Raw genomic sequence first — 56,623 nt, forward strand, 5'->3', positions numbered from 1 at the left:
ACGTCATCTGCCTTCTGCTCTCTGTTGCCAGCGTATCAAAAACGACTGAGCTTTTGCCCGAGCCCGACAGTCCGGTAAATACGATGATTTTTTCTTTTGGGAGGTTCAGATCGATGTTCTTCAGGTTGTTTTCTTTAAGTCCTCTTAGAATGATCTCATCTTTTTCCTGTGACATTTCACTATCCTTTCTACCTGTACACAGCGACCACATGGCGAGATTCTTGATGCATTTAAGATTTGCGCATTAATGCGCCGTCTGGCTGTGGTAATTCTTGATCCATAATCTGATTCATTTTACAAAAATGCTCGAAGAATTGTTGTGCCAGTTCTTGTTCCTCCGGATCTTTTTTCAATGAAGCAAGATCCCGCAAAATTTGAGCCATCATGGTATTGTCAAAATAACGGTATTTACCGGTATTCCAAGTCATTTTCTCGGGGGATTTCTCGTTCACATAATAGTTCCAGAAATTCATTCGGGCCGATTCCTGTTCGGTAAGCTGGAGTCTGTAAACAGAATGTGCAGGAACAATGCCATCTTCACTCTGTTTGCCTATAAATTCTTCATTCACCATGAAGACCCCCAGAATTTTTCTTTCTTTTTCAGGCATATCGGAATTTCTTTCTGTCAGCAGGACCGCGCTGTTTTGGTGCAGACGGCTTGGTTTATTCGGTTTTCCTTTATTTTTACCGCTTTTAATCTCACCCGAATATACTTTCCACTTCGAGAAAGCAAGCTGCTTTTCTTCCGGCTCACACCAAAAAACCATCTGCGATTCCGGATGAAGTTTATGGTTTTTCATCAGTTTTTCATGTTCCGCGCGGAGCTCATGTTTTTTTCGTTCGAGCTCTTTTTCCTCTTCTTTTTGCAGCTCTTCCTCTCTTCGTTCGCTTTCCTTTTCCCTAATCATTTCTTCGAGTGAATGAGCAGCACTTTCATCCTGCAGAACCAGGTGCTTTTCAAAAGCATCGGGGAACACAAATGTTTTATTATCCTCGCCGAAATCAATTTCAATTCTGGAATCACTATGATCCACGATACTGCCCGTACCAAAACGCTCGTGTGTAACTTTCTTATTGAGTAAATTCATTTATTCTTTTCCTCCCTTGTAACAATAAAAAACAAAAATCCCTTACAACTGTTTTACTTCGTGTAAAAAAGAATATAAAAAAACGCATCCTTCATTCTCTCTGTTGAATACACAGCAGAATTTCGGAATACGCCTCCCCAAAAAATGTACCATTATTGTAACATTTTTATGACGAAAACACAAATTTATTATTGACAACACTTCTTTACCTATGTAATATATAAAGTTTTATTGGATTAATTCCATCACATAAAAAAGGGGATTGGCTGCCCAATCCCCTTCCTTATATTCTGTTTAGTTGTCGAGTTTCATCGCTTCAGCGATCAGTTTCGGCAGGTCCGTGTTGTCATGGAAGCCAACAAAGCTGTCCGCTTCCGGTCCGAACACATAAAGCGGGATGTCCGCGCCTGTGTGGTTCGTGCTTGTCCATCCGATGTTTGCACGGTCGCTGATAACGTGGTTGATCGCAAGGCTGGCGTTGCCGGCTTCTTGGATCGTGCTGATTTCTTTTTCGGACAGGTAAAAGCCGGTGTAGGTCTTGACCACTTCCGCCACGTTCGAACGGTCTTCGTTCAGCTGTGCGGCCATATGATCGCCTGTCGCCGTCACATTTTTCAGGACGTCAGCGTTCAGCGCCATGGAGCCCTTCGAGCCGGTTGTCATGCCGCCTGTGTCGTGGTCACCCGCGACAACGACGAGCGTGTTTCCGTCTTCTTCAGCGAATTCAATCGCTTCTTCAACTGCCTCTTCAAATGCCGCGACATCCGACATGGCCCATGCCGCGTCGTTGTCATGGCCCGCCCAGTCGATCTGGCTGCCTTCTACGACCAGGAAGAATCCGTCTTTGTCTTCTTCAAGTGCATCGATTGCGGCTTCAGTCATCTCCGCAATGCTCGGCTGTTCCGTTTCCCCGCGATGGAGTTCCGGTGCCAGCGCATCTTCAGCAAAGAGGCCGAGCAGGCGGTCGCCGCCATCCAAGTCCAGGTCATCTAGGTCCAGCAGCTGTTCACGGGTTTCAACATATGTAGCACCTTGTTCCTGAACTTCCTGGATCAGGTTGCGCTCTTCCTGGTTGCCGCCATCGGCTGCCGGCAGGAAGTTGTTTTTGCCGCCGCCAAGCAGAACATCGACGTCGCTGTCCGCCATCTGACGGGCAATTTCCGTTTCATTGTTCCGGCTTTCGACATTCGCGACAAACGAAGCCGGCGTTGCATGCGTGATGGTGGAAGTAGCGACCAGACCGGTGGACTTGCCGGCTTTTTCCGATGCCTCAAGAATTGACTCAAGCTCATTTCCTTCTGCATCCAGACCGACTACGCCGTTGTTCGTCTTGACGCCGGTCGCCATGGCCGTGCCTGCCGCTGCGGAGTCAGTGATATCCGAGTTGGCCGAATAAGTGGTGAACAGCCCTTTCAGATGGGCATCCCACACCGCTTCTTCACCCTTGTAGACGCGGTAGTTCGACGCGTAATCCGCGCTGAACCCATCCGGGATCATGTAAATGACATTTTCAATTTTGCTTTTGTCCTTTCCATTTCCCTTACCGGGTTTTCCGGCCCACTCCGGTTTTCCCTGTCCGGCCCACTCCGGCTTTGCTGCATCTGCCGCTGTAAGGCCTCCCATTCCCGACAAGATGAGACCCGCCCCCAGTGCGGCGATTCCGACTTTCTTCAGCATGCTACCCACTCCTCAGTCTAGTTTCTAGAACACTTGCAACTTTAACGGAGGATTGTTTACGCAGAGTTAATCTGAGGTAAAGGAATTGTTTGAATTATCTGGTTCGAAAAACCCATTACGATAGCCTTAGAAATTCTCTAATTACAAATAAATACCGCCCGTTTGCACTTTAATTTCTGCAAACGGACGGTATTCGCTTTATTGGCCCAAATGAATTCCGCCGCCAGGTCCGAGCGGAATATCCAAGAGGAACCATACACTGAACAGGATGAGCCACATGATCGTAAAGGCGATCGAATATGGGAGTAGGGTAGTCATGAACGTGCCCATCCCCATTTTCGGATCATACTTCCTGGCAAATGTCAGGACAATCGCAAAGTACGGGAACATCGGTGTAATCGGGTTCGTGAGCGAGTCGCCGATCCGATAGGCCACCTGCGTAACAGCCGGGTCATATCCCATCATCAGGAACATCGGGACAAATACCGGTGCGAGAATGGCCCACTTTGCAGAGGCGCTGGCGATCAGGAAGTTGATGAGCGCGGCGATCAGGATGAAGCCGAGGAAAAGCGGCAGTCCTGTGAAGCCGATCGATTCAAGTGCCGCTGCACCGTTTATGGCGATGACCGGCCCCAGGTTACTCCAGTTAAAGTAAGCGATCATCTGTCCCGCAACAAACGCGATGACAATATACGGCCCCATGCTGGCCATCGCTTTTCCGAGATGATCTCCAAAGTCCCTCGAGTTCTTAAGTACGCCCGATGCTTTCCCGTAGGCGATGGCAGGGACGATGAAGAGGATCATCATGATCGGGATAATCGAATCCATGAACGGTGAAATGATCAGCCCGCCGTCTTCAGGGTTCCGGAGTATCGCGTTTTCAGGAAGGGTCAGAAAAGCGAGAATGGCCCCGGTGATCAGAATGGAGAGGCCCGCCCACTTCAGGCCCTTTTTTTCTTCCGCAGTGATTTCTTCAGCTGATTCTGCCTCAACAATGCCTTCGAACTTGCCGAGACGAGGCTCGACAATCCGATTCGTCACAAATGTGGCAACCGGAATCAAGATGAGCGCGGAAATGCAAAGGAAGTAATAGTTGATCATTGGGTTGCCTTGGTAATCCGGGTCTACCATGTGGGCAGCCGGTTCCGTAAACCCGTAGACGAGCGGATCAGTCAGAGACAGCAGCAGGTTTGCCCCGAAGGCGCCAGCACATGCCGCATAGGCCACGGCGATCCCGGCAAGCGGATGGCGTCCGAGCGCAGCGAAGATCATGGCGACGATCGGCGGAAGGACGACAAACGCCGCGTCTGCCGCCGCGTTTCCGGAAATCGCGACAAGAACGATGATCGGCAGGATGATTTTCTTCGGGGCTTTCAGGACGGTCGCCTTCATCATCGCTGTGATCAGCCCGGTCGATTCGGCCAGCCCGACTCCGAGCATGACGACCAGTACAAGTCCAAGAGGCGGGAAGCTGGTGAAGTTCGTGACCATTTCCGTCAGGATCCGGATGAGCCCCTCCCCGTTCAGGAGGTTGACGACGGTGATTGTCTCCCCGGTCCCCGGGTTGACAGCAGACGTCCCCATCATCCCGAAGATTGCGGAAGCCACGAGGATGGCCGCGGCAAGATAAACGAACAGCATGACGGGATCCGGCAGCTTGTTTCCTATTTTTTCGACGGTGTCGAGAAAGCGGTCAAACGCCCCGCGTTTTTTTGGTTGGGTGGCATTCGCCATAATTTGGTTTCCCCCTTTAGCACGGTAAAGTGCTACAGCAATGTTTATTATCTTAACAAAATCCGCAGAGAATTCAATGCTGTCCGATAAATCTTTCGTGCCCGGAGGGTGGTAGTTACTTCCTTCCGTCCGACAGCAGCTGTTTCAGATTACAAAAAAACAGAGATTCCGGGATGTCGACCCGGAATCTCCTATCTGGCTAAGCCTTCTTTTTCTTCGCGGCCGCCCGTTTTTTCGGAGCGGGCTTTTTCTTTGTGGACTTTTCGAGGGATGCCTGGAGCGCGGCCATCAGGTCGGTCGCGTTTGTCGCCGCCGGTGCTTCCCGCTCCGTTGCGGTGACTGTTTCCTTGCCCGCCTTTTTCGCCTCGATCAGCTCCAAGAGCGCTTCGCGGTACTCGTCCTTGTATTTTTCAGGCTCGAACGGCGTTGTCAGCTGCTCAATCAGCATCATCGCGACGTCCAGCTCCTTTTTCACTACACTTTCAGCTTCCGGCACGTTCGGTACATCCTCTACTTTTCGAACTTCGTCCGGATAGTGGATCGTCTCCAGCATCAGTGCATTTTTATAGACCCGGACCGCGGCAAGCTGCTCTTTTTGCCGGATGATGATTTTCGCAATCCCGATTTTGTCCGAATCCCCGAGCGCCGCGCGCAGAAGCGCATATGCCTTCGCCCCGCCCTTATCGGGCGCAAGAAAGTATGTCCGTTCAAAGTAGATCGGATCGATTTCTTCAAGTTTTACAAAGTCGACAATCTCAACCGCTTTGTCCTCGTTTTCTTTTTTGAGCGCCTTCAGGTCGTCCTCATCGAGCACGACGAACTTGCCCTTCGTGTACTCGTACGCCTTCACGATATCCTCCGGCTTCACTTCAGCGTTGCACGACGTACATACTTTTTTATACGAAATCGGCGCGTTGCACTCTTTGTGCAGTTGCCGGAGCTTAACGTCCCGGTCCTCGGTCGCCGCGTGCAGCTTTACCGGAATATTAACGAGCCCGAAGCTGATGCTGCCCTTCCATACCGTATGCATTTCATCACCTGCTTTTCCTCTAGCATGTCCCGTCCCGACCGCACTATGTATGAAGTTTTCCGCATGGCGCACACTGGAGTTGTATAGAGGCCTCAGCCGTCGCGAAAGGAAGTCATTCCATGAAACCAATGAAGCTCACGCCCGCAGAAACGCTTCCGGAAGGCCCGGGTTGGCTGTATGAAGTGAAATACGACGGCTTCCGGTGTCACCTGGACTGGCGGGAGGATTGCATCCGCCTGCTGAGCCGGAACGGGCATGACCTTTCGGACCGGTTCCCGGAAATCATGGCAGGGATTGCAGAGGCAAGTGAAGCGGTTCGCCCTTACCTTCCCCTAATCCTTGATGGCGAGCTCGTTTATCTCCTGAATGATGTAAGAAGTGACTTTTCCGTCGTTGCGCGACGGTCCAGGCTCCGAACGAAGGCAGCGATCGAGGAACAAAGCCGGATGTTCCCTTGCCGTTTTTCTGCGTTTGACCTGCTGGAGACGGGCGATGACGACCTGCGGTCCCGAACGGTCGAGGAGCGCAAAGAGGTGCTCGGCCAGGTGCTCCGGGCCGGGCAATTTCCGGTTGATACGAATTACCGTAAACCTTCCCCGATACAGGGAGTGGCTGCACAACACGCACCGGAGCCGCTCAAAAGCCGACTCGTGGCCGGAAACGGCGAAGGGCTCGTCGCCAAACGCAGCGGCAGCCGTTGGACGGAAGGCATCCGGTCGACCGACTGGCTCAAGGTAAAAAACTGGCGCACCGTCCCGATCGTTTTTACGGTTTTTGAAGCGGAAAACAGCAACTTTTCAGGACGTGTCCTGGACGGAGAAGAATGGCTCGAGGTCGTGACACTGCGGCACGGATTCTCCGAAGAAGAAGCAAAGACACTAATTGCACTCTTTCGTGCTAATGGGACGGAAGGACCTCCAGGCGTCTTCCGGCTTGCTCCCGCTGTCGTTGCTGAAGTGCTGACGATCGGCGAGTCCGGCGGCAAATTGCGCGAGCCGCGCTTTTCCCGTTTCCTCCTCGATGAGGACCCTGAAATGGTCACCATACAGCGTTATCGGCGTGCACTGGAGCCGATTCCGCCTGGTGTCACTGTAACCAATCCGGACAAGCCGCTTTTTCCCGAAGCCGGGATTGACAAGGATACCTTTCTCCTTTATCTGCAGCATGCAGCTCCCCATCTGCTGCCCTGGCTTGAAGACCGCCCCCTTACGGTGATCCGGTACCCTCACGGCACGGAGGACACCGAACGGTTCTATCAGAAGCATGCCCCGGATTCTGTCCCTTCATTTGTAAAAACCGCGCCGGGAGAAGAAGGAGAACTTCTGTTATGCAACAGTCTGGAGACGCTTCTCTGGCTTGGCAACCAGGCAGCACTGGAGCTGCATGTCCCATTCGGTCGGCTAAGAGACGGAGAAGAGTCTATATATCCGGATGAAATTGTCTTTGACCTGGATCCGCCTGATGCCACAAAGTTTCAGCTTGCCGTGGATGCTGCGCTTCGGCTGAAACAAGTGTTTGACGGATTTGGGCTAAAGACCTTTGTGAAGACATCCGGCGGCAAGGGGATGCAGCTGTATATCCCGATTCCTCCCAAGACGTTTACCTACGAGGAGACACGGCATTTTACTTCGTTTGCGGCAGAGTATCTGTGCGAGCAGGCACCTGACAGATTCACGACAGAGCGGATGAAGAAAAATCGAGGGGGCCGGCTTTATGTGGATTATGTCCAGCATGCGAGGGGGAAGACGATTATCGCCCCTTATTCCACGCGCGGAGCTGGCCATGCACCGGTCGCTACCCCGCTTGAATGGCATGAACTGACGGATGACCTCCGGCCGCAGAACTTCACCATTCATACGGTGACAGAACGGTTGAGGACGAAAGGCGATCCCTTCCTGCTGATGGAGGAGGCAAGATTCTCGCAACCGTTTGGTGAGGTGCTGAAGAAACTCAAGGAAATGATGAAGTAGACTTTCTTTCTTTATCTGTGAATAACCAAAATTGGTTTCTGCAGGTTATACACATATTATCCACACAACCGAAATATATTTTGCGTATATTGCGTTTGTGTGTATTTTATCCACAGGTTACCTTATATCCTGTGGATAGTTATATTGAAAGAGAAAATGACTTCCGGGAAGCATATAGAGTGTTCACGAATTGAATTAGAGGACGATGATGATCGGTAGAGAAGAGGGACAGAACCAAATATGGATGAAGGGGAATTTCCGGAGAGGACACCAAACTTAAATCATGGAGTTTGTCGAAAAGGGGAGAATGGAATGAAATGAGGAAGAAGACGAAGCAAAACAACCTAAGTTTGTTTGTGCGGAGAATGTATGTATTTACTCCTCAGAATTGTTACATAGATTTTGTCGGGGAGTTTTGAGGGTAAACTTCAAGCCAGGATGAAGATCTGGAATTAAACGAGAAGAAAATGAAGGGGGAAGCCCGAGAAGATGACGGAATGGGTAATGAGAAGAGCAAATTAGATTCAACTCATTTCGACAACAAATATAGAAGAGAAATCCGGTATTCTATTTATTGTCGAAAATAGCCGAACGGCTCAAAAAAGAAGCAGCAATGCAGCCTCAGAGATTCCAATATTACCTTTTATTAACTCTCACACATTGTATTTCTATTATGCGCACAATAACCTCACAATATCCGCACGTTTTTATACATACAATATACGCATAATAGAAATAGATTATCCTCCTAAAAGTCGCTTTTCCTCGGGAAATGTAAGATTTTTGTGCGCATATCCTCCATATTCTCTATTTCTATCATGCGGATGCCGCGGTATAATCATTGATAGAAACCTAGAGGGAGTGAATGGGAATGGCAGTACTCAAAGCCGGTGCAGATGCCGGTAACAACGCACTAAAATTATGGGTGAAAGATCATGAACCAATTCTGATTCCGACTGTCTACTCGCTGTACATGGGCGAAACGACGGAACTGATGGATATGGAAGATATTCCGAAGGATGCCCTTCTTGAGAATATTGATGTCACGATCAACTCCAAGGCACTTTCCTTTAACGGGCAGCGCTACGTAATCGGAGAAAAGGTTCTGAACGATTCGCTTCCGGGGATTGAACTGGAAAAGCGTTCGGACAAGTCGGCAGATGAGATTCCGGTTCTTGTGACACTTGCAGGCCTGGCCATCGATGCCATGCAACGCGAGTATAAGAAAAATAAAATCACAGTCACTTATGACCTGTCCGTGGCGCTGCCTGTCGGCATGATCACGCAGGAAGCGGCAAAAAACAACGCGGCACGCTACATGGGCACGCATGAAGTCATCTTCCACCATCCGTCCGGACGCAATGTGACCGTGACGATTAAGATCGAATACTGCAAGTGCCTTCCTGAGGGAGCTGCGGCCGCATGGGGCGTCGTCTTTGATGAGGGCGGCAAGCTGTCCGAGCGCAAGGTTGAAGTAGGCGACAAGATCATGAAAGTCGACTTCAGCGACAAAACACTTCTTCACTTCGACATCGGTTCCGGAACGACGGAAATTGTCGTGACGGAAGGCGTCCGATTCAATCCTAAACTGTCGGAAGGCCTGAATTTCGGCGTGAAATCGGCAATCAGCGAGATCCTCAAGCGCTGGAACCGCAACCACCCGGTCAAGTCGATCGATTCCATGGCCGAGTTCAACGAGATCTACTTCGACCCTGAACACCCACGCCATAACGAGCTGAAAGCAGAGTCCCAGACCGGCCTCATGCAGCTTGCACAGCGCATCAGCCGTCCGATCATCAACAAGATCGACGACCTGAAAGATGACCCGTACGTCTTCATCTATGGCGGCGGAGCGGCCATCCTGAAAGACTATCTCCAGCAGATTCTGAACGCGAAAGAGCGCACAACCAATGTCACGTTCCTCCAAGATCCGATGTTCGTCAACGCGCGCGGCCTCCTCGTCTACACCTGCTCGCCTCGCTATGAGCAGCAGAAAGAAAAGGAATTAGGTGTGGTCGCAAGTGGCGCGGACTCGAAGTAAAACCTATCAGCAGGGGGAGCGGATCAATATTTACTTGAGCCGCGATCTCACACCGGAGTTCATCGACTGGATCAACACCCAGTCCGACCTGTCGAACTTCTTCCTGTACGCCGCGCAGCAGCTTTACGGGAAGACGGGCTTCGTCGACGTCGCCGAAGTCATGCCGAGAAAGATCAACTTCGAACTCGCCGGCGCGGAAGACCGTGATCTCTACATCCCGGAGGCCGCCCCGCCGGCGCCTGTCCGCGCAGAAAAACCGAAAGTGGAACCAGAACCCGAACCGGAACCGCCGAAGGAGCCCGCTCCTGCCTGGGGCGCTCTGGACGACTTTGACGACCCGTTCGCATAAGAAAACCCCGCCATTTTGGCGGGGTTTTTTCTCATTATTTTCTTCTCAGTAAATACGAATCGTCCAATACCCATGCCAATAACAGATACACCCATACCGAAACCGAGACGGTCACGAGAAAAATCAGCCTCACCACAAATGAGGAAATACCGAAGAACTCCGCTATTCCGCCGCATACCCCCACAATTGTACGGTCATTCGATGACTTTCTGAGCTTCTCTTCAACCGACTCCCTCCCCATCAATCCTATTTAGTGATGCAACCCCTAACCTACTTTCCACACTCCTTGGAGCAGGAATAATTGCCGGCAATGTCCAATAAGAATCCAACAAATGCATACACGGAAGGAAGAGATCCAATGAATCAGCCTGCCACCAGCCCAACGCTGAAAACAGAGCGCCTGTTGCTTCGTCGCTTCACTGAGGCCGATGCGCCGGAAGTCAGCCGGCTGTGCGACAACTATAACCTGTATAAAAGCACTCTGAACCTGCCGCATCCCTATCCGGTGGAGAGCGCGCTGGAGTGGATTGCAACGCACGACAAAAGCTTCGAAGACGGACGGATGTACGAGCTCGCGATCACGGACAAAGAAAGCGGCAAACTCTACGGAGCCATCGGACTTTCCCACCAGCAAACTCACCGGCACGGGGAAATTGGCTACTGGGTCGGCGAAGAATACTGGGGGCAGGGCTATGCTACTGAAGCCGCCAAAGCCGTGCTGGACTTCGCCTTCCGTAAAAAGGACTTTCACCGGGTCTATGCCCGGTTCTTCGCTTCCAACTCCGCTTCCGGCAAAGTGATGGAAAAGTGCGGGATGACGTATGAAGGTACGCAAAAAGAACACGTCCTAAAAGAGGACCGATATGAAGACCTTCTGCTCTACGGCATCCTAAATCCATATCAACAGTCCTAGTTACACACAAAACCCGCCTCTTCCGGCGGGTTTTCTTAATATTCCAGGTTATCCACTTGTTGATAAGTCTTCAAAAGAGCCTATATCCACAGACTTATTCAGAAATCCCCTCATCCTGTGGATGGCCGGAACGCTCTTTTTTGGCCCGCGCCGCGGCTATCACCAGCTTTGCAGGATCATTCTTCCTCGTTGACGATGACCGACTTGCCTCTCATCTTGAGGATCAGAGGGATGAGAAGCCAGGCCGTCGCAGCGATCAGGAAAACGAGGGACAACGGCTTTGTAACGAAAATCGAGAAATCGCCATTGGAAATCGTCAGGGCTCTCCTCATGTTGTTTTCGATCATCGGCCCGAGCACAAGGGCCAAAACAAGCGGCGCAACAGGGAAATCGTTTTTCGTCAGCAGATAGCCAAAGACGCCGAATGCAAGCAGCAGATACAGGTCAAATGTGGTGTACTGGACTGCGTAGACACCGAAGAACGAGATGGCCACGATGATTGGAAGCAAGTATTTCTTAGGTGTCTGGATTACCTTTGCGAACACGCGGACCAGCGGCATGTTGAGTGCCAGCAGCATCAGGTTACCGATAAACATACTTGCAATCAGGCCCCACGCCACCTCCGGGTGGTCATCAAAGAGCAGCGGGCCCGGCTGGATGTTGTACATGATCAGTGCACCCATCAGAATGGCAGTCGTCCCGGAACCCGGTATGCCAAGTGTAAGCAATGGAATCATAGCACCACCGGAAGCTGCGTTGTTCGCTGATTCGGGACCAGCCACACCCTCGATGGCACCCTTTCCAAACTTCTCAGGATGCTTACTGAACCTCTTTTCCGTGATATAGGAGAAGAACGAAGCGAGTGTTGCACCTGCACCAGGCAGCACTCCGATGAAAAAGCCCAAAAGGGAGCTGCGTACAATCGGAACCGAACTGTCCTTCATATCCTGCTTGGTTGGCAGGATGCGATGGATTTTGGCAATTGCGCCGTCTGCCCCGTCACGCTCCAGAATCGTCTTGAAGACCTCGCCGAGCGCAAAAAGGCCAACCGCAATGGTCAAAAACTCAAAGCCGGAATAAAGGATTGGCATGTCGTATGTAAAACGCGCAATCCCTGATACGGCGTCAATTCCAACTGTCCCGAGCATCAAGCCAAAGACTGTCATCATCAATGCCTTTGTCATCGACTTGCCGGCCAGCCCGCTGACCGCCGCAAGCCCGAGAAGCATCAGGGAGAAATACTCGGCAGGCCCAAATTTCAGAGCGACATTGGAAAGCGGCTCGGCCAGCAGGACCAGCCCCAGCAGGGAAATGATTCCCGCTGCAAACGAACCGATTGCCGCAATCGACAGAGCGGCTCCCGCCCGACCCTGCTTGGCCATCTGATACCCGTCGAGCGTCGTCACGACCGAAGAAGATTCTCCCGGCGTATTCAGAAGGATAGAAGTGGTCGAACCGCCGTACATCGCCCCATAATACACCCCGGCCAGCAAAATGATGGAACTTGCAGCAGCCGCCTCCGTCGGGAGGCCGGACGTCATGGTGGCCGTGACAGGTATGAGGAGGGCGACACCGCTCATCGGGCCGATTCCCGGTAGGACCCCTACCGCTGTCCCAATCAGGACACCGACAAATGCAAAGAGAAGATTGTGCCACTGGAACGCGACGCTGAAGCCGTCAGCCAGAAATTGCAATGTATCCATTTCGTTCCCTCCTCCTTAAAGTCCCGGGAATCCCGGCAGCACACCGCCGAGCAGCTCCGAGAAGAAATAATAGACACCGAAAGAAAAAGCAGCCGCGATGATCAAGGTCTTTACCCAGCTTCCACGTTCCATCGCCTGGAAGGCGACAATCAAGAAAAGGAAGGTGGAAGCCACATAACCGATTTTTTCAAGGAGGAAGGCATATGCCACGGCACTGAAGAAAATGACCAGGAATCGCTTGTATTGGACCGGTTCTTTTTTACCGGCTTCTCCCTTGTATCTGAATGTTTCATAGATCAGCCGCGCACTGAGCAGGACCAGAAGAATACCGAGACCAGTCGGGAAAATATCCGGGCCCACACTGGATCCGTAGGCGCTCTGGGAGATTTTCCTCGCTTCCATGACAAATAATAGACCAATTACCAAAAAGACAATTCCCGCATAGCGGTCGAACGTTTTGCTCATCTTCTTTGACACCTCTCTAACATAAAAGGGCGGCCGGTTGAGCCGAGCCGCCCCCTACTTTTTATTTTTCCATGCCGAGCGCCGTCAGCAATTCAACAATGACCTGCTCCTGCTCTTCCAGGTAGCTCGTAAACTCCTCGGCGTTATGGTATTCGCTTTGCCAGCCGTTACGTTCGAGTTCAGCCTGCCACTCTTCCGTTTCGGCCATTTCCGCAAGCTTGATGGACCAGTAGTCGAATGCCTCATCGGACATTTCCTTTGGTGCGAAAATTCCGCGCCAGATCGTGAACTCGGCATCGATGCCTTCTTCCTGGAACGTCGGAACGTCCTTCAGCTCCCCGTCAAGACGCTCTGTCGAGCTGACTGCAAGCACGCGCACATCTCCTGCCTTCACGTACTCTGCGATTGTGGAAGCATCAGTCGCGATCACGTCTGCGTTGTTGCCGAGCAGAGCAGCCACTGCTTCGCCCCCGCCGTCATAGGAAACGTATTTGACGGATTGCGGATCAATGCCATATTCGAATGCCGGAAGAACACCGACCAGGTGGTCCATGGAACCCGGTGCCGATCCGCCGGCCAGGGTCACTTTCTTAGGATCCGCCTTTATCGCTTCCAGAACGTCCTTCAGCGTCTTGAACTCGGAATCCTCACGGACGACGATCGCCCCGTAATCGCGTGTCAGTTGTGCAAGCGGCCGGGTGTCTTTATAGCCGAACGGGCTGTTGCCCTCGGCTTTGTTGTTGTTGATCAGGATTGGCGGAGACTTGACCATCAGCGCATAGTCGTTTTTCGCTTCTTTCGTTGCGAAATCCGCCATGTAGACTGCGCCTCCCCCTCCCGGTTTATTCTCCACGGTGATCGGCTTTTCAATCAACTTGGTATCGTTCATCGTCTTTGCGATTGCCCGCGCGGTCAGATCCCATCCGCCGCCGGCACCGGAAGGCGCTACGATCGTAATGTTGCGCTCCGGATAGTTGGATGTCTTATCCGCCTCTGCGCTATCCCCCTCAGAACATGCTGCAAGGCCTAAAGTCAACGATCCTGCCAATAAGACAGCCGATAGTTTTTTCCACATAGCATTTCATCCCCCTTGTACAATATAAAAAGACAGCACTTGAAAGCGCTGTCTAAAATTTATCAGAACCTTTGGCCTATTCAATGTTTTTGAGCTTAAAATGTACTTAAAAACCTTTTTGTCTTTTTGTTCGTTTTGTTCACGGTTTTATCAAAAAGTATCTTCTTTCCGGACGCCCAATCATCCCGTAGATCAGTTCGGCACCTGCCTTTTTTTCCGACACGAGATATTCCAGATAACGTCTTGCCGTAGATCTGCTGACGCCGATTTCACGGCCAATCTTCTCTGCGGTCATCCCCTCTTCGGCACCGTCCAGAAATCCTGTGATCTTTTCCATCGTGATTGGGTCAATTCCCTTAGGGGTGGCAGCGGGTTCTGCACCGGATGTATCGGTATTATTCCACAAAAGACGGATAGAACCTTCCTGCAATTTCCCGTCCCCCGCAAATGTTTCCCTTTTTATCCTGTAGGAAAGCAGGCTTTCCCTGAAGCGATCCAGCGTCAGGGGCTTAAGGATGTAGTCCGCCACTCCTCCGCGGAACGCCTTTTTTACAATCTCTGCCTCCGCGGCGGCCGTGATGACGATGATGTCCGAGTCCGCGCTGTACTCATGGATATAAGAAATGAGTTCCGTACCGAGCATATCCGGGAGATAGACATCCAGCAGGACAAGATGCGGCTGGAGCGCTTCGATCCAGTCCTTCGCCTCAGCTCCGGTATTCGCTGACCCCACGACCGTGAAGCCCCCGATCTTGTCGATAAATCGGCGATGGATGTCAGCAATGCGCTGATCGTCTTCAATGATGAGAACTTCTATGGTCTCCTGCATGAATTGATCCTCCTTTCGGGATAGAGATGATGAACATGGCGCCCCCGAGGTCGCCAGTTTCGTAATAAAGCTGGCCGCCCAGTTCGCGAACATGGTTGGCGACCGTCACCAGCCCGTAGCCGCGATCCGCGCCGACTTTAGTGGAGATCCGTTCACTGAACAGTGTATTTTCCACTTCTTCCGTAATTCCCGGTCCCGAGTCTTCCACTTCTATGAGAATTTCGCTGCCATTGTCCAGAATGAAAATCCGGACCACCCTGTCGGACTCAGGGTTCTTTTCCACGGCCTCGAATGCATTCGTCACGAGATTGCCCAATATGGATACAAAAAAGCTTTTTTCAAGATTTGCCGGAAGCTCCTCCAGTGCGCTGTCTTCGTCGAGAACGAGCTGCACCTTCAGCTCCTTGGCCCGGTTAAAGAGACCTATGACAATCCCTCCGAGGAAGGGGTCCTGCAGCCGCTCCATGACAAACCGGATCAGTGACTGATGCGCCTCGGTCTCTTCATGGATGAGACTCAGCGCCTCGTCCAGAGAATTCAGCTGGATCAGCCCAGAAATCGTATAGAGAAAATTGTGGTACTCATGCGTCTGGGCGCGCAATGCTTCTGTATACTGCTTAACCTGCGATAGTTCCTCCGTCAGCCGGTCGATGTCTGACTGCAGGCGGAAACTGGACACCGCTCCGATAATCCGGCCGTCTGCCCGGATTGGAATCCTGTTTACGACCGCCTTCTTGCCGTGGATTTCCATTGGGCGGTCCAGCATCTTTTCTCCTGTTTCCATGACGCGGGGAAGGAGTGTATTCGGCAGCACGTCCTGTATGGGGCGCCCGACCAGTTCTTCATCTTCCGGAAGGGATAGGACATCGCGGGCGGCCGAGTTGGTCATCGTGATGGTGCCCCCTGCATTGACCATAATGATCGCTTCACGTACGGATTCGATCAGCACACTCCGTTCCGTGAAGTGGCGGGCGATTTCCGCAGGCTCGAGTCCGAATAGTTCCTTCTTGATACTCCGCGACAGCAAGCCGGAACCGGCAACGCCAAGAAGGATCGACGCCAAGACAATGTAGGCGATGTTATCTGCATAGTCGAAAAAGATGGACGACAGGTCTGTTTCCATAAATCCCACTGAGATGACCCCGATGATGTTGCCTTCCCCGTCTCTGACCGGTGTCTTGCCCCGCAGGGCGGGACCAAGTGAGCCGACAGCTTCGGATATGTAAGACTCGCCATTGATGAGGGCCCGTTCATTGTCATCCCCCACCATCTTCTTGCCGATCCGGTCAGGAACCGGATGTGCATAACGGATGCCTTCGGAATTTCCGATAACGACATATTCTGCCCCAGTCTGTTTGCGGACCGTCTCGGCAATCGGCTGAAGCACTTCTGTCGGATTCTCTGCAAAGAACCCCTCCCGTACATCCGGCCTGTCAGCGGTCGTCACAGCGATATTCAGCGCCCGCCTCCCGACCTGCTGCTCAATCCCATGCGACATCGTGAAGTAAAAGAGGACGCCAATTAGAATCGCCAGCAACGAGACAAAGAGCGCACCGTACAAAAACAGTCTCGTCTGAAGCGACTTGGGCTTCAGAGTTTTCATTAAAGCTTTCATATCCCGGGCTGCGGTTCAGCAGAACGGTCATTCTGCTCAGAACACTCAAAACAGATCAGCCGCCCGTTCTCCGAGACTCCATTCAGGAAGCCGTCCAGGCAAAACACTTCCTTACCACATTCCTGGCATCGACCGACTAATTCCTGCATCCCCATCCCTCCTTTTCACCTATTATATCGAAAAATGCAGTGGCTTTTTACTCTTCTGAAAACTTACGCCACACAAAAAACTCCCTCCACATCCGGGGATCACAATGATCCTCGGTTTTCATGGAAGGAGCTACTTGTCAAAAATTTATAAGTCACAGTCTATTCCGTATCAGGATTCCGCTTCCGCCTTCTGAAGACGGTCCAGCAGGAACTTGACGAACTGGTCGTCATTCAGCAGCCAGACGTTTCTCTCGCGCTTCAGGAACTTCTCAGCATCATAGAACGTTTCAAAGGTCTCGTCCTGCACACGACCATTGCGCTCGACACCCCAGCTGCCGTCGTCTTTCGGATGGATAAAGTACAGGTCGCCTTCCGGTGCACGGTAGATCGTGCCAAACGGCGATTCCTTCAGGTTATAGCGGGTATGGCGTGCGTCTTCACGCAGCGGCTCCTTCTGGAATGCCGCTTCCACGTACGATGCGAATGCCTCTTTCGACATCGAGGCGCCGCTGGCCTTGGCATGTCCCCCGCCGCCGAATGTTCCGGCCACTTCGGATACATCGACATCGTCATGCACCGTACGGAACGATACCTTCCGGCCGCCCATGTTGAGGATCACAATGTAGTCGAGATGCAGGTTTTCCTTGCCGAGCTCATTGCCGAGCTCGGAATGGTACGACTCTGCATGCACGACACCGGCATATAGGCCTTCATGCTCGAGCTGCACCATTTCGCGACGCTTTTTCCGGATATAACGGGCCATCTTGTCGTCTTCCATGTTGAGCAGCTGCTTCTCGAACGGGTCGAACTGGAACGGGGCGTCAGACTGCAGCCGCTCCAGCATCTTCGACTCGAATTCGTCGAACGAACCCATGAAGAACAGTGCGTTCAGGCGCCGTGCCTTGTCGTTGCCGTTTTTCTCCCATTCCCATGTATCGTACTGCCGCACAAGCTCCACAAACTCATCAGCGGCGCGTGTACGCTCCAGGAAGCCCTTGTCGATCAGCCACGCATAAAGCAGAGAAGTGGCTGACGTCAGCTTGCCGTCCTCCTGCTCGACAGTGACATTGCCCCACTCGTATTCGTTCAGATGGAGCGCCGTCTTGTGATGATCGATCAGTGTTACTTTTCCGCCTTTTTTGATGAATTCCTCGATCCGGGTTTCGTTTTCCTCATCCACCGACAAGTCGGTGATGATCAGTTCCGTGCCCGTGTTGCCTTGTTCCAGAAACCGCTCCACTTCGCGGTTCAGCATCTGGACAGAATTGTATCGCACGTTCACATCGTCCCCGAACGCCAGCTTCGCCACGATGCCGCAGCCGATTCCGTCCAGGTCGTTGTGGGACAATAATTTATACACCGAATCACCTCAGATAATTGCTTTGAACACTTAACCAAGTATACCCGTTTTTCGGACGGTTTTCTTGCGAAAGTAAAAAGGAGGAAGCCGAAAATTCGTCATTCCTCCTGCCAGGTCCGCTGAATCTTTACTTTGGTCCCAATTGAAAGCTGATATACATCGGGATTTGTAAGCCGTCTCCACTGCTCAAAGCCAAATTGCGGGTCATATTCACCGATCAGCAAAGCCATCAGGTTTCCGTGAGTGACAAGTGCCGTACAGGAACCTTCGGGAAGCCCGTCGACCACAGAGCTTGCTCTCACGGCAGCTTCTTTTCCTGATTCTCCTCCACCGTATGAAATGTCCGGATCCTCGAAGGAATTCTCCAGCTTCTCCATCCAATCATCCATTGGCGTGGCGCTCAGCACCCTTTCCGCAAGCCGTTCATCCGACGCCATTGTAAGCCCGCTCCATTCCAGAAAAGGCTGGATCGACTGCCTGGCGCGCAGATATGGGCTTGAAATCACCCGATCGATTCCCCTATCCACCAGATGTTCCGCGAGCTGCTCCGCCTGTTTACGGCCTGCCGGAGTAAGCGGTGCTTCCGATTCCTGTCCCTCCGCGGCGCAATGCCGAATCACGTAAATCTGTTTTGCCATCAGCGGGTTTCCCCGATCCGCTTGGTGAAACAGATAATCCGATTGGCTTCCGTAAAGCCGAGCGCAAGATGGACCTGCAGGCTGACATCATTATTCAGCTCACAGTCGCTCGCGAACTCCATGCATCCTTGATCTTGCGCCCACTGTTCTGCACGCCTCACGAGCTCACGGGCAAGTCCATCCTGTCTGTAAGTCTCTTTCACATACAGTCCTTCCAGGTAACCGACCGGGGAGGTCGACGTGCCCTCGACATAGTCTTGCCGGAGCTGGACCTGTGAGAAACCCACAGGCTCTTTTCCGTCAAACGCAAGGAAAACGGCCGCTTCCGGGTCTCCGATCAGCTCCGAAAACTCCCTTTCCAGCTCCTCCACCGTATGGTCCGGCCAGAGAAGCAGTGCCAGTTCCCCGGAAAACCGTGCGTCATTCTGTGTGGCTTGCCGTATGTTCATGCTCCTCCCCCTTTTCATCCAAACGCTCCAGTACCGCAGCCACCCCATGCATCAGGATGCCGATGGAAACCATAAACACGAGCACGATCAGGCCGAATATCCTGCCGGAAAACCCGCCTTCCTGCATATCCGTGCTTGCTCCCGTATCCAGCGAGCCGATACCCGCAATAATGCCAAGAATGACCATCAAGCTGCCGAACAGCTTTAGCCTAAACGTGATCCCTATTTCCATCCCCCGTCAATAGAATTCGTACAGTCCTTCTGCATAGTACTGGAACATTTCTGCTGAAATGCGTTTTCCGTAAGCTTCGAAAAAGAAGTCACGATCCTCCGGCCAGCCGAAGATGCCCGGTTTCTCCCGAACTGCAAGGGCGATGTCGTAGTCCGGGTCTCCCGAAGTGCCGCCGCTCCAGTCAATGATGCCTGTAAGGCGGCCATCCTTCACCATGACATTGTCGACCGTGCAATCGCCGTGGATCAGGCACTCCCATGGGATTTCAGGCCGCTCCCTCTTTAACTGCTTAAGACGCTCCGGAGATCCGTCCGTCTCATAACGGTTCAGGTTGTCCTCCGCTTCTTCCAGCATGCGGTCAATCCAAGGATGGTCCTGCTTAAGGGCGCTTGGGACTGGAGTCTGATGAACCATTCTGAGTGCTTCAGCAAATGCCCTGATCACCTTGCGCCGTTCTTCCCGATCGGTCGTCCGTCTTAATGCACTGCGCACCGTCTCTCCTTCGATGAAGGATATCAGCGCCCAGCTGCAGGCCGGCTCTTCAAGAAATGCAATCAGTTGCGGAACCGGCAAATCGGTCTCCGATAGATGTTTCAACACCTCGGATTCGCGCTTGAGCCACTCATCAAACGGCGCCCGCTTCGAACGCTTCAGCACAAACTTCCCCGCATCAGTTGTCAACAGGGCCACTTCAGACGTCCCGCCCTCCGGCATACTGTCCACATTGTGGATGGTACCTGTAAGTTTTTCAGTTATCCCCTTGGGGATATCTTCATGATGGATTGGCATGTTATTCACCTGTGGATGATTTGGCCGCAGCCGGCATGTTCAGTTCCACCATAACCGCTCCAGAACCGTCACTTGTTATCAGCCAGTTTGAAGACAACATGTCGTTTAACTGCTCCAGTTCGTGCGGCGGTAAGCGAAGATCCTTAATCCCCGCTTCCGTCACCGCATAGTCCCGCTCCACTTCTTTACCGAATCGCATCCGAAGCAGGTTCTTTAATCCGTTAAACGTCACGAACTTCACCTCATAGCCGTCAAAGAGAGCCGACCGGAACGCCTCCAGATCTTTACGGGCAGCTTCCACCAATTCCCCGTAATCAAAACGCGGCTCGATCTCTTTTAGGCCTTCAGCGTCTTCCTGTTCAACTAAGGCAAATAGTTCTTCATTCGAAATCCCCTTGCTGCGGAGAGATTCGACCATATAGGCCTCCATCAAAGACAGTTTTGGTTTGGTCAATGGATGTTCCCCCTCAATCACAAGATACTTTTGTTAGCCTTCGGAACGAGATAAGCCGGCATTGGCGTATCGAGTTCCCAAACAAAACTTACCGGCTGGCTTCCTTCATGGCTCACATAGTTCGCAGTTCCCAAGAATGTAAATGGCGCAGTGAGTCCGTCTTCCATCTTGTATTCTCTCACGAATAACGCGATCTGCTGTCCTTTCTCCTGATGATGGATATAGCGTTGTGCCGTAATACTCGTATCGGACGTACGGCTTTGCGATTGCCAATGAAATAGCCGATCGCTAATTGCATAGTCTTCATACATCGTAGACTCCGAGAATTCCTTGTCGGATTTGTTCAGCGTAATAAAAAACACGTCTGTCTTTTTTTGTTCAAAGTGTTTGACTCCTTCACGGAAAGCGGGGGCTTGTTGGTCATTGTAATAGTCAAACGCCGCCATAATCTGATCAGTCGTATAGCGGCCGTGCACACGCAACGGAGAAGGGAAAACAAACGGTGACTGGAGATCTACGTGATGAATGTTTTCATAACACACTTCTAAAACAGCCAGAATCTCATTTTTATTTTCTTCGTAATCTAGTAGATCGCGAAGCACTTCATCCATCGATTCAACACTTATTTCTTTGGGTGGCTTCCGGTAAAAAGAATAATAAAACATGCCAACCATCAGTTGACCTTGCTCCGTCTGAGGTTCCGCACCATTTACATAACGAATCAAAAATTGAATGAGGTCCTGTGAATCAAGATGAAACAGCTTGTGGGTCTGCTTTTTGACGATTTCTAAATATGGATTATCAAATTCTGCTCGCAGTCCCGCTTCCGCTTTTAATTCCTCAAATGTTCTGCGGCTCTGCTGTCTGCTATAAAACTCGTGGAGTGTGAGGTGTTCGTACTGCAAAAATCCTTGTAGTGTCAATGGTTGACCGGTATCTTGCTCAAAGTAGCGAAGCTTTTCGACGAGCTGTTTTTTTGAGGCCTTAGTGGCTTTAACATTTCGAAGGACATATTCCTTTGCTTGCTTCTCCATCTGAATTACGGAGCCCTTCGGCAAATATGAAAATCCATTTTCCACGTAATGGCGGATAGAATGTTTGGTCGGTCCAACTAGTGCCCTGAACTTTTCCTCAAACGGGTAATCCTTGTGGGCTTGTCCGATAAAGTCTAAGACCGTCAAACATTCCTTGTCCTCATGTAGCCGCAATCCCCGGCCAAGCTGTTGAAGAAAGACTGTGAGACTCTCTGTCGGACGCAAAAACAAAATCGTATTAACTGCAGGGATATCCACGCCTTCGTTGTATAGATCGACAACAAAGATCAAACGTATCTCACCTGATTCCAATTTTCGTTTTGCGGTTTCTCGTTCTTCATCCTGAGATTTTCCGTGAAGCGCAATGGACGGAATTCCTTTTCTGTTAAAGTACTTTGCCATATAAACCGCATGCTCAACTGACACACAAAAACCAAGCCCTTTTACGCTGTCAATTGAAGTCACATAGCGGTGAATCGCTTGGATGATTAAATCGCTCCTACGATCATTGGACGTATATAAATTCGTAAGCTGATCTGTATCATAACCTCTTCTCGACCATTTCATTGCTGAAAGATCAACAATATCAGTGACGCAAAAATAATGGAAAGGGGAAAGTAACTTTCGATTGATGGCCTCGGTCAGACGCATTTCTGATGCAATGTAATCATCGAAGTAACTCAGAATGCTTTGTTGGTCCATCCGCTCTGGCGTCGCAGTCAATCCTAGCAATATTTTGGGCTCATAATGCTCTAGCAACTTTTGATAGGTACGCGCAGCAGCATGATGAAATTCATCAACAATGATCATGTCGTAAAAACCTGGAGTCGTTTTTGTCGCCATCTGCTTGCTATTCCAGCTTTGGATACTCATAAACAAATGCTCCATCGATGATGCCACGTGTTGTCCAACAAACAATTCACCAAAGTTGGGGTCTTTTAAGATCGCCCGGAAAGTCGCTAAACTTTGACTTAAAATCTCCTCCCGGTGGGCAATAAATAGTAGCCTCGCGTTCGGATTGTCTTTTAACATCCGTTTAAAGTCGAACGCAGAAATAACCGTTTTCCCAACGCCTGTTGCAGCCACGACCAAGTTACGGTAACGACCATGCACTTCACGTTCAGCCTGAAGTTCATCTAATATTTCCTGTTGATAATAATACGGGCGTATGTCCAGGTGATACGCCACCTGTTCTTCTGCCACTCGATCTTTTGTGAGGCTAGAACGAAGAAGAAGCCAGGATTGATCTTTGCTCAACGATTGGAACTCTTCATCATTCCAATAGCTTTCAAATGTCGCCTTAAATTTACGAATGATATCGAAAGAATCCTGCTCTGTCACTTTCAAATTCCACTCAAGCCCTGATGTCAGGGCAGGATTGGACAAATTGGAGGAGCCGATATATGCCGTACTAAAACCGGTTTCTCGCTTAAACAAGTACGCTTTTGCATGCAATCGCGTTCGTTCTTTATCGAGGGATACTCGTATTTCTGTGTTCGGAAGTTTACTGAGCTCTTCAAGCGCCTTATAATCCGTAGCCTCCATGTAGGAGGTTGTGATCACGCGCAGTCTTCCGCCTCGAGAAGTGAACTGACGAAGTTCGTCTAATACGATTCGCGTGCCAGACCACTTTACGAACGAGACAAGCCAGTCAATTTCATCGGCTGATAGGATTTCCTTACGGAGTTCTTCAAGCATATTCGGTTCAGCTTGAGAACCGGTGAATAATGAACTTCGGGATATGGACGTAACTGGGCGAACAGGCTTTTCGTTTTTCAACGCATAAACAGAATTCAACTTCTCGTAAATGGAAGTTAGAATCTCTCCTTGCTCATCAAGTTGAAGTTGCAGAAATTCTTCTTCATGCAGGTGTTCACTCAATGTCTTAATCATTTGGTTACAGACTTTGATTTGTGTGAGGAGCTTGCCATCGGCTTTGTTTTCCCGAACTAGTGTGAGTCCTTTTTTCGTAACAGCACCAATATAGGCAGAAAGGTAAGTCTTTGCCTCTTCCTCATCGAGCTCTTCTGTATCAATCGCATAGAGCTCCAGCGAGAGCGCATCTAAATCTGTCCGTATTTTCTCGTTGATTAATTGCTCATAAATGCCTTGCTTCATTTGGTTCACCCTTTGTTATTGGAGAGAATATAAGGACTGGAGTTTTTCAATAGCCGGTAGATCAGCCGCTGCCCAATCAACAATATGTAAATCTTTAGGTTCTACCCATCTTAGATCGATATGTTCGGTTAACATGGGAGTACCGGTTACTAACTCACAATGGAACGTCGTAAGGTGAACGATTCCAAATTCGTATTCATGAACGGTGTGTTCCACTTGTTCCCCAACGTGAATGTCACAGTTCATTTCTTCTTGAATTTCTCGCATTAATGCCGCTTCCGCTGATTCCCCCTGCTCAATCTTCCCACCTGGAAACTCCCATTTATAGGCCAAAGTCTTGGTGGCCCCCCGTTGAGCACACAGAATTTTCCCGTCTCTCCAAATCACAGCTCCTACGACATGAATGTTCTTTTTCACGCTCCCACCCCATTTCCCAAGTTATTTACAGTCTATCATACCTAGTAGATGTGCTTGAATTGAACGGAATGTCTCTTACTTTTGATTTTCCCAACCTTAGAGGCGGTGGTTTTTGTAAAAATAAAGGGATTTCCTCCAGCTTATTGAATGCTAATGTTAACCCTATTTGAAAGGCGGATGATGATGAATTCAACTGCTTCACCAATTGCCGGCAAGGTCAACAATGTGTTTATTCATGTCAGTGACCTGAAGAAGTCTGCAGCTTGGTACAGCCGCTTGCTCGGGCTTCCGTTTGATGAACGGAATGTTGAGTCTCCTGTCTATAATGTCCCCGTTACCTCCAAAGCGGGACTGACGCTGGATGATCACACATTTGATCCCGGCTTCAGCCTCCAGCCATCCGATCATGCACTGTTTAACTTTTATGCCGAGGATATCGACGAGGCATACCGGTTCATCCGGGAGAATGACATTCCGATCGCAAGAGAGATTGAGCGGATCGGCGACTTTGCCTATTTTAATTTCCGGGACCCGGATGGCAATGTCCTGATGATCTGCAATAACTGATAACTCCTGTTCCAAGCAATGAACAGCGCCCTCCCGCAAGATGCAGGGGGCGCTGTTCGCTGTTTACTGATACGTGATGTTTCTGAGTTCCTCTTCGCCGAAGCCGTTTTCCAGCCGGAAGTCCCGTTCCTCGCGGATTGTATGGACCGGACCACCCTCATCGATCATGTTAAGGACTTCTTCGTAGTCACCGTGCTGTGAGCCGATCAGGTTCGGCTTGCCGTTCGGATGCCTTACCATGTGAATCCCTCCTTACTTTTAATGAGCCAGAGAGACTTGGAGACAGACAACCTTTCCTGCTACCATTATACGAAAATTCCGTTCTTTTAGAAAGAATATTGCCCTGAAATTTGCGTTTGTTTGCCTTTTCAGGTGAAGGGAAGAATAAGTGCTGAATCCATGAAAAAACGGACCGGTGCATCCGGTCCGAGGGGTCATGCGTCTTTATTGTTACGGCAGTATTCAAGGACCGCTTCTTCCTCATCCTCTTCAAGTGCAAAGCCCATCGGCTTGCCCGTGGCGGCCTCGATGAAGTCGTAGTTCGCGATCCATTCGCGGCTGTCCTGTACAGCAAAGAGGACGCGGAGCTTTACGCCGCCTTCCGTGTACAGCTCGTCCTCTTCATCGAGGTCGAGTTCCAGGAAGAACTCATAGCGGTCGCCTTCGATGATTCCTGTCGGGTCGTTCAGCAGCTCAACCGTGTGGCCCGTGATTTCCATGTGCAACATCCTTCCGTTCCGTGATGGTGGTTATATTATACCCGAGAGGGCCGCGCGGGACGCGGAGAAATCGAATTTAAGCATTGTTAATAGTTTGTTCATATCTGTCCCTTAAAGTGGAGTTAACAGAAGCAAGGAGGAAGTGCAGATGACGTATCATCAAAACGGCCGGGAACCCGGCGATCAGCATGATTCCATAAACGAACACAACCAGGGCCCGGCAGAGCCGGACATCCGGGAACAGGAGTGGCAGCACGGCGAGGACGGCGTGCCCGATCACGTAGACACTGAACACCTGACCGAACCGGCAGCGTTCCGTACGGAGGCATCCCCGGGGGAAACGCGTGAGGAGGCCTATCGCTCCGACATGCCGGGGGCGGCAGAACAAGCCACACCTGGCCAGGCACGCGGTGTCCGGGATAAAAAAAAGCGCGGCGGCGCCGGATGGCTCCAGGCGATTGGCGGCGGGATCGCGGGTTCTGTCCTGACGCTCGCCATCGCCGTACCGCTCCTTGACGGAGACCCGGGCGAGACGAACCCGCCGGCGGAAAGCGGCGTGCAGTCCGAATCGCAGCAACAGGCGTCAGGTGACGTGACGAAAGTGTCGACGGACGGGTCGCTTGCCGACATGGTCGAGCAGGTATCCGGCTCAATTGTCGGTATTGTGAATTACCAGCAGCAACAGCAGCGCAATCCGTTCGGCGGCTCCGGCAGCGGCCAGTCGCTCCCTGCCGGCACGGGATCCGGCGTCATTATTCAAAAAGAAGGCGATTCTGCGTACATCGTAACGAACAACCACGTTGTAGAGGGAGCCTCTAAGCTTGAAGTTTCACTGGAAAACGGAGAACGTGCAGAAGCTGAGCTCGTAGGAGCCGACGCCCTGAGTGATCTTGCCGTTGTTCGCGTCGACGCAAACCTGGTAGATGCCGAACCGCTTGAATTCGGCGATTCGGATGCGCTCCGCGCCGGTGACTCCGTTGTCGCGATCGGCAACCCGCTCGGCCTCGAGCTGTCCCGTTCCGTAACAGAAGGGATTGTCAGCGCGACCGACCGCTCAATCAATGTCGACACGTCCGCCGGCGAATGGGAGATGAACGTTATCCAGACCGATGCCGCCATCAACCAGGGGAACTCCGGCGGCGCGCTCGTCAACATGAATGGGGAAGTAATCGGCATCAACAGCCTGAAAATCGGCGGCTCCGGCGTTGAAGGACTCGGGTTCGCCATCCCTTCAGATGACGTTGTGCCGCTCGTCGAGGAAATGATGGAGTCCGGCCATGTGGAGCGGCCGTACGCCGGAATCTCGATGTATGATGTCGCCCAGATTCCTCGTGGTGAGCTCGACGGCCTGCCGAACGACATTTCCAGTGGCGTCTTTATCGCCGGTGTGGATCCTCAAGGTGCGGCGGCGAAGGGTGGCATCAAGGAAGGCGACGTCATCACCGCCATCGACGGCGAGGAAGTCGAGGACGGCCAGGCGCTGCGCCGCTACCTCTATTCCGAGCTCGAAGTCGGTGACCAGGCCGTGTTCACTGTCTACCGCGAAGGCAAGAAAACGGAAATCCCGGTCACGCTCGGATCAAATAAAGCCTCGTCCCCATCCTGATGGGAGTGTGCCCGCCAGATCGGATACCGGCGGGCATTTATTGTGCATGCAGTGCTCCTATTTTGCTGGGTTGCTAAACCTTTGATTATACTGAAAGGAGTGGAGAACGATGGGAAAGGAGGCGGAGGCGGTGAGGATCCTCGTCATTGAAGACAGTGAAAGTGTTGCGTCAATGATCGAAATGTTTTTCTCAAAGGAAGGCATCGACGGAACATTCATCACGGACGGTGACGCTGGCTACCGGGAGGCGATGACCGGCACGTACGACTGCCTGATCATCGATTGGATGCTTCCGGGCATGGACGGTGTGACGATCTGCCGGAAAGTACGCGAAGCAGGGCTCGATATGCCGATCATCATGCTGACGGCAAAAACAGCCGAGGAAGACCAGGTGACGGGGCTTGAGACCGGAGCGGATGACTACGTGACGAAGCCGTTCAGCCCGGCAGCGCTCTTGGCCCGGATCCGCGCCGTGACCCGCCGCTACGGGAAGCAGATACAACCGGAGGAGGACGGTCTGATCCGGACCCGGCATTTCCTGATTCACGAGAAAACGCGGGAAGTGAAGCTCGACGGTGAACCGCTGTCCGGCCTGACGCCAAAAGAGTTCGATTTGCTGGTTCAGTTTGCCCGGCATCCGAAACAGGTGTTTTCCCGCGAGCAGCTGATCGAAAGCGTCTGGGGATACGGCTTCTACGGTGATGACCGGACCGTCGATGTGCACGTGAAGCGCCTCCGCTCCAAAACGGAATCGGACGGACGGCAGTTTTTCCATACGGTATGGGGCGTCGGCTACCGGTTTGAGGAGACGGACGGATGAAGTTCCGGTATCTCTATCAGCTGATCGCCAGCCATATCGGTGTCCTGATTATCGCCTTCCTCATCCTGACACTGCTGTTCGCCCATTTTGCCGAGCAGCTGATCTATGAGGACAAGACTGATGAGCTCGTGTCCTACGGGAGGAATCTGATGGGTGACCTGTCGGAGGATCCCGGACAGACAAGGCGGATCCTCGGCGAATACGGGCGCGTGCTGGAGGGCAGGGACATCCAGTTCAGTTTGTTCAACTCAGGTTCAGCGGTTGTCTATTCTTCCGGCCGGCCTGCCTCTCTCATCAAGTTGCGCCGGGAGGAGTGGGACAAGATCCGGAACGGCCAGGCCATCATCGTCAATCAGGAATTCGAGCGGTCTGACGTCGGAGTCACCTTCACGCTCCTGCCTTATATACAGGACGGTCAATTCACCGGTGGTGTGCTGCTCACTTCCCCAATCTCCGGTTCCCGTGAAATCATTTCCGAACTGAACCGCTATCTGCTCTGGGCGATGCTGGCGGCGCTTGCCGCCTCCCTGCTTCTCGGATGGGGGCTTTCCGCGTTCCATGTGAAGCGGCTAAAGCGGCTTCGTGATGCCGCATCACACGTCGCTTCCGGCGACTATTCAGTCCGCGTTCCTTCCACCAAAGCGGATGAAATCGGAGAGCTGTCCGCGGACTTTAACGAGATGACCGAACGCCTGGAGGAATCGATGACTGAGATCGACCGGCTCGAGAACCGCCGCCGGCAGTTTATCGCGGATGTCTCACATGAGATGCGTACACCGCTCACTACGATCCGCGGGACACTCGACGGACTCCGGGACGGCATGATCCAGGAAGAAGAGCGGAATCGGGCGCTCGCTCTGGCGAGCAAGGAAACCCGACGGCTCATCCGCCTCGTGAACGAAAACCTGGATTACGAGAAGATACGCTCCGGCCAGATCACTCTCGAGAAAACGGAAATCCCGCTTGATGACCTCTTGCCGCTGATCGCCGAGCAGCTGGAGCCGCTCGCTGAAGAAAAAGGCAACACCATCGACGCAATAGCGGACAGCGACGCCATGGTATTTGCTGATTATGACCGCCTCACTCAGATCCTGATCAACATCACAAAAAACAGCATCCAGTTCACCCGCGACGGTATGATTAAGCTTCGGGGCTATATGGACGACAGTATTGCAGTTATCGAAATCGCCGATACAGGTGAGGGCATCGACCCGGAAGATGTGGAGCGCATCTGGGATCGCTTCTACCGCGCCGGAGTCTCCCGGACGTCCAATCCGTTCGGGGAGTTCGGCCTCGGGCTGTCGATCGTGCAGCAGCTTGTCCGTCTGCATGGCGGGACAATCAGCGTTGAAAGTGAAAAAGACGCTGGCACGATTTTCTTGCTGCGTTTTCCGCCAAAAGAGTAAAAGGGCCTCCCGCTTCGGGAAGGCCCTTTCGTTACTTTTTCTCTTCACGTTCCCACCGGCTCAGCGAGGGATACGGATCGAACGCCCACTCCGAGCGGCCGTCGAACTTGTACATGCCGTAATGGAGATGGGGCGGGAATTTGCCGGAAGTGCCTTCTTTGCCGTAGCCGGAACTGCCGACATAGCCGACAACGGTTCCGGGCTCGACGACTTGCCCTTCTTCGATTCCTTTTTCAAAGCCCGAGAGATGAGCGTAATAATGATATACGTTGTGAGCATCGCGGATCCCCACCCGCCAGCCGCCGAACTCGTTCCAACCCTTCATCTCGATCACGCCGTAAGTGACGGAACGAACCGGAACACCGTAAGAGGCGAACAGATCAGTCCCCTCATGCATCCGTCGGCCGCCCCAGCCGCGTCGGGCGCCCCATGTGCTCCTGTAGGTGTAGTGATGGGTCTTAGGCAAAGGAAACACATAGGCGTCGAGCTCGATGGTGCCGAAGCTGCGGAACAGTTCGTCAATTGTCATGATTTGCCGCACGGCCTCTTCGCTGCCGAAGAATTCGTAGAGCGCGAGACGGCGATCCTGCGTGTCTCCGTTATTATTGCCGATAGTATTTGCCAGGGTATAGAGAATGTCCTCGGGGTCTTCCGGGTCGGCCTTTCCGTCTCCGTTGCCGTCCAGGCCGCCGCCCTCGAAGAACTCAATAGCCGCGGGATCACTTTCTCCGTGTTCCGGGTTCGGCGCACCTGCCCAGAATTCATCTTCGAATCGGAACGCGATGGGGCCCTCGACCTCTTCCAGATCATTACGGACACGCTGGATGTTCCGCTCATACCGGTCAATTGCGGCCAGCGTGTGCCACGGAACCGCAGGCGTCTCATACGTCATATACAGATTCATCCGTTCTTCTGCGATGGACCGCTCTGTTTCCTCCCCGGAATCCTCCGCCCGGACAATGCTTACAAAAAGGACTGATAACAGCAGCAAATAGGCCGGCAGCCAGATGGCGTGGCGCACGGGTCAAAACCTCCCTTCACCATCTTAGGCTTGCCGGCCGTCCCATTCTCATGAGTGGCAATATGCGGTTATATTAAAGATGATTCAACCTAACATTAAGCTCATTTTTGATATGGCAATTATTGTGCCGCCCGGTCTCGGCATGCCGCTTCGGGTCGTCCCGCCGTCCTCGTATAAGGCAATCTTGCGCGGCAGAAGATAAGTCGAACAAAATTTGTCGATTTCCCGGGAAATAACGTTATTTCCCGGGAAATGCGTCGAACTCAGGAAATGTCAACTTCGCTCCACCGGCATCGAACAGCAGCGGAATGAACCGCCTGATTTGATAATCTCCGTAAAGTCGATTTCGATGACCTCGTAACCGTGCTCACGCATGGCGCGGTTCACTTCAGGATTAACAGGCAGGCTGAACAGCTTGCCCCCGCCGATCGACAGGACATTCGTGCCCATCGTGAACTGCTCTTGTGCATTGACTTCGATCAGTTCATATTTGCCGCCAAGTTTCTTCACCATCTCAGGGTTCAGGGCTTCCGGGAAAATCAGAGCCGTCTCAGTCGACAAAATGTTGAAGACACAGTCGAGGTGCAGGTATTTCCCGTCAAACTCGACCGCGACGATTTCGTGTTCCGGAAGTTCTTCCGACAGCATTCGGATCGCATCTCGCGAAGTCCGTTCGCTGACCCCGACATAAACCGTGCCTCGATCAACAATGACGTCCCCGCCTTCAATCCTTCCCCCGCTCAGTTTCCGGTAGCGGATGCCCTTATCGCGAAGAAGCTTTTCCAGCGCTTCCTCCTCGCCCTGGCGGATCTCGCTCGCCATCCGGGAAATGAACAGCTCATCACCGACCGCAAACCCGATGTCGCGGGTAAACACCTGCTCCGGGAATTCCTCGGACGGTTCCAGTTCGATCACCTCAGCGCCGTGAGTGCGGAGCGTGTCACGGAATGTGCGGTATTGATCCATCGCCCGCTCCCGGTCAATGTTTTCGTCTTCGTACCGCTTTTGCACTTCATTAATCGCTTCTTCTATGGCCATATAGCGCGGCGGGCAGAGAATCACCCGCTGGAGCGTGCCGTATTCGGTGCTGACTTCAATCTGAGTTGTCTCGTCCTTCGGCAGTGTCAACTTTTCTTCTCCTCCACTTCAGAGCTAATGGGTTTACTTTTCCCCATACCGGCCTGATAAAAACAGGCTGTTTCGTTCTCGGACACCCGGGAATAATAAGAGCAAGAACAGAAAGGGAGCGATTCTGATGAAGAGCTACGCGGAAAACGATAAAAATCAAAAAAATGGTAAATGGTCCGATAACGCCAACGATGCCGCAAAAAAGGCCGAGGAAAAGCTAGATGACATCAAGAAAGAAGCCCGGGACGCGGCGGAGACCCAAAATAACGATGATAAGTCTGAATAGGAGTTAGCATGTGCAAAATCATTAAATAACGCCGACCGGAAATTACCGGATCGGCGTTTATCATTTCAGACGGTGATCCCCGCTTCTTCTCCGAGCTTCAGGCGGTCGCCGCTCCCCGCGTCAAAGAAGTGGGCAAGTTCCATATCGTAGGCGAGCCGGACCGTATCACCCGCCCGAAGGTCGAGTCCTGAATCGATTCGCGCAATCAGCTCTTGGCCGCCCAGTTTCGAGTAAAGGAGGGTTTCCGCTCCGGTAAGCTCGGAGACAATGACTTCCGACTCCACAACGGCCAGCGACTGGCCTGCTGCGGCAGGCGGCTCCAGCGTGACATGCTCCGGGCGGATACCCATCGTGACCGGCCCTTCGCCGTAACCGGCCGCCTGCATCGCCCGTGATTTCGTCTCGGGAAGCGGCAGGCGGATACCGTCGGACGTGACGAATTCACCGCCCCTGACTTCCCCGCTGAAAAAGTTCATCGCGGGCGATCCGATGAATCCGCCGACAAATGTGTTTTCCGGATAATCGTAGACGTCTTTCGGTGCTCCGACCTGCTGGATGACGCCGTCTTTCATGATGACGATGCGGGTCGCCATCGTCATTGCCTCAGTCTGGTCGTGGGTGACGTAGACGGTCGTCGTCTTCAGCCGGTTGTGGAGCTTGGAAATCTCCGCGCGCATCTGGAAACGGAGCTTGGCGTCCAGATTCGAGAGCGGCTCGTCCATCAGGAACAGCTTGGCGTCCCGCACGATGGCGCGGCCGAGGGCGACCCGCTGGCGCTGTCCGCCGGAGAGGGCACGCGGTTTCCGTTTCAGGTAATCCTCGAGGCCGAGGATCCTCGCGGCCTCGGTAACACGCTTTTTGATCTCGTCTTTCTTGAACTTCCGCATCTTCAGGGCAAATGCCATATTGTCGTAGACGGTCATATGCGGGTAAAGCGCGTAGTTCTGGAACACCATCGCGATGTCCCGGTTTTTCGGCGGCACGTCGTTCATGAGCCTTCCGTCCATCACAAACTCGCCGTCGGTGATTTCTTCAAGGCCGGCAATCATCCGAAGCATCGTCGATTTGCCGCATCCGGACGGCCCCACCAGGACGATAAAGTCCCCGTCCTCGATCTCCAGGTTAAAGTCCTTTACCGCTGTGACGTCTTTGTCATAGGTTTTCGAGATGTTCTTGAGTTCGATTTTGACCATGAGAATTCTCCTTTTTACCGCTTGCTGAGTTGGAATTTACATTGATGTTCTGGATGAGCGGCCTTGGAATGAGAAGCAGGATAGCCGGCAGAAAGACAAGCAGCAGGACAAGCGTTCCGGCCTGAAGACTAAATTCCCTGACTGGTTCCGCATCCCCCGTGTCCCTGGCCGTGCGTTTCACTTCGATTTTCAGCATGTTCATTTCCCCTTTCGTCCGCATGCCTCCCAATTTATGCGGCACACGGCGAATTCATCAGCCGGCCGGCGTCACTTTCCGCCGGACTGCAGATTGATCCCCTGGATAAAGTACTTTTGGAAAAAGAAGAACAGGATGATTACCGGCAACAGAACGAGAAGCGAGCCGGCCATCAGATAGTTCCACTGCGTGCTCATCTGGCCCTTGAACACCTGGAGCCCGAGCTGAAGGGTATACAGGTTTTCGTCATTCACGTAAAGGAGCGGGCCGAGGAAGTCGTTCCATGCCCCGTTAAACGAGAAGATGGCTACAGTGGCAAGAGCGGGCTTCGTGAGCGGAAGGCCAATCTTCCACCAGATCCAAAAGTGACTCGCCCCCTCCATCTTGGCCGCCTCGATCAGCTCGTCCGGAATCGTCATATAAAACTGCCGGAGCAGGAAGATGTTGAACGCGCTCCCGAAAAAGGCCGGCACGACGAGCGGATAGTATGTATTCAGCCATTGAAGCTTTGCAAACAGCACATACTGGGGGATGAGCGTAACGAATCCCGGAATCATCATCGTCGAAAGCACAATCGCAAACAGCGCATTTCGCCCCTTAAAGGGAACCTTGGCGAATCCATAGGCGATAAACGAGTTCACGAACACATTTCCGATGACGACGAGAATCGTGATCGTCAGTGTGTTAACCGTATACAGGTCGAACGGCGCCGCTTCCCACGTTTTCATATAGTTGCTCCAGTTCCAGCTTTCCGGCCAGAACGTCGGCGGATAGGTCATCACTTCCTGCATGGTCTTGACGGAAGTGACGAGCATCCACCAGAGCGGGGACAGCATGAGGATGCTGCCTGCCGCAAGAAGGACCCAGTTGATGATGTTGAGCGCCTGCCTGCGGCCCTTGATTGTTTCAAAATGCGAGACTTTTGGTTGGTGGAACTTTTGGTGTACGTCGGCTGTCTGTTTCACCATCACTTCCCGCCCCCTTCATAGTGCACCCATTTTGGTGCAAGCTTCAGGTTGACGATTGTCAGGGCGAAGACTATGACAAACAGGATCCACGACATCGCCATCGCATAGCCCATGTCGAACGCTTCGAACGCCTTTTGCCACATATAGAGGTTATAGAAGAGCATCGAGTTGACCGGACCGCCCTCGCCGTTCGACATGACGTAGGCCTCCTGAAAAATCTGGAAGCCGCCGATGAGGCTCGTAACGATATCAAAGAAGATGACCGGTGTAATCATTGGAATCGTAATTCGGGTGAACTGCTGCCAGGCATTGGCTCCATCGATCTCTGCCGCCTCATAAAGGCTCTTGGAGATTCCCTGCATGCTCGCCAGATAAAGCAGCATTCCTCCGCCGACACTCCAAAGCTTCATGAAGATGAGTGCCGGTTTGGTCCATTCGGGGTCAAACAGCCAGTTCGGCCCCTGGATGCCGAACCACGCGAGGACCGTGTTCACCATGCCGGTCCCCGGCTCAAGCAGTTGCATCCAGAGAAGGTACACGCCGACTCCCGATAGAACGGCCGGCAGGTAATAGATTGTCCGGAACAGCCGCATGCCCGGAATATCACGGTTCAGGAGTGCCGAAAGAAAAATCGCCCCTATCGTCGTAAGCGGCACCGAAAACAGGACATAATAAAGGGTGTTGTAGAGCGATGTCCAGAACAGCTGGTCACCGGAGAACAGCCGCTCATAGTTGCTCAGCCCGATAAAGTCCATCTGTGAGGTGACGTTGTAGTTGGTGAAACTGGCTGCGAACGAGAACAGCAGCGGGCCCGCCGTGAATACGATGAATCCGATGATCCACGGGAGGATAAAGAGGTACCCCTGAAGTCCTTCTCTCGTCTTGTAGTTGAACCTGCGCTTTCCGGCCATCCCGCCTCGCCTCCTTGTCCCGTTATGTAATGAAAAGAAGGAGGACGGCTCCGCCCCCCTTCCCTGTCTATGACCGTTTAGTTACCATTTTTCTCAATCAGTTTTTCCACTGCCGCCTGCGCATCCTCCAGCGCCTGCTCCGGCGTTTTTTTGCCGAGGTAGACATTGTCGAACTCCGAATTGACGAGCGTCATATAGTCAGGAGCCGCAAGCGAAGTCGGTGTCAGCATTGTCAGAGGCATCGCCTCGACGGCCAGTTCGTAAACCATTTTGCCGTTGTCATTGAATTCGTCGCTGGAAGCCGCGCTTTCAGCCGCCTCAATGTTCGCTACGTTATCAAAGTTCTTGACCGCCCAATATTCTTGCGCTTCTTTGCCGGTCAGATACTTGATGAACTCCCAGGAGGCATCCGGATTTTTTGCGCCTGCCGGAATTTCTGCGACGAAGCCGCCGCCCCAGCTTGTATGGCCGTTGCCCGGTTCCTTCTCAGGAAGGAGTGCGACTCCGAAGTTCAGGTCAGGTGCGTAGTCACGGATCTGAGTGTAGAAGGTCGGCTGCTGCACAAGCATGGCAAGATCGCCGGAGAAGAACGGATTGGCCTGCTGGCTTTCCATCTGTGCCTGCCATGAGTTGATGTTGTCCGCCCCATATTTTTCATGCCACTTATTCAGCCACTCCAGCGTCTCAAGCTTCGCCGGCGTGTTGATCTTCACTTCGCTGTTTTCGTCGACGAAGTTGACCTGATCCGCGTTCATCATCCAGACATCGGTCTGGACGCCAAACATCGGATAGAACCCGAGGCGGTCATACTTGTCGCCATTTTTCACGTCCAGCTTTTCCGCGTACTCCCACAGCTCTTCCCAGGTTTCGGGCGGCTGCTCGGGATCGAGGCCGGCTTCTTCAAAGGCATCCTTATTATAGAAGAGGACACGGGTGTCCGTATTGAACGGGATGCCGTATGAATCGCCTTCATAGAGGGTCGCGTTCCACAGTTCCTCATAAAAATCGCCCGAGATGTCGTCTTCCTCCAGATATTTGGAGAGGTTTTCCGCCTGCTGGTTCTTGCCTCGGAGCGCGGTCGCGTTGATGTCGTTGATGACCACATCAGGCGGGTCACCGGCCGCGATGGCCGCGAGTTCCTTTGTCCAGATGTCTCCCCAAGGGACGAAGGTATGCTTGACTTCAATCTCGTCCTGGGAATTATTGAAGTCCTCGATGATCTGTTCGATGATCGGACGGCGGATTTCAGAGCCCCAGAATGTCCAGAAATCGAGGGTAACTTTGCCGTTTTCCGCTTCGACCTCTTCTGCGCCGGAACCGCCTGTTGTAAATCCGTTGCAGCCGGACAACACTAGTATCATGACAAGCAATGCCGGCACCCACTTAAACCGTTCCATGTCACTTCCCCCTGTTCGTTTTCACTATGTATGGGCTAAACCTATCTTCTCTTACCACTTCGACAGACGAAGTAAACCTTCTTCACTATCTTACAAGAGTAGACGCGCAATTCAAATAGTTCGAAAGTATTCCTGTCGAAAAAAGGCAGGACTTGTCGATTAATGACAGCCTGCCTTTTCTTGCTTGATCATAGTGAAAATGTCATAGTCCCGCCAGAGTCCGCCTTCCTTGGCAAACTGCTCCCTCGTGCACTCATATCTGAAACCAGCGCTTTCCGCCAGTCGCCTGGATGGGATGTTGTCGGGTCGGATATGGAGTTCCAGCCGGTGAAATCCGAGCTGGCGCATGAAAGACCCGGCGGCGGCTGCTACGGCTTCCTTTCCGTAACCTTGACGGAAGTACTGGTTGTTGATGTGGTAGCCCATCATGCCCCAGTCATAGTCGAAACGCAGAATCGTGATAAGTTCAACCTTGCCGATATTGGCCCCGTCAGATTTCCGGAAGATCCCGAGGATGACCATGTCATCCGCCTCCGCTGCCTCGCGGAAACCGCGGATCCATTCCCTGAACCACGCTTCCGTGGCGCCTGAAAGATCTCGGGGCTTTCCCTCATCATACGGACCGTTCGACAGACCCCTTCCCTGCAGGCCCGCAAGCCACGCGGCATAATCCGAATCCAGATACGGCCGGAGAAGGATCCGTTTCAATTTCAAAATTTTTCATTCTTGTCCCTCCAGTTACCGTTCATTATAGCGGATGCATAACAGCGCCGGGAAAGCGGATACTATCCGTGTTCGGCCATCATGAAAAAATGGAGGGAATATGCAGATGACGCAAAACTTCGGCCAGGATCAGCAAAACATGACGCACACGAACATGCATACCGGACAGGTAGGTCAGCAGATGAACCACGGTGGACACGAGCTATTTGATGTCCATGAAGTGCTGTCGACGATGATCGGCGCAATGGACATGTCTACCCTGATGCGTCCTCACGCACAGGATCCGGAACTCATCGATATCATTGACCGCCAGTACCGGTTCATGCAGCAGTCCTACAACACGCTGGTCGACTGCTTCAAGTCGGGATCGGATCCCCAGACGCCGACGCAGAGCTATAAAATGGCGGGCGATAACGACTGGGTGTACGGCATGAAGCAGTCTCAGCCGAAAAAGCCGATGCAGTCCCCGCAAGAGCTGAACGACGCAGCCATCTCCGGCTTCCTTCTGTCGGGCCACAAGGCCGGCGCGACTGCCTGCACGGCGTCCGCACTCGAAGCGACGAACCCTGTCGTCCGCCGTGTGCTCGCCGACTCGGTGCCGAACTGCATCGAGATGGCCTACGAACTGTCCATCTACCAGAACAAGCACCATTACTACCAGGTGCCTCAGCTCGCAGAACAGGACATGCAGGCAATCCTGAACGCTTACGCCCCGGCCGGCAGCCAGGGAGGCATGCAGTAACCACTGCATCAACGGAAAAAAAGCATGCGGACCCACTGGGTGGGCCGCATGCTTTTTTATTGCGAGCAAAGGTTGCGATTACTAACCAAATGTTTTCCTCTTATGTGTACTAAAAAGCGTAAAGAAAGAGAATAACTATAGAATCATTTTTTATGAGGGTGAGTGATCAAAAATGCCTTGCGTAACCATAATTGGCGGAGAAACGTTTGAAGCGGACAATGGCCAAAAATTAGTGCTGGCACTTGAAGATAACGGCGTAAATATCCTTCATCGCTGCGGGGGAAATGCCAAATGCACGACTTGCAGAGTAGAAGTTTTGGCAGGCGATTACTTGGAAGTCACCCGCAAGGAAAAGAACGCTTTTTCTAATATAGGCATTGATGATCAGTTGTTTGAGGACTGCTTGCGTTTATCATGTCAAATTATTATTAACGGGGATATCACAGTCCGGCCAATCATGACAGCCGAAAATACCGGAAAGCCCGTTGGTCCAAGACCAGCGGACTAATCCGGGATCAAAATCACAATCCCCGTTTCTTTACATACTCTTCGATCTCCCGCAATAATCTGTCCGTGAGCGAAGGGTTCCTCAGGATTTCCTCCACATCCTGTTCCCGAATAAACTCCCGGAATTCCTTGCTGTGGAGCACAACGGGGCCATAACGGATGTTTAGACCGTTCCAGATTCCGCTTTTCTTCAACAGCCTCAGCCGCCTGCTGATCAGGCGGTTTTTCTTTGTCGGCCAGCGGGTTTCGAGGAAACCTGCCAGCATCGTAATCAGGTCACCCATACGCATTCACCCTTTCTACACCCAGTCCCTGTACATCCGCGCGAGCCCCCTGAATTTCGGGGCCAGCACGTGCACCCGGTGTTCGCGAAGCCGGTGTTCTTCCGATGTCCCGTCCTGCACACGGAAGCGGTCGTCTGTGTAAATCAGCCGGTTGATCGCGTACTTCACCCGGTAGGCGAACCGGGACACGAGAAGTGCGCGCGGGAAAAAGAGCCACACAAGGAGATAGCCGATGACGAACAGCAAGATCACCGCTCCGGCGCCCGGCACGTCCAACGCCGCCACGCAGAAGGTCAGGTAAAGTCCGTAAAGAAAACCGAGCCAGCGCCAGTGCATCTTTTTCACGTGCAGATATAAGAAGACGAAAATACCGGCCAAAAACGCCGCAAGCCAGCCTGCCGGCATCGCGGCGACTACCGCCCCGGTGATGGCGACAGCCGTCGGGACAAGTGCGGCAATCAGCAGCACGCGCTTCGGGATTCTCAGGTTCATCGTGCCCGCTTCTTCGAGCATGGCGAGGACGGACCCGTGCCATTCCCTGAGCGCCTTTTTGGCCCTTTCTGATTCGATTTCCCGCGGTCCGAGGATGCGCCCGCCGGCCGTTTCCCGGAACAGCTTCCTGACGAACAGCTGCTCATGCGGCTCGAGCCGGGCCGTGCTGCCCCTCATTTCCCAGACCTGTGCATCCGGCCCGCCGGTGACCGACACAGCCCGCTTCTCGAGCAGTCCGTACAGCATCGCGTCTGCCGCGCGCGGCGTGAAGCGTCCGGCCCATCGAACAAAGTGAAGGTATACGAGATCCATGGACAAGATCAGCGCCTCGTCTCTTCTCGTGATGGGAAGCCGCTGGGGCACGGCAAGGCTCACCAGGCCGGCCATGATAAACGTCAGGGCCAGGGGAAACCCGACTTCCTCAAACGTTTCCCGGTACGGGCGCATGGCTGCAGCATGGGTGAACCGTTCCTCTTCCGCCTTTTTGGCTTCTTCCAATGACAATGGAGCTGCCCCCTTCACTGCCTCCGTCATGACTCCGGAGGGGAAGAACACGCGATAGGATGCATCCTGCGGCTCCTCGACGACGGGGTCCCGGAAAATGACGCCGTTGTCCTTCAGATCAACCTCGGAACCGTTCATGTTCCTCGTGTACGGACTGATTGAAGCGGCGCCGGCATGGCCCGGCAGGATCACGGAGACTTCGAGGTTCCGGAGACCCTCAAATTCGTAGCTCGTGGTAGAGAAGAGTCCGACTTCGAGATCGCTGTACTCGTCGTACACGTTCAACGCGTCTTCCAATAAATAAGACAGGAGGAATGTCCGGCTGCCGCCCCTGCCATCCAGCAGCAATTCCCAGCCGGCTCCGTTTTCCTGCACCGCAACGGGCCGGACCTCGTCATCCGCGACTTCGCCTACCCGTGCTGTCCTATCCACTTCCCCTGCGTTGAAGCCGATCACGTTCTCATGGGTGCCATAGGTAAAGTCCCTCAAAACTTCCTTGGTCCCTTCAGGGATTTCATATGTATGGATTTCATTGACCCTCACTGCGCCCTCCGGTCCGATCCAAAGACGGACCTGGGAACCGGTCACCTTCACATCTGCGGCGGATACCCGGACGGCACCGGCCAGAACCATCAGGACCGCAAGCCCTGCCATCACCCATCGCTTCATCCGGACACCTCCCTTCTCTCTGTTACCATGATACCGTATACGGAAGAACGGTTGCCCCGGTTCCGTGAAACCTTCGCGCGCGCCGTTCCGTAAAGGAAATAAGATCACTCGGAGGTGCAGGAGAAATGGAACTCGACATCAGGGAACCGGAAGGCAGAATTTCAAAGAAGGCGGTCACGGTATGGCGTCTGTCGAACACGATCGGGCATGGAATTACACTTCTCGTGTTCGCAGGTCTGATCATAGCGGGAAACCAATTCGGCTGGTGGGACTGGGCGATGACCGCACTGTGGATATTCGGCGGGCTGACCGCCCTGTCGGCAGTTTATTCGATCTTCATTGAGCCGGTCATCCTGCAGCGGACATGGCGCTACGGGGCGGACGAAGAATTCGTGAAACTGCGGCACGGCGTGATCACCGTCCAGCACCAGACAGTCCCGATGACGAAGGTCCAGTATGTCGGACTCGAACAGGGCCCGCTTCAGCGGAAATTCGGCCTATATACGCTCACGGTCGGCACGATGGGATCGAACCACTCCATCCCGGCATTGCCGGAGCAGGAAGCGAAGGAATTCCGCAACCGGATCTCCCGCCTCGCGAAGATCCGGGAGGAGGACGAATGATGGAGAACCGGCGCATGCACCCGGGAAGGATCATCCTGTCCCTTTATGAACTCATCAAAAACACCGCCATTGTGTTTATCTTTCTGTTCATTCTCAGAAGAGGTTCAGAAGCGGGATGGGTGGTGGCCGGCCGCTGGATCTTCATCGCCGCGATTACGATCTCCGTCCTGAACATCGTCCTGTCGTGGTGGCGTACGACCTATCGTCTGGAAGCGGATTCGGTGCAGATCGACAGCGGCGTCTTTTCCCGGAAGCACCGCAATGTGCCGTTCCGCCGCGTGCAGAATGTCAACCGGCAGGTGCCGGCCGTCCTCCGGCTGTTCGGCCTCACCTCGCTCACGCTCGAAACCGGCGCGGACGGCGAGGACGCAAGCGTGAAATTCCTTGCTGTCACAAAAGCGGAGGCCGCCCGGATCGAAGAGGCGCTTGACGGCTACCGGAGGGAAAGGATGGAGGCAGCCCGGGCAGTGCCCGGGGCGGAAGGCATGGAAGGCGGAGCTTCGGAGATTCAAGAACCTCTCCCGGAAAACGTCCGCACCGTCCACTTCACACCCGAGCTGAAAGACGTGCTGAAAGCATCCTTCCTGTCGTTCAGTTTTATCGCACTCATCCCCGTACTTGCGACGATTTACTCGAACATCGATGACTTTTTCGATGTGGAGAGCCAGGCCGAAGGTTTCCTGTCGTTCCTGGCGGGCTCCGGGGTCGTGCTCGGCATCACCATCGCCCTGTTTGCCGTGGCGGCAATCGCGTTCGGCATCATCCGGACCTATCTGAAGTACGGCCGGTATGAGATTTCGTCGGATGACGAGCGGATCTACATCCGGCGGGGTGTGCTGACCGAGCAGTCGCTCTCCGTCAGGAAAAAGAATGTTCAGGCGGTCCAGATCACCGAAACGCCACTGAAGCGGCTGCTCGGACTCGCGGAAGCAAAGCTCGTCACAGTCGGAAGTTTTGAAGACAATCTTGAAGACATCAGCTCCCTCTATCCATTTCTACGGAAGCAGCGCGCGGTGGAGCTCGTCGGCGAACTTCTTCCGGACATCCGGGTTCAGGACGGAATGGAGCGTCTTCCGAAGGCGGCGCTGACCGTCCGGATGCTTCGCTTCCCATTGACAGCCGTAATCGGCACCGTTGTACTGTACTTCTGGCGCCCGGACTTTTCATACATTCCGGACTGGCCGTTTCTGGCAGCGGCGCTTTTCGCCTTCATTTATCTCCTCAGGTACTTTGACTATCGCAACACCCGCTACGCCATTAGCGGGCCGTTTGTCCAGTTCAGGAAAGGCGGCTTGTGGCGGGAGACGTTTCTCAGCAAGCGGGAAAAGGTCATCGAGGCAGCGGTCTCCCAGTCGTGGCTCCAGAAGCGGTTCGGTGTCGCCACAGTCGGCACGACCAACCGCGCGAAGCCGGTCCATGTCGAAGAACTGAAGGATTTGCCGGCTGCGGCTGCGGAGCAATTTGACCAATGGTACACGGAAAGGAATCCGGAACTGATCCGGGGAGATGAGGAGGCGGCGCCATGGAAGACTTTACAGAGCGAGTCGTGAAGCTTCTGAAGGAAGTACCGGTTGGAACCGTCGCTTCCTACGGCCAGATCGCACGGCTCGCCGGCAACCCGAGGGCCGCTCGCCAGGTTGCCCGCATCCTCCACTCGATGAGCCGGAAGCATAATATCCCGTGGCACCGCATCGTGAATGCAAAGGGCGAGATCGTCATCAGAGACGGCGAAGCCGCCTATGAACAGGAGGAGCGGCTCCGTGAAGAAGGGGTGCCCGTGATCGGCGGAAAGCGCGTGGATATCGAGCGCTACAGGTGGGATCCGGGGTTTGACGGGGAGGAATGGTGAATCGCAACCAACGGGGGCGCGAGTTACCACCTGACACCATCCGAGTTACCACCTCGCCCCCGTTGAGATACCACCCCATACCCCCTGAATCACGACCTGCTGGTTTTTACACGAGCCAATTGATAGACTATTGGCAACACAAGTATAAATAGGGGGTATCGGTGATGGCAGAAACATTGGCATGCAATGATGTGATCTACGCATTCGACCGAACACACGAACCGGTCAAGCGCGTGGCATCGGGAACGACGATCGAAATCGAAACCTATGACTGCTTTGAAAACCAGGTCCAATCAGCCGAGACGAAAATCGGCGGAATCGACTGGGACCGGATCAATCCGGCGACGGGACCGATCTTTGTGGAAGGGGCACAGCCCGGCGATGTGCTGAAAGTGAAGATTGATAAGCTTGAGATCGGTAGCCAGGGCGTGATGGCGACAGGTCCTGACCTCGGCGTGCTCGGCCACCGCCAGGAAGAGATGGCGTCCAAGATCATCCCGGTCGAGGGCGATTATGCCGTCTTTGACGACAAGCTGAAAATTCCGCTCAACAAAATGATCGGCGTCATCGGTGTGGCGCCTGAAGGCGAACCTGTGCCGTGCGGGACACCGGGCGCCCATGGCGGCAACATGGATACGACACTGATCACCGAAGGTGCTACGCTCTACTTCCCGGTATTCGCAGAAGGCGCGCTGTTTGCACTCGGGGATTTCCATGCGGCAATGGGCGACGGGGAAATCGGCGTCTCCGGCATTGAAGTGCCCGGCAAGGCCACGGTCACGCTTGAAGTCGTGAAGGAAGGCGCACTCCGGCACCCGCTCCTCGAGAACAAAGACGGCATCACGTTCCTCGTCTCGAAACCGACACTGGACGAAGCGGCAAAAGCGGCCGTGGAAGAGATGGCGGACTTCCTCCTGACGAGAACTGACCTCGATGTCGCCGACCTTGCCATGATGATGAGTGCTGCCGGACAGTCACAGATCAGCCAGATCGTCGACCCGCTTATGACGGCACGCTTTTTCGTGCCGAAATATGTGCTGGAGGCATATGGCGTCACCCTATTTGAATAAGATGAGGACAAGCCGGTTTCCGATAGGGAGCCGGCTTTATCGCATTTAAAAGGAGCGGATTCGATGAACGCAGGCTTCCCCGTCCGGATGAAGGCATTTCTGTTTGATTACCTGCTGATTCTCGCTTATATGCTGATTCTTGCTATTTTCAGTGTCTTCCTGTTTCCTCCGATCCAGCAGCTGTTCACGGGGGCCCCGGGATTGGCGCAGCTGTCGGGATTCCTCTTGATCACGGTGCCCGTCTCCCTCTACTTCACCTTGGCAGATTCTCGAATCGGCGGCGGCTCATACGGCAAGCGCATCACCAGTATCCGGGTCAGGGACCTGAACGGACGTCCCCTTTCCTTCCTGCATTCCGCCGCGAGGACCGCGCTGAAATTTATGCCGTGGGAGCTTTCCCACTTCCTCGTCTACCGGCTCATGTGGCTCGGGGATGATCCGGTGCCGGTCAGCTACATGGTGATTGGCGGATTGATCTACGCTTTGATCGGTGCCTATATTGCCGCTCCGTTTCTCACGAAGAAAAAGCAGTCCGTGTATGACCTGGCCGCACGTACGCAGGTCATCAGACCGGAAACTGCGGCAATAAAACAAAAACCCGGCAGCCTGACCGCATAAGCGGAGGGACTGCAGGGTTTTTATGCACGATCAATCTTGCGCCTTTCATAAAACAGATGTGCTGCGATGACCAGGGCGACAGCGATAAACGGGATGAAGGCCGATGCCACCATCTTCGCCTCCTCCTGGAACGGCATGGAAAGAATCAGCCACTCGGGCAGGAATAGCGCAACCGCAATCGTGATGAGGAGCCACGAGCCGGTCATCATTGCAGCCGCCGCAAATGCCACGACCGACAGCACGATGACCGCCAGATTTCCGGTCCGTCCTGCCGTGTAGAACGGGTCCATGATCAAGGAGCTCGCCAGAAGCACACCGACGAACAGAAAAACGGACAGCATCGACAGTCCGCCGCCCGCTAAGAACAGCTTTCTGTTGCTCCATTGACCGGCGGCCATCTTGCGGAACATGTTTCTGTAAAGCACGGCGACAATCACTGCGACAAGCGGATAGCCGATCAGCTGAAGCAGATTGAGGGAAAACATTCCCCGGATGGCCGGGCCCATGGCGGCAAAAGCCGCAAAGGCCAGCAGAAATGCGGGCACATATTTAAGCCAGCCGGCATAGTCATTGTCCATTTCCTGTTCCAATGACGCGAAGTATTCCTTCGGCGATCCGCCTGTGATCCGGTCCACACTTTCCCCCCGGTGCTCAAGCTCTGCCAGATGGTCTTCCAGCTCCTCCGCGACTTCATCGATCTCCCGTTCGTTCTTGCCCGATGTCATCAGGTACATCCGGACATTCGCGATGAATTCTTCACTTTCCCTCGACAGCTTCATCTTTTCCGCTCCCCTCCAGCAGATTTCCGACGGCCCCCGCCATCACGCTCCAGCGTTTTTTGAATGCTTCCAGCTCCTCTTCACCGGCCTGGGTCAGTTTGTAATACTTGCGCTTCGGCCCATTGGGCGATGGCCGCATGACCGTCATAACCAGCCCTTCCTTCTGCATGCGAAGAAGCACCGGATAAATGCTCCCCTCACTCACCATCGTCAGTCCGTATTCCCCCAATTTCTCCACCATCTCATAACCGTACGTTTCGCCCCTGCCGATGATGGCAAGGAGGCACCCTTCCAGCACCCCCTTCAGCATCTGGCTCGTCGTCATGCCGATCTCCTCCAGTACCTTGCTAAACCAACTACCTCTATCTTGTTTTCCATGATAGCGTCTGGAGTCACTCCAGTCAACTATCTTGTAAAACAAAATACCGGAACAAGAAAAACCGCCCGGCAGGTGGCCGGACGGCTTCTGTGCATCATTTAGTTTTTTCGGATGACTGAGTAGAGCGCTGCGCCGACAAGGTCGCCCGCTTCCTTCAGGCGTTCCTGGCTGACATATTCGATCGTGTCTTGGGGTGTGTGGTAATACGGCTCAAGTGCCGCCGTTCCCGGCTCACGCCGGATAAAGTTCACCGCAGGGATGCCTGCCTCATGGAAATTCACATGATCCGAAGCGCCCCGCTGGTAAAGGATCAGCTCGGATGGTGTGCCGATTCTTTCCTGAGTAGAGAGCGCCGCCTCGGTGACGATGTTCGGCTGGCCATCAAGTGTGTTCATGAAGATGGCAGTCGCATTTTCCCACGAAGTTCCGACCATGTCCATGTTGAAGTTCGCGATGCTGCGGGACACTTCATCTTCAGTCAGAGTGGAAACGTAATGAGCGGAACCGACCAGGCCGATCTCTTCCGCTCCGACAAAGGCGAAGCGTACTTCCTTGTCGATCGGATAGCTCTTCAGTACGCGGGCGATTTCGAGCGCGGTTGCCGTCCCGGTTGCATTGTCACTCGCACCCGGCGCCAGCGGCACGCTGTCAAAGTGTGCAGACACATGGACGATGTCCGGATTGCTTACATGCTTCGGCCCACGTGTCGCAATGACGTTCTGGGATGTCTGTCCGGTAATGGCGTCCACTTTCAGGGTGACCGTACCGCCCGTGGCCACGACGTCTTCAAGAAGCGCTTCTCCGGAAACCTTTTTGATGCCCGCAACAGGAAGCGGCGCATCCTCGCCGATGCTCATGTTCGGCGGCCCGGACGCCACACTGTTGTCATAGATGATCACACCCACGGCACCAGCCGCAGCGGCATTGTCAATCTTTGCTCGGAACGGGAGTTCGCCACGGCTGATCAGGGCGATCTTTCCTGCCGCTTCTTCCGTGTAGTCGCCCGGATGGCCGAAGCCCGCATCGTAAAGCTGCGCAGTGAGCCCTTCCTCAGGCGTCTCCGCGGCTCCGGACGGGAAGGATGCTTCCACTTCGTCCCCATTCGACGTAGCCAGGTGCCCGGTCATCGTATCCGGGATGCTGAACTCCTGGACCTCGATCTCATATCCGTATGACTCCAGCCGCTCCCTGATCAGGGATGCAGCTTCCCGCTCCTCCGCGGTTCCTGCGACGCGGGGCCCGATCGTTTCGCTCAGGTGATGCACATCCGAATAGATGCGCTCCGCATCAATCCTTGAAATCACCTTCTGGTCAAACGCCGCCGGATTACCAGGCTTCGCCGCCTCTGCGGTGGCCTGCCCGCCGAAGTCGGCCGGCATCATCACCACACCCGAGAGCAACAATGACGCCGACAGCGTCAGTGCCGCAAACCTGCTTTTCTTCATACATCCATTCCCCCTCTTCGACTTTGTTCATCAAGGGGATTCGTCCAGTCCTGCGGGCTTTCCTCCAAAATCAATGAAAACGGTTACAAAGGCACATCCTACATAAGTCCGGCAGAGGTCTGAAGCCCCATAACCGGCGAAAAAGTCCTCTCTTTATTATCCCGGTTGCTTCTCATGGCCATACACCGGCCGAACAGACAAAATTCGGTCAATCTTGAACGTGCGCCGCTCCTGCCTGAGGAAGCAATATGCGGTTACGCAGTCCTGACGGAGGCGCATCAGGCGTACACGCCGTTTCGTAATGCTCCCGTCCGACCCGATATAGATCATGTCGGCCAGCTGGTGCCGCTTCATACACTTCATCAACAGTCCGTGCATCTTCTCCGCCTCCAATAAGAACGTTTGTTCTCATTATATGCGAACAGATTCATTCGGCACAACAGAATTCACTCGACCGCGGACAGGTATTTTCTGCCCTGTTGAAAATTGAAAAGGGTTCAGTTGCCCCTTCCATTCCTAATCTAATTAGGCTACACTGGGGCGCGAGGCATTATACGGCGGTATTCTAACTATTAAGGAATGAAAAACATGTGGAAAGACTTTAGGGAATTTGCTTTCAAGGGGAACATCATCGACCTGGCTGTCGCCGTCGTCATCGGCGCCGCCTTCGGCAAGATCGTCTCATCCCTTGTTGAGAATATCATCACCCCGCTGATCGGCATCCTGGTCGGCGGCATCGACTTCACAGGACTGAAACTGACCGTCGGCAAAGCAGAAGTTACCTACGGCATTTTTCTTCAGAATGTCTTCGACTTCCTCATTATCGCTTTTGCCATCTTCCTGGCCCTGCGCATCCTCATGAAACTGAAACGCCAAAAAGAGGAAGAAGTCGTCGAGGAAACCGAAGAAGAACTTGACGTGAAGGAAGAACTGCTGCGCGAAATTCGCGACCTGCTGAAGGAACAGAAAACGAACTGAACAAACAAAAGAAACCCGCTCCTCTATGGTATTTCCATTGGGAGCGGGTTGAAATTTATAAATTATTATCTTGTGACCAACTCGTATGGCAGGTCAGTCATCGGGTTGACGCCGCTCATTACGAGACCAAACGCACACACACTCATAGCCAGGGCCATGAAAAGCTTTTTCTTCATCTTTCCATCCATCCTTCCGTGTGATTTAGTTCAGTATAGCATGAAAGATTCAGTGTAAATATGCAATTATGCATATTTTGAACTTTTCTCAAGTGACTTATGTAGCAGTTTTGCGATGTATGCCTCTTCCTCATGGCTTATGCCCAGCCGGTTGTTCGTATCGTGCAGGTAATGGAACAGAAACTCCTCAAAAGGAGGTGAAGGAATCAGCTGGTCCTCCACCTGATGACGGACAGACGCCAATTCTTCAATAAACGGGCGAATTGTCCGGAGAAGATGGACGTTGTTAAGCGACCGCGTCCACTGGTTGCGGAATTCCCGTTCGTTCATTGCCACGGCACGGTCCAGGCTTTCCGCAAGATCCGGGTCCGCACAAGTCTGGATGCAATGCGCCGCATACTTCTCCAGGAACCGGATGGCTGCATCGGTGCTGCATAGGCCCGAACGGATCGCCTGGTGCATCATAAGTGTCACCGCTGCCGCACGATCCGCCCCTCCAAGGAGCTCATTTTCAATGATAAGAAATGCAATATCTGTTGATCGTTTCAGAAGCAGGTCCGGCCAGACTATGCCTGCGGCAGGATTTTCTCCAAACACCGGCTCCCGTTTATACGGCCGGACGGCAGGCTGCTGCCTGGCCGTATTTTCGGACGGCAGCTGCCTTCTCCGCAGCTTTGGTTTTTCATCGTCCATTGATTGAAGCAAAAGGTTGCAGTCATGTCGGATGCGAAAACGCAGCCGCTCGGCCTCCTCATCTGATAGTTGGAAGCCAGCCATGATGTGATGGCCATGATGATCTTCACGGCGAAGGTAATAGTAGTAGTGGACTTCTCCCGTCAGATCAGACGTCAGCGGCATGACAATCTGATGGACCACCTCATCCAATTGATATTCATATTTCGGATAGAACCGGTACGTGTGCCATTCTTTTTCTAGCTGCATGTTCACCCTCCATTCAAGCCCACTTTACAGCTACCCGGAACTCTGTGACACAAGGCTGGCCCGAGCGCCCGATGGCATGCGCGCCGCGCTCCGGAAACACTTCTGTCAAAATCAGCAAATCCTTCTCTGCAAGAGACCCCTTCAATCGCCCGATGAGTCTCGGGCTTCCAAAATGGACATACCTTTCCTTTCCGTCACTGCAGGCTGCAGTCGGGAATTTCGAATCGACAACTGCAAACATGGCCTCTTGCGGTATTCCGTTCCGTACCCGCCAGTCATGGAGGCGGAGGTAATAGTCAGATTCCGATTCCCCAATTTCCTGCAACGGTACATCCACAGAAGGAATTCGCCACTCCGCAGGTAACGTGACTACCCTGCCCTCTGTCTGCCTCGGAGAATATCCCTGACTCTTCCTGCCGCTCCCACCTTTCTTGACGTATGTCCATGGATTGGACAGCTTAAGAAACAGCCGGACGCCAACCGGCAGCTGATGAACCGGTATTTTACCAGTATAGACAGGAGCAACGGGGGTTCCCTCGGGACCCACAATGACCAGAGTGTCAGACTCCTGATCATGGACGATTCTGAGATCTGGAAGTGTCAGGAAGTGGCCGCCTCTTCCGGCGTACTGGCGGTCAGTCGGCCAGAGCAGCTGCCGCCCGTTATATCGTCTTGAAGCACCCGTCCAACCGGACCCGTAAGAGAACCAGAGCGGCTCGGCATCCGGAAGCAGCTCCCGGATCCACTTTTCATCCTCAGACGCTACCCCTCCCTGCCGGCACTCGGCAAGGATCTGGTAATCACCCCGCTTCATGGCCTGCTCGGAACGGGCAGCCACCCGGAAGGACAGTGTGCCGTGCGGAACCATCTCGGAAGGGCCTGCCGGCTTTTGCATCCCTGCTCCGCTTGCAGCCAGTTGAGCATCCTTCTCGGCAATTCCGGCTTCCTCTGCTGCCCCCAGACGGGATTCGCAATAGGAGAGGAATCCCAGCACATCGCCGCATTCACCCCCGCGGCCGTACTTATCCGCAAACCATGCGGTCATTGTATCCGCTATACTTGACCGGATAACGGTGACTCCCGGATCATTCGCGTAAACCTCCAGGTCTTCTCGGATGGATTCAGGAAGTCCGATCGGTTTTTCATTGCAAGACTGATGCTCCGTGAACCAATCGCCTGCCGCCAGCCGTCCACTGAGGCGGATCGGCAGGATTCCATGAATTCTCTCTACCGTGCAGGCTGCTCTATTCCGCAATGCCGGTAAAGAAGCCGGGGTGCCACTCTCCATCTGGCCAAGCAACTGTTCTAGGAGAAGAAAGCATCTGCGGAGCCGCCTGGCTTCTGGAGAATCAATCCTTGCAACCAATGAAGCGAGCCCCTGAAGCGGGCACATTTCTGCCTGCTTTTCCGGCAAGATCGGAACCAGAATCTCTTTTGACAGCAACTCTTCAAACTTTGCCTTCCCGCCGGATCTTTTCAGCGATCGAATCCAGTCTTTCTTTCTTCTGGCGGTTCCTTTTTTCAGATGTCCTGCAGCCTTGCCCTCAACGGGATAGACATACTCATGAACAGTCGGAGTGCCGCCGACTTCAATGCCGTCTGCAACCAACAGTCCGGCCTTCCCTTCCTGACAGATGAGCCCGTCGTTCACTCTGAATGTAAAGCCTTCATTCAGGCTGTGATCAAGTGCCATTGCTTGTGTCCACCGGTCAACAAGTGGCTGCCGGATGCGTACCTGAGGATAATCCTCTGCAAATTCATCGGTTGTGGACTGTTCTCCCAAGCGGAAGCGGACCTCTGTCGTGCCGGATTCGCCGCTTTCCACGGTGGAGTGGAGCAGATGCACAAGAAGAGCTTCTGACGTTTCTTCTCGCATTCCGATATCGGCGTTAAGCAACTCCGGGTGCTTTAGAACAACTTTTCGTTGAAGAGATGGAATTTTCGTCATACCGAATAACTTGGCATCCGCCTGTTCCCTTCCCATCCGATAGATCAGTTTGAACCGTTCCAGAGCATTATCCAATTCCGTTTTTCTCTTCACCCACAATTGCACGATCTCCCAGTCACTGTCGCTCAGCCCGGGGATGTTCTGTTCCAGTTCTTCAACAGTCTGCAACCCGGCCCGCTCCAAGACCCCTTCGACGGAATTCCAGGCTTCCGAAACAGCCGCCTGGTGACGGGAAAGCCGCTGGACCAAGCTCATCGAAGCGGACAGGACGAGGGAGTCGATAACTGAAGCCGGCAGATCATGCACCTGCGCAATGGCAACTTCTGATAAGTGGACGGAAGTTTTAATTCGGTTCAGTTTCAGGTTCATGCTTCCTCAATCCTTTCTTCGTGGCTTGAACAGCAAACATATTTTCGTATAATGTTGACAAACTGCGGAAATTTTCCGTTACTATAGAGATAGGACAGCCGGTATCCGACTGGACCATTTGCCAAAAGGGTGATGGACAATGAATCAGGTTCGCCTCGGAATGGAAATCCGGAAATGGCGTAAAATCCGCAAAATGACCCAAAAACAACTGGCAGACGGCATCTGCAATCAATCCGAGATCAGCCGACTGGAGAAAGGTGACTCGTATCCGAGCATCGATACACTCCAGGCTATTTCAGTCAAACTTCGATTGCCGCTTTCATATTTCTTTGAGGTACTCATTCATGATGACTTTGAGGCTAAGGAAAAGATGCTGGATGATGTAAAATCCTTTTCATCCAAAAAGGATTATGAAGGGCTATACCGATACACCCAGGAATTGTTAAACAACGGAAGATTCCTCCATCCCGAGCTTAAAACTTACTTAGAGTCCTATTATTACGTAAGTCTCTATTACCTTAAGAAACATGATTACCGGTACTGCGTCACAGAACTGTATCGGCTGACAGACGTAGAAGTTATCGGTATGGATGTTTTGCTAAAAACCCGGATCAAGAATGCCATTGCTATCATCCTCGCTGAGAATAGTAAACATGAGGAAGGCATGAAAATCTTTAAAGAAATTCTCCAAGAACAAGTTGCAGCAGAGGAATATGACAAAATGCGGATAACCATTCTTTACAATGTAGGGAAAACTCAATTTGTCCTAAAGGAATATCAAGAAGCTTTATCGACTACAGATGAAGCTATAGGACTATCGATCAAATACCGCGACATGTCTATCCTCGGCCAGCTCCATTATCAGCGAGCACAAATACTTGAAGAGCTTGGCAGCCCGTTTGGAGAGATCCAATCAAGTTATCAAAAGGCCCGCTTCTTCTTCGAGTTATTAGGACTCGACTACTACAAGAAGATTTTGGAGACGAAGAAAGGCGAGTATCTGAATCCCGTGCAGGCTTGAATCTTTCCTGTCTACTACTCTACACATTTTTTATCAACAGAAATATGCACTTACGCATATCGACGGTTTTTTTGGTTTTTCTTTTGGAAACGAGGAAAAACGGCTGTCTTCCGCCTTTGTTTTTGGGCGGTAGCAGCCGTTTTTCGGTTTCTCAGAACATGCTGAGGTCGTATTTTTTGGACATTTTCTCCATCAGGTCCCAGCCGGCGACACTGTTGCCGCGGTCGTCGAGGGCGGGACCGAAGATGCCGATGCCGCAGCGTTGCGGGACGGACGCCATGATGCCGCCCGAGACGCCGGATTTTGCCGGGACACCGACACGGATGGCGAATTCTCCGGAAGCATTGTACATGCCGCAGGTGACCATGAAGGTTTTGCAGATGCTGGCGACACGCGGCGGCAGGATCATCTCGCCGGTGGTCGGGTGCTTGCCGTCCATCGCCAGAAGCAGGCCAACTTTGGCAAGGTCGACACAGTTCATTTCAATCGCGCACTGCTTCGTGTAGAGCTCGATGACCGTATCCACTTCTTCCTCGATGACGCAATGCTGTTTCAGGTAGTAGGCCATCGAGCGGTTCAGGTCGGCCGTTTCAAGTTCGGACTGGGCCACTTCCTCGTTGTAGCCGATGCCTTCCTCACCGATGATGAGTTCGGTCAGCTGGATCAGCCTGCCAAGCCGCTCCTCGACGCTTTCGCCCTTGATCATCGAAGAAACAGCCAGGGCACCGGCGTTGATCATCGGGTTGAGCGGCTTGTGAGGAGCGATGGTCTCGAGTTTGATGATCGAGTTGAACGGGTCTCCCGTCGGTTCCATGCCGACGCGCTGGAAAACGTATTCTTCTCCGTTGTCAAGGAGGGCAAGTGCGAGCGCAAGCACCTTCGAGATACTCTGGAGCGTCGATTTTGTCTCGACGTCTCCGGCGGAATAGCAACTTCCATCCGGGAACGCCATGGCAACGGAAAGCGAGCTCAGATCCGCCTTGGCCAGTGCTGGAATATAGTCGATGACCTTCCCCTCTATCGTATGTACTCTCGACTCTTGCACGAGCTGGTACAACTCCTCGTCGGAACGGCAGTCCATGATGGTTCACTCCTTTAAAAAATGTCATCCTTTCGACAGTTTACCCATTCCGGACATCCTCAAGCCAGCCGCTCATTGCCGGACTCGCGGGCCGATGATATAATGAAGCTGAATTGCCTGCAAAGGAGTGGAGACTGACATGTGGTTCGTTATCATCCTGGCTATTTTATTCGGATTCATCGCGATCGGTACGATTGCAGGCCTCGTCCTGACTTTCACGGGCAGCAACGACTGATACCGACTTTAAAAAAGGGACTGTTCCGCGCATCGGCCCACGCCGGTTTGCGGAACAGTCCCTTTTCTATTCGTTTTCCCCAGACAGGGCTTCATATCTGTCGGTGTCCTCCGGCCGCCAGCCGGCGTTGAGCTCCGAGGTCGATAGTCCGAACGTCATCTGCAGATGCGGATAGTCCTTGAAGCCGCTCCAGTCGCCGCCCCATTCAAATCCGAGCTTTTTGGCGATATCCGCGACCTCGAACCAATCGCTTTTGCCGTTGCCGTTGCCATCATATCCGGTATCCCAGATCAGACGGCCTTCCGTCGTGCGAATCGCATAATCGATCGCAAGACCGTAGTTGTGGTATGACTGGCCTCCCCTTGCATGGGTGACGACAGGGCCGTCCGTGGTGCGCCCCTGTGCGTATATCTGGTCCTGCTCCTCATGGGAGCGGAAGCCGTCCGTGATTTCGATGCGGATACCCTGCTCCGCCGCAAGGTCGGCAAGTTCCTCTGCCTTCTCCCCGACCACCGGATGGAGGCCTTCCGGAAGCGGGCGCGTCTCCAGTTCTTCGCGGAAATCGAGCTCGCGCTGGATAAAGGTCCACACCCCGGCTGCCACCAGCCCGGCGATTACCAAGCCGGCGACTTTGCCTGCAAGAGCGGCAGGGTGATTCTTTCTGTTCTTCTGTCCGATTCCGGAAGCCTCCCTTCTTTTTTGTAATGACGTCAAATCCTTATGTGCCGGTCTTCGCAAGCCGGACAACAGGCCTGGAGATCGTTGTCCATTTCCTCACTTTTTCCTCAAAATCAGGAACGTCACCCGTTGTGCAGAAAAGGTGTTCCCCCTGGGACGCTGCTGCCAGATCGCCGCTCTTTCTGAGCACCTCTTCAGCCTGTGCAACCGTCTCGCGGGCCGGGTCAACCAGGTTCACATCACTGCCCCACACACGGCGGATCTGCTGTTCGGCAAGCGGATAGTGAGTACAGCCCATCACAAGTGTATCCACCTGCTCTTTGCGGAGCGGTGCCAGGTACTCTTCCAGGGCTTCCGTGATCGCATCCTCCGGAGTGTCTTCGTTTTCGAGATAAGAGACCAGTTTCGGGCAGGCCTGTTCATGGATGTCCAGGCCTTCTCTGTTTTCCTGGATGATCTTGCGGTACATATGGGATTCAACTGTCCTCTGGGTGGCGATGACGCCGATCTGCCGGTTCATCGTTGCATGTGCCGCCATCCTGGCGCCCGGCTCGATGACCCCAATGACGGGGACGTCCACCCTTGCTTTCAGCTCGTCCAGCATCAGCGCCGATGCCGTGTTGCATGCAACAATGAGCATCTTGAGCTCAAACTGCTCCAGAAAGCGGATCACGCCGAATACGAGTTCTTTGATCTTTTCGGGGCTCTTGTTCCCGTAGGGACAATTTCCATGATCGCCTACATATATGATCCGTTCATCGGGAAGCCGGTCAAACAGCACGTTGGCAACGGTCAGTCCGCCGCTCCCCGAGTCGATAATTGCGATTTTTTTCATCATATTACCCTCTAACCTGACACTTCCCTGATGTAGGAAGCAAAATAGAATCATCCTTCCATTGTAACGCATCCTGCCCCGTTGTGGTTCCATGAAGCCACAAAAAATGCCCTCTCCAATTTGTGGAGGGGCAAGTGATTCATGCAGTGACGTCCCGCTTTGAGAAAACCAGATAGCTGACTAACAGGAACACGATGGCGTATGCCCCCAGCACCGCTGCCGCAAATGGGAGGGTCACATCTTTGATGAGCGTCATGCCCTGTGCCAGCGCTACGAGGTCGTGGGAGAAGAACAGATACTTGGCGATTTCATAACGGCTCAGCAGCCCCGAAACCGTGCTGCCGGTAAAGAAGATGAACAGTGACAGGCCGATGGCGAGGGCTCCGGAACGGAATACGCTGCCGATCATGAAGGCAAACGTTGTGTAGACAATGATGTTTACGAACGCAAGCAGCAGGTGGGAGATCGCCGGAGTCCAGACCGAGATTTCGGCCACTTCACCGCCCCTCACCACAAGCTCCGTTCCTCCGTCAGGGGAAAACAGAATGTAGGACATGACGATCGAAACCACGAAGCCGGCCAATGTGAGCAACGCACCGAACAATGCGGTGGCCGTGAATTTCGAGGTCAGTATCTTCCACCGCCTGACCGGGCGTGCAAGCAGCATCTTAATCGTCCCGTCCGAAAATTCCGTGGCAACGATACCTGCCGCGACGATGATGGCGAACAGCATTGCGAATGTGGCGATGCCGGAAGAGTCTTTGATCATTTGCTGCCGGCTGTAATTGCCGTGCGGCTCAACATCTTCTGCCAGGCGGTAATCCACGATCTGGAGGTCTTCTTTCAGCTCCGCCTCACGGGAGGAAGAGAGCTCCGGGTCGGCCAGCTGCGCGGAGATTCCCTCCCGCTCAGCCTCCGCCTGCTTGCGCCAGTCCGGTGCTTCCGCCTGGCCTTCGACCGAGACACCTCCGCTTTCCGCCCGGTTCCCCTCCATTGTTGAGATCCATTTGGTCAGTCCGAGCATGCCGGCCACGCCGACGACGAGAAGGATGGCCATGACCCATGTCGCTTTTTTGTTCCACAGCTTCATCCATTCATTTTGCAACAGTTTCAGCAATCTGTCCGCCTCCCGTCAATTCGATGAATTCGTCTTCAAGCGTCTTCCGGTGCGGGCGGACGGCATACAGGTCCAGCCCCCCGGCAACCACGCTTTTCACGAGTTCCGGTATCCGCTCGACTCCCTCTTCGATGATGAACCCGGCTTCGGATTCAGCGGGCTCGTAGCCTTTTGATTCGAGGATCGCCCTGAGCTGTTTTGCCGGCAGGGCC

61 protein-coding genes (2 of these 61 cut by a window edge) are annotated in these 56,623 nt (G+C 53.3%); 18 read left to right on the forward strand and 43 right to left on the reverse strand.

All coding sequences use genetic code 11. The features are described from left to right. The 5 genes from AV656_RS13020 to AV656_RS13040 all read right to left on the reverse strand — a co-directional run. On the reverse strand, nt 1-175 hold the beginning of the coding sequence (locus AV656_RS13020; protein ID WP_063182649.1) for an ATP-binding cassette domain-containing protein. The gene continues 2,114 nt to the left of window position 1, outside the view; 175 of the gene's 2,289 nt are visible here — the first part of the coding sequence; its start codon is at nt 173-175; its stop codon lies beyond the left edge, outside the window. Between the two features lie 55 nt (nt 176-230). Then, nucleotides 231-1,088 carry a hypothetical protein gene (locus tag AV656_RS13025; RefSeq protein WP_063182651.1) on the reverse strand — a complete coding sequence of 286 codons (858 nt, stop codon included), beginning with the start codon at nt 1,086-1,088 and terminating at the stop codon, nt 231-233. Nucleotides 1,089-1,382: 294 nt separating this feature from the next. Next, nucleotides 1,383-2,765, reverse strand: coding sequence for an alkaline phosphatase (locus AV656_RS13030; protein WP_063182653.1), 1,383 nt, complete (start codon nt 2,763-2,765; stop codon nt 1,383-1,385). Nucleotides 2,766-2,963: 198 nt separating this feature from the next. Further along, the gene (locus AV656_RS13035; protein ID WP_063182655.1) at nt 2,964-4,499 is read right to left on the reverse strand and encodes an AbgT family transporter; all 1,536 of its coding nucleotides are present in this window, start codon (nt 4,497-4,499) and stop codon (nt 2,964-2,966) included. 199 nt (nt 4,500-4,698) lie between these two features. Next, nucleotides 4,699-5,529 (reverse strand): Ku protein, encoded by an 831-nt coding sequence (locus tag AV656_RS13040; RefSeq protein WP_063182657.1) that lies wholly within the window; start codon nt 5,527-5,529, stop codon nt 4,699-4,701. Between the two features lie 119 nt (nt 5,530-5,648). On the opposite strand from AV656_RS13040, the gene ligD reads away from it, so the two are divergent. The 3 genes from ligD (at nt 5,649) to AV656_RS13055 (ending at nt 9,889) form a co-directional block, all read left to right on the forward strand. After that, nucleotides 5,649-7,499 carry a DNA ligase D gene (ligD, locus tag AV656_RS13045; protein ID WP_063182659.1) on the forward strand — a complete coding sequence of 617 codons (1,851 nt, stop codon included), beginning with the start codon at nt 5,649-5,651 and terminating at the stop codon, nt 7,497-7,499. An 871-nt stretch (nt 7,500-8,370) separates the two neighbouring features. Then, complete coding sequence (locus AV656_RS13050; RefSeq protein WP_063182661.1) at nt 8,371-9,540, forward strand: ParM/StbA family protein; 1,170 nt, start codon at nt 8,371-8,373, stop codon at nt 9,538-9,540. After that, complete coding sequence (locus AV656_RS13055) at nt 9,521-9,889, forward strand: hypothetical protein (RefSeq protein ID WP_156484863.1); 369 nt, start codon at nt 9,521-9,523, stop codon at nt 9,887-9,889. The genes AV656_RS13050 and AV656_RS13055 overlap by 20 nt, the downstream gene beginning before the upstream one ends. A 34-nt stretch (nt 9,890-9,923) precedes the next feature. Here AV656_RS13055 and AV656_RS16190 read toward each other — a convergent pair whose 3' ends face one another. Beyond that, nucleotides 9,924-10,130: a PspC domain-containing protein gene (locus tag AV656_RS16190; RefSeq protein WP_082818743.1), complete on the reverse strand. Its 207-nt coding sequence runs from the start codon at nt 10,128-10,130 to the stop codon at nt 9,924-9,926. A 117-nt stretch (nt 10,131-10,247) separates the two neighbouring features. On the opposite strand from AV656_RS16190, the gene AV656_RS13060 reads away from it, so the two are divergent. After that, nucleotides 10,248-10,802, forward strand: coding sequence for a GNAT family N-acetyltransferase (locus AV656_RS13060; RefSeq protein WP_063182665.1), 555 nt, complete (start codon nt 10,248-10,250; stop codon nt 10,800-10,802). A 176-nt stretch (nt 10,803-10,978) separates the two neighbouring features. On the opposite strand, the gene AV656_RS13065 is transcribed toward AV656_RS13060, so the two are convergent. From AV656_RS13065 to AV656_RS13125, 14 genes are all read right to left on the reverse strand, one after another. Then, the gene (locus tag AV656_RS13065) at nt 10,979-12,505 is read right to left on the reverse strand and encodes a tripartite tricarboxylate transporter permease (protein WP_063182667.1); all 1,527 of its coding nucleotides are present in this window, start codon (nt 12,503-12,505) and stop codon (nt 10,979-10,981) included. Nucleotides 12,506-12,520: 15 nt separating this feature from the next. Beyond that, nucleotides 12,521-12,970, reverse strand: a complete 450-nt coding sequence (locus tag AV656_RS13070) for a tripartite tricarboxylate transporter TctB family protein (RefSeq protein ID WP_063182669.1) — start codon at nt 12,968-12,970, stop codon at nt 12,521-12,523. A 61-nt stretch (nt 12,971-13,031) separates the two neighbouring features. Then, nucleotides 13,032-14,045 (reverse strand): Bug family tripartite tricarboxylate transporter substrate binding protein, encoded by a 1,014-nt coding sequence (locus tag AV656_RS13075; protein WP_063182671.1) that lies wholly within the window; start codon nt 14,043-14,045, stop codon nt 13,032-13,034. A gap of 139 nt (nt 14,046-14,184) precedes the next feature. After that, the gene (locus tag AV656_RS13080; RefSeq protein WP_063182673.1) at nt 14,185-14,874 is read right to left on the reverse strand and encodes a response regulator; all 690 of its coding nucleotides are present in this window, start codon (nt 14,872-14,874) and stop codon (nt 14,185-14,187) included. Next, entirely contained in the window at nt 14,843-16,477 is a 1,635-nt protein-coding gene (locus AV656_RS13085) for an ATP-binding protein (RefSeq protein ID WP_063182675.1), read from the reverse strand. Before AV656_RS13085 ends, AV656_RS13080 begins: the two co-directional genes overlap by 32 nt. An 8-nt stretch (nt 16,478-16,485) precedes the next feature. Beyond that, nucleotides 16,486-16,638: a hypothetical protein gene (locus AV656_RS16525; protein ID WP_197462256.1), complete on the reverse strand. Its 153-nt coding sequence runs from the start codon at nt 16,636-16,638 to the stop codon at nt 16,486-16,488. Nucleotides 16,639-16,807: 169 nt separating this feature from the next. Beyond that, entirely contained in the window at nt 16,808-17,998 is a 1,191-nt protein-coding gene (locus AV656_RS13090; protein ID WP_063182677.1) for a DHH family phosphoesterase, read from the reverse strand. Nucleotides 17,999-18,096: 98 nt separating this feature from the next. Then, entirely contained in the window at nt 18,097-18,636 is a 540-nt protein-coding gene (locus AV656_RS13095) for a histidine phosphatase family protein (protein ID WP_063182679.1), read from the reverse strand. Beyond that, a complete protein-coding gene (aac(6'), locus tag AV656_RS13100) occupies nt 18,636-19,085 on the reverse strand; it encodes an aminoglycoside 6'-N-acetyltransferase (RefSeq protein ID WP_063182681.1) in 450 nt (149 codons plus the stop codon). The genes AV656_RS13095 and aac(6') overlap by 1 nt, the downstream gene beginning before the upstream one ends. Next, on the reverse strand, nt 19,057-19,317 hold the full coding sequence (locus tag AV656_RS13105; protein WP_063182683.1) for a hypothetical protein: 261 nt from the start codon (nt 19,315-19,317) through the stop codon (nt 19,057-19,059). Before AV656_RS13105 ends, aac(6') begins: the two co-directional genes overlap by 29 nt. A gap of 6 nt (nt 19,318-19,323) precedes the next feature. Beyond that, nucleotides 19,324-20,106, reverse strand: a complete 783-nt coding sequence (locus AV656_RS13110) for a phosphotransferase family protein (protein ID WP_063182685.1) — start codon at nt 20,104-20,106, stop codon at nt 19,324-19,326. Nucleotide 20,107: 1 nt separating this feature from the next. Next, the gene (locus tag AV656_RS13115; RefSeq protein WP_063182687.1) at nt 20,108-20,560 is read right to left on the reverse strand and encodes a hypothetical protein; all 453 of its coding nucleotides are present in this window, start codon (nt 20,558-20,560) and stop codon (nt 20,108-20,110) included. A 17-nt stretch (nt 20,561-20,577) separates the two neighbouring features. Continuing rightward, nucleotides 20,578-23,712, reverse strand: coding sequence for a DEAD/DEAH box helicase (locus AV656_RS13120; protein ID WP_063182689.1), 3,135 nt, complete (start codon nt 23,710-23,712; stop codon nt 20,578-20,580). A gap of 15 nt (nt 23,713-23,727) precedes the next feature. Continuing rightward, nucleotides 23,728-24,129 carry a (deoxy)nucleoside triphosphate pyrophosphohydrolase gene (locus tag AV656_RS13125; protein WP_063182690.1) on the reverse strand — a complete coding sequence of 134 codons (402 nt, stop codon included), beginning with the start codon at nt 24,127-24,129 and terminating at the stop codon, nt 23,728-23,730. Between the two features lie 183 nt (nt 24,130-24,312). Here AV656_RS13125 and AV656_RS13130 point away from each other — a divergent pair, with 183 nt between their 5' ends. Then, nucleotides 24,313-24,696 carry a VOC family protein gene (locus AV656_RS13130; protein WP_063182692.1) on the forward strand — a complete coding sequence of 128 codons (384 nt, stop codon included), beginning with the start codon at nt 24,313-24,315 and terminating at the stop codon, nt 24,694-24,696. A 63-nt stretch (nt 24,697-24,759) separates the two neighbouring features. On the opposite strand, the gene AV656_RS16410 is transcribed toward AV656_RS13130, so the two are convergent. Both AV656_RS16410 and AV656_RS13135 read right to left on the reverse strand, forming a co-directional pair. Next, nucleotides 24,760-24,936, reverse strand: a complete 177-nt coding sequence (locus tag AV656_RS16410; protein WP_156484864.1) for a hypothetical protein — start codon at nt 24,934-24,936, stop codon at nt 24,760-24,762. A gap of 194 nt (nt 24,937-25,130) precedes the next feature. Beyond that, the gene (locus tag AV656_RS13135) at nt 25,131-25,415 is read right to left on the reverse strand and encodes a DUF6509 family protein (protein WP_063182694.1); all 285 of its coding nucleotides are present in this window, start codon (nt 25,413-25,415) and stop codon (nt 25,131-25,133) included. Between the two features lie 148 nt (nt 25,416-25,563). Between AV656_RS13135 and AV656_RS13140 the strand changes: the two genes are divergently transcribed. The 3 genes from AV656_RS13140 (at nt 25,564) to AV656_RS13150 (ending at nt 29,247) form a co-directional block, all read left to right on the forward strand. Beyond that, on the forward strand, nt 25,564-27,021 hold the full coding sequence (locus AV656_RS13140; RefSeq protein ID WP_231877284.1) for a trypsin-like peptidase domain-containing protein: 1,458 nt from the start codon (nt 25,564-25,566) through the stop codon (nt 27,019-27,021). Between the two features lie 109 nt (nt 27,022-27,130). Next, the gene (locus AV656_RS13145; RefSeq protein WP_082818744.1) at nt 27,131-27,841 is read left to right on the forward strand and encodes a response regulator transcription factor; all 711 of its coding nucleotides are present in this window, start codon (nt 27,131-27,133) and stop codon (nt 27,839-27,841) included. After that, nucleotides 27,838-29,247 carry a sensor histidine kinase gene (locus AV656_RS13150; protein ID WP_063182697.1) on the forward strand — a complete coding sequence of 470 codons (1,410 nt, stop codon included), beginning with the start codon at nt 27,838-27,840 and terminating at the stop codon, nt 29,245-29,247. The genes AV656_RS13145 and AV656_RS13150 overlap by 4 nt, the downstream gene beginning before the upstream one ends. Before the next feature lie 31 nt (nt 29,248-29,278). Here AV656_RS13150 and AV656_RS13155 read toward each other — a convergent pair whose 3' ends face one another. Both AV656_RS13155 and AV656_RS13160 read right to left on the reverse strand, forming a co-directional pair. After that, complete coding sequence (locus tag AV656_RS13155) at nt 29,279-30,268, reverse strand: M23 family metallopeptidase (RefSeq protein WP_063182699.1); 990 nt, start codon at nt 30,266-30,268, stop codon at nt 29,279-29,281. 273 nt (nt 30,269-30,541) lie between these two features. Beyond that, entirely contained in the window at nt 30,542-31,396 is an 855-nt protein-coding gene (locus AV656_RS13160; protein ID WP_063182701.1) for a dimethylarginine dimethylaminohydrolase family protein, read from the reverse strand. A gap of 127 nt (nt 31,397-31,523) precedes the next feature. Here AV656_RS13160 and AV656_RS16415 point away from each other — a divergent pair, with 127 nt between their 5' ends. Further along, complete coding sequence (locus AV656_RS16415; protein ID WP_156484865.1) at nt 31,524-31,682, forward strand: hypothetical protein; 159 nt, start codon at nt 31,524-31,526, stop codon at nt 31,680-31,682. Nucleotides 31,683-31,747: 65 nt separating this feature from the next. On the opposite strand, the gene AV656_RS13165 is transcribed toward AV656_RS16415, so the two are convergent. The 6 genes from AV656_RS13165 to AV656_RS13190 all read right to left on the reverse strand — a co-directional run bounded on the left by AV656_RS13165 (nt 31,748) and on the right by AV656_RS13190 (nt 37,061). After that, entirely contained in the window at nt 31,748-32,875 is a 1,128-nt protein-coding gene (locus AV656_RS13165; RefSeq protein ID WP_063182703.1) for an ABC transporter ATP-binding protein, read from the reverse strand. Then, nucleotides 32,835-33,071 (reverse strand): hypothetical protein, encoded by a 237-nt coding sequence (locus AV656_RS13170; protein WP_156484866.1) that lies wholly within the window; start codon nt 33,069-33,071, stop codon nt 32,835-32,837. Before AV656_RS13170 ends, AV656_RS13165 begins: the two co-directional genes overlap by 41 nt. A gap of 71 nt (nt 33,072-33,142) precedes the next feature. Further along, nucleotides 33,143-34,039 (reverse strand): carbohydrate ABC transporter permease, encoded by an 897-nt coding sequence (locus AV656_RS13175; protein ID WP_231877285.1) that lies wholly within the window; start codon nt 34,037-34,039, stop codon nt 33,143-33,145. Continuing rightward, the gene (locus tag AV656_RS13180) at nt 34,039-34,950 is read right to left on the reverse strand and encodes a carbohydrate ABC transporter permease (RefSeq protein WP_063182707.1); all 912 of its coding nucleotides are present in this window, start codon (nt 34,948-34,950) and stop codon (nt 34,039-34,041) included. Before AV656_RS13180 ends, AV656_RS13175 begins: the two co-directional genes overlap by 1 nt. Nucleotides 34,951-35,027: 77 nt before the next feature. Further along, nucleotides 35,028-36,347 (reverse strand): ABC transporter substrate-binding protein, encoded by a 1,320-nt coding sequence (locus AV656_RS13185; RefSeq protein ID WP_063182709.1) that lies wholly within the window; start codon nt 36,345-36,347, stop codon nt 35,028-35,030. A gap of 159 nt (nt 36,348-36,506) precedes the next feature. Beyond that, a complete protein-coding gene (locus tag AV656_RS13190; RefSeq protein WP_231877286.1) occupies nt 36,507-37,061 on the reverse strand; it encodes a GNAT family N-acetyltransferase in 555 nt (184 codons plus the stop codon). Nucleotides 37,062-37,176: 115 nt separating this feature from the next. Between AV656_RS13190 and AV656_RS13195 the strand changes: the two genes are divergently transcribed. Beyond that, a complete protein-coding gene (locus AV656_RS13195) occupies nt 37,177-37,812 on the forward strand; it encodes a spore coat protein (RefSeq protein WP_063182713.1) in 636 nt (211 codons plus the stop codon). Between the two features lie 172 nt (nt 37,813-37,984). After that, nucleotides 37,985-38,320, forward strand: a complete 336-nt coding sequence (locus AV656_RS13200; protein ID WP_063182715.1) for a 2Fe-2S iron-sulfur cluster-binding protein — start codon at nt 37,985-37,987, stop codon at nt 38,318-38,320. A gap of 13 nt (nt 38,321-38,333) precedes the next feature. Here the strand turns inward: AV656_RS13200 and AV656_RS13205 are convergent, their stop codons facing one another. Beyond that, nucleotides 38,334-38,603, reverse strand: a complete 270-nt coding sequence (locus tag AV656_RS13205; protein WP_063182717.1) for a hypothetical protein — start codon at nt 38,601-38,603, stop codon at nt 38,334-38,336. 15 nt (nt 38,604-38,618) lie between these two features. Next, on the reverse strand, nt 38,619-40,268 hold the full coding sequence (locus AV656_RS13210; RefSeq protein WP_063182719.1) for a DUF2207 domain-containing protein: 1,650 nt from the start codon (nt 40,266-40,268) through the stop codon (nt 38,619-38,621). A gap of 125 nt (nt 40,269-40,393) precedes the next feature. Here AV656_RS13210 and AV656_RS13215 point away from each other — a divergent pair, with 125 nt between their 5' ends. The 5 genes from AV656_RS13215 to AV656_RS13235 all read left to right on the forward strand — a co-directional run bounded on the left by AV656_RS13215 (nt 40,394) and on the right by AV656_RS13235 (nt 44,428). Continuing rightward, on the forward strand, nt 40,394-40,891 hold the full coding sequence (locus AV656_RS13215; protein WP_063182721.1) for a PH domain-containing protein: 498 nt from the start codon (nt 40,394-40,396) through the stop codon (nt 40,889-40,891). Then, entirely contained in the window at nt 40,891-42,441 is a 1,551-nt protein-coding gene (locus AV656_RS13220) for a PH domain-containing protein (protein WP_063182723.1), read from the forward strand. The genes AV656_RS13215 and AV656_RS13220 overlap by 1 nt, the downstream gene beginning before the upstream one ends. Next, the gene (locus tag AV656_RS13225) at nt 42,414-42,740 is read left to right on the forward strand and encodes an MGMT family protein (RefSeq protein WP_063182725.1); all 327 of its coding nucleotides are present in this window, start codon (nt 42,414-42,416) and stop codon (nt 42,738-42,740) included. The genes AV656_RS13220 and AV656_RS13225 overlap by 28 nt, the downstream gene beginning before the upstream one ends. 164 nt (nt 42,741-42,904) lie before the next feature. Further along, a complete protein-coding gene (locus AV656_RS13230) occupies nt 42,905-43,810 on the forward strand; it encodes an acetamidase/formamidase family protein (protein WP_063182727.1) in 906 nt (301 codons plus the stop codon). 63 nt (nt 43,811-43,873) lie between these two features. Continuing rightward, nucleotides 43,874-44,428 (forward strand): RDD family protein, encoded by a 555-nt coding sequence (locus AV656_RS13235; RefSeq protein WP_063182729.1) that lies wholly within the window; start codon nt 43,874-43,876, stop codon nt 44,426-44,428. Between the two features lie 20 nt (nt 44,429-44,448). Here AV656_RS13235 and AV656_RS13240 read toward each other — a convergent pair whose 3' ends face one another. From AV656_RS13240 to AV656_RS13255, 4 genes are all read right to left on the reverse strand, one after another. Next, entirely contained in the window at nt 44,449-45,207 is a 759-nt protein-coding gene (locus tag AV656_RS13240) for an HAAS domain-containing protein (RefSeq protein WP_063182731.1), read from the reverse strand. Continuing rightward, on the reverse strand, nt 45,185-45,532 hold the full coding sequence (locus AV656_RS13245) for a PadR family transcriptional regulator (RefSeq protein WP_063182733.1): 348 nt from the start codon (nt 45,530-45,532) through the stop codon (nt 45,185-45,187). The genes AV656_RS13240 and AV656_RS13245 overlap by 23 nt, the downstream gene beginning before the upstream one ends. Before the next feature lie 152 nt (nt 45,533-45,684). Beyond that, a complete protein-coding gene (locus AV656_RS13250; RefSeq protein ID WP_063182735.1) occupies nt 45,685-47,031 on the reverse strand; it encodes a M20/M25/M40 family metallo-hydrolase in 1,347 nt (448 codons plus the stop codon). 156 nt (nt 47,032-47,187) lie between these two features. Beyond that, entirely contained in the window at nt 47,188-47,409 is a 222-nt protein-coding gene (locus AV656_RS13255; protein ID WP_063182737.1) for a WYL domain-containing protein, read from the reverse strand. Nucleotides 47,410-47,619: 210 nt separating this feature from the next. Between AV656_RS13255 and mscL the strand changes: the two genes are divergently transcribed. Then, nucleotides 47,620-48,009, forward strand: a complete 390-nt coding sequence (mscL, locus tag AV656_RS13260; RefSeq protein WP_063182739.1) for a large conductance mechanosensitive channel protein MscL — start codon at nt 47,620-47,622, stop codon at nt 48,007-48,009. 242 nt (nt 48,010-48,251) lie between these two features. Here the strand turns inward: mscL and AV656_RS13265 are convergent, their stop codons facing one another. Both AV656_RS13265 and AV656_RS13270 read right to left on the reverse strand, forming a co-directional pair. Continuing rightward, nucleotides 48,252-49,127, reverse strand: a complete 876-nt coding sequence (locus tag AV656_RS13265) for a lantibiotic dehydratase C-terminal domain-containing protein (RefSeq protein WP_063182741.1) — start codon at nt 49,125-49,127, stop codon at nt 48,252-48,254. 13 nt (nt 49,128-49,140) lie between these two features. Continuing rightward, on the reverse strand, nt 49,141-51,444 hold the full coding sequence (locus AV656_RS13270) for a hypothetical protein (RefSeq protein WP_063182743.1): 2,304 nt from the start codon (nt 51,442-51,444) through the stop codon (nt 49,141-49,143). Nucleotides 51,445-51,583: 139 nt separating this feature from the next. Here AV656_RS13270 and AV656_RS13275 point away from each other — a divergent pair, with 139 nt between their 5' ends. Next, nucleotides 51,584-52,465: a helix-turn-helix domain-containing protein gene (locus AV656_RS13275; protein WP_063182745.1), complete on the forward strand. Its 882-nt coding sequence runs from the start codon at nt 51,584-51,586 to the stop codon at nt 52,463-52,465. A gap of 151 nt (nt 52,466-52,616) precedes the next feature. On the opposite strand, the gene glsA is transcribed toward AV656_RS13275, so the two are convergent. From glsA to AV656_RS13300, 5 genes are all read right to left on the reverse strand, one after another. Next, a complete protein-coding gene (gene glsA, locus AV656_RS13280; protein WP_063182747.1) occupies nt 52,617-53,546 on the reverse strand; it encodes a glutaminase A in 930 nt (309 codons plus the stop codon). A gap of 301 nt (nt 53,547-53,847) precedes the next feature. Continuing rightward, a complete protein-coding gene (locus AV656_RS13285) occupies nt 53,848-54,402 on the reverse strand; it encodes a M15 family metallopeptidase (RefSeq protein WP_063183013.1) in 555 nt (184 codons plus the stop codon). A gap of 97 nt (nt 54,403-54,499) precedes the next feature. Continuing rightward, on the reverse strand, nt 54,500-55,294 hold the full coding sequence (murI, locus tag AV656_RS13290; protein ID WP_063182749.1) for a glutamate racemase: 795 nt from the start codon (nt 55,292-55,294) through the stop codon (nt 54,500-54,502). Between the two features lie 139 nt (nt 55,295-55,433). Beyond that, nucleotides 55,434-56,411: an ABC transporter permease gene (locus AV656_RS13295; RefSeq protein ID WP_063182751.1), complete on the reverse strand. Its 978-nt coding sequence runs from the start codon at nt 56,409-56,411 to the stop codon at nt 55,434-55,436. After that, nucleotides 56,389-56,623, reverse strand: the 3' portion of a protein-coding gene (locus AV656_RS13300; protein WP_063182752.1) for an ABC transporter ATP-binding protein. It continues 695 nt past the right edge of the window; only the last 235 of its 930 coding nucleotides appear in the window; the start codon falls outside the window, past its right edge — the gene reads right to left on this strand; its stop codon occupies nt 56,389-56,391. The genes AV656_RS13295 and AV656_RS13300 overlap by 23 nt, the downstream gene beginning before the upstream one ends.

Origin of the sequence: Bhargavaea cecembensis (assembly GCF_001619585.1) — a bacterium.
Taxonomy (GTDB): Bacteria; Bacillota; Bacilli; order Bacillales_A; family Planococcaceae; genus Bhargavaea; species Bhargavaea cecembensis_A.

Bases quoted from the DNA above. Each gene is read 5' to 3' on its own strand.
- AV656_RS13185 (WP_063182709.1), bottom strand. From the start codon at position 36,347: ATGGAACGGTTTAAGTGGGTGCCGGCATTGCTTGTCATGATACTAGTG.
- AV656_RS16415 (WP_156484865.1), top strand. From the start codon at position 31,524: ATGAAGAGCTACGCGGAAAACGATAAAAATCAAAAAAATGGTAAATGG.
- AV656_RS13040 (WP_063182657.1), bottom strand. From the start codon at position 5,529: ATGCATACGGTATGGAAGGGCAGCATCAGCTTCGGGCTCGTTAATATT.
- ligD (WP_063182659.1), top strand. From the start codon at position 5,649: ATGAAACCAATGAAGCTCACGCCCGCAGAAACGCTTCCGGAAGGCCCG.
- AV656_RS13225 (WP_063182725.1), top strand. From the start codon at position 42,414: ATGGAAGACTTTACAGAGCGAGTCGTGAAGCTTCTGAAGGAAGTACCG.
- AV656_RS13220 (WP_063182723.1), top strand. From the start codon at position 40,891: ATGGAGAACCGGCGCATGCACCCGGGAAGGATCATCCTGTCCCTTTAT.
- AV656_RS13085 (WP_063182675.1), bottom strand. From the start codon at position 16,477: ATGAAAACTCTGAAGCCCAAGTCGCTTCAGACGAGACTGTTTTTGTAC.
- AV656_RS16525 (WP_197462256.1), bottom strand. From the start codon at position 16,638: ATGCAGGAATTAGTCGGTCGATGCCAGGAATGTGGTAAGGAAGTGTTT.
- AV656_RS13175 (WP_231877285.1), bottom strand. From the start codon at position 34,039: ATGGTGAAACAGACAGCCGACGTACACCAAAAGTTCCACCAACCAAAA.
- AV656_RS13065 (WP_063182667.1), bottom strand. From the start codon at position 12,505: ATGGATACATTGCAATTTCTGGCTGACGGCTTCAGCGTCGCGTTCCAG.
- AV656_RS13265 (WP_063182741.1), bottom strand. From the start codon at position 49,127: ATGCAGCTAGAAAAAGAATGGCACACGTACCGGTTCTATCCGAAATAT.
- AV656_RS13195 (WP_063182713.1), top strand. From the start codon at position 37,177: ATGACGCAAAACTTCGGCCAGGATCAGCAAAACATGACGCACACGAAC.
- AV656_RS13140 (WP_231877284.1), top strand. From the start codon at position 25,564: ATGACGTATCATCAAAACGGCCGGGAACCCGGCGATCAGCATGATTCC.
- AV656_RS13035 (WP_063182655.1), bottom strand. From the start codon at position 4,499: ATGGCGAATGCCACCCAACCAAAAAAACGCGGGGCGTTTGACCGCTTT.
- AV656_RS13180 (WP_063182707.1), bottom strand. From the start codon at position 34,950: ATGGCCGGAAAGCGCAGGTTCAACTACAAGACGAGAGAAGGACTTCAG.
- AV656_RS13135 (WP_063182694.1), bottom strand. From the start codon at position 25,415: ATGGAAATCACGGGCCACACGGTTGAGCTGCTGAACGACCCGACAGGA.
- AV656_RS13250 (WP_063182735.1), bottom strand. From the start codon at position 47,031: ATGAAGAAAAGCAGGTTTGCGGCACTGACGCTGTCGGCGTCATTGTTG.
- glsA (WP_063182747.1), bottom strand. From the start codon at position 53,546: ATGGACTGCCGTTCCGACGAGGAGTTGTACCAGCTCGTGCAAGAGTCG.
- AV656_RS13235 (WP_063182729.1), top strand. From the start codon at position 43,874: ATGAACGCAGGCTTCCCCGTCCGGATGAAGGCATTTCTGTTTGATTAC.
- AV656_RS13150 (WP_063182697.1), top strand. From the start codon at position 27,838: ATGAAGTTCCGGTATCTCTATCAGCTGATCGCCAGCCATATCGGTGTC.
- AV656_RS13050 (WP_063182661.1), top strand. From the start codon at position 8,371: ATGGCAGTACTCAAAGCCGGTGCAGATGCCGGTAACAACGCACTAAAA.
- AV656_RS13030 (WP_063182653.1), bottom strand. From the start codon at position 2,765: ATGCTGAAGAAAGTCGGAATCGCCGCACTGGGGGCGGGTCTCATCTTG.
- AV656_RS16190 (WP_082818743.1), bottom strand. From the start codon at position 10,130: ATGGGGAGGGAGTCGGTTGAAGAGAAGCTCAGAAAGTCATCGAATGAC.
- AV656_RS13200 (WP_063182715.1), top strand. From the start codon at position 37,985: ATGCCTTGCGTAACCATAATTGGCGGAGAAACGTTTGAAGCGGACAAT.
- AV656_RS13080 (WP_063182673.1), bottom strand. From the start codon at position 14,874: ATGCAGGAGACCATAGAAGTTCTCATCATTGAAGACGATCAGCGCATT.
- mscL (WP_063182739.1), top strand. From the start codon at position 47,620: ATGTGGAAAGACTTTAGGGAATTTGCTTTCAAGGGGAACATCATCGAC.
- AV656_RS13095 (WP_063182679.1), bottom strand. From the start codon at position 18,636: ATGGCAAAACAGATTTACGTGATTCGGCATTGCGCCGCGGAGGGACAG.
- AV656_RS13215 (WP_063182721.1), top strand. From the start codon at position 40,394: ATGGAACTCGACATCAGGGAACCGGAAGGCAGAATTTCAAAGAAGGCG.
- AV656_RS13120 (WP_063182689.1), bottom strand. From the start codon at position 23,712: ATGAAGCAAGGCATTTATGAGCAATTAATCAACGAGAAAATACGGACA.
- AV656_RS13130 (WP_063182692.1), top strand. From the start codon at position 24,313: ATGAATTCAACTGCTTCACCAATTGCCGGCAAGGTCAACAATGTGTTT.
- AV656_RS13060 (WP_063182665.1), top strand. From the start codon at position 10,248: ATGAATCAGCCTGCCACCAGCCCAACGCTGAAAACAGAGCGCCTGTTG.
- AV656_RS13025 (WP_063182651.1), bottom strand. From the start codon at position 1,088: ATGAATTTACTCAATAAGAAAGTTACACACGAGCGTTTTGGTACGGGC.
- AV656_RS13255 (WP_063182737.1), bottom strand. From the start codon at position 47,409: ATGCACGGACTGTTGATGAAGTGTATGAAGCGGCACCAGCTGGCCGAC.
- AV656_RS13145 (WP_082818744.1), top strand. From the start codon at position 27,131: ATGGGAAAGGAGGCGGAGGCGGTGAGGATCCTCGTCATTGAAGACAGT.
- AV656_RS13240 (WP_063182731.1), bottom strand. From the start codon at position 45,207: ATGAAGCTGTCGAGGGAAAGTGAAGAATTCATCGCGAATGTCCGGATG.
- AV656_RS13070 (WP_063182669.1), bottom strand. From the start codon at position 12,970: ATGAGCAAAACGTTCGACCGCTATGCGGGAATTGTCTTTTTGGTAATT.
- AV656_RS13275 (WP_063182745.1), top strand. From the start codon at position 51,584: ATGAATCAGGTTCGCCTCGGAATGGAAATCCGGAAATGGCGTAAAATC.
- AV656_RS13210 (WP_063182719.1), bottom strand. From the start codon at position 40,268: ATGAAGCGATGGGTGATGGCAGGGCTTGCGGTCCTGATGGTTCTGGCC.
- AV656_RS13170 (WP_156484866.1), bottom strand. From the start codon at position 33,071: ATGCTGAAAATCGAAGTGAAACGCACGGCCAGGGACACGGGGGATGCG.
- AV656_RS13205 (WP_063182717.1), bottom strand. From the start codon at position 38,603: ATGGGTGACCTGATTACGATGCTGGCAGGTTTCCTCGAAACCCGCTGG.
- AV656_RS13270 (WP_063182743.1), bottom strand. From the start codon at position 51,444: ATGAACCTGAAACTGAACCGAATTAAAACTTCCGTCCACTTATCAGAA.
- AV656_RS16410 (WP_156484864.1), bottom strand. From the start codon at position 24,936: ATGGTAAGGCATCCGAACGGCAAGCCGAACCTGATCGGCTCACAGCAC.
- AV656_RS13110 (WP_063182685.1), bottom strand. From the start codon at position 20,106: ATGCCAATCCATCATGAAGATATCCCCAAGGGGATAACTGAAAAACTT.
- AV656_RS13245 (WP_063182733.1), bottom strand. From the start codon at position 45,532: ATGACGACGAGCCAGATGCTGAAGGGGGTGCTGGAAGGGTGCCTCCTT.
- murI (WP_063182749.1), bottom strand. From the start codon at position 55,294: ATGAAAAAAATCGCAATTATCGACTCGGGGAGCGGCGGACTGACCGTT.
- AV656_RS13165 (WP_063182703.1), bottom strand. From the start codon at position 32,875: ATGGTCAAAATCGAACTCAAGAACATCTCGAAAACCTATGACAAAGAC.
- AV656_RS13075 (WP_063182671.1), bottom strand. From the start codon at position 14,045: ATGTGGAAAAAACTATCGGCTGTCTTATTGGCAGGATCGTTGACTTTA.
- AV656_RS13230 (WP_063182727.1), top strand. From the start codon at position 42,905: ATGGCAGAAACATTGGCATGCAATGATGTGATCTACGCATTCGACCGA.
- AV656_RS13105 (WP_063182683.1), bottom strand. From the start codon at position 19,317: ATGGAAATAGGGATCACGTTTAGGCTAAAGCTGTTCGGCAGCTTGATG.